Source organism: Bradyrhizobium sp. CCGB12, assembly GCF_024199845.1.
GTDB lineage: Bacteria > Pseudomonadota > Alphaproteobacteria > Rhizobiales > Xanthobacteraceae > Bradyrhizobium.
Genome location: NZ_JANADO010000001.1, coordinates 8,849,626 through 8,907,296, shown reverse-complemented (window position 1 = coordinate 8,907,296; position 57,671 = coordinate 8,849,626). Strand labels below are relative to the sequence as shown.

Below are 57,671 nucleotides of genomic sequence, written 5' to 3'. Positions count from 1 at the left end.
GGCACCTCACGAACGCAGCTTCTCCAAAACCTCCTTGGCGCGATCGACGCGCACGTCGTGATCGGCAGCAAGGGCGGCGGCGACCTTTTCGATCTCGTCTCCGGCCGCACCTGCCACGATCGCGATGTTCCGGGCATGCAGCGCCATGTGCCCCTTCTGGATGCCTTCCGTCGCGAGCGCGCGGAGCGCTCCCATGTTCTGGGCCAGGCCGACGGCGACGGTGACCTCCGCGAGTTCCTGCGCGCTCTGCACGCCGAGAATTTTCAACGCGGCCTGCGCGGCGGGATGAGTTTTGGTGGCGCCGCCGACGAGCCCGAGCGCCATCGGCATTTCCAGCGTTCCGACGAGATTGCCCTTGCCGTCAAGTTCCCAGTTGGACAGCGACGTATAACGGCCGGACCGGGACGCCCAGACATGGGCGCCGGCTTCGATCGCGCGCCAGTCATTGCCGGTCGCCACCACGACCGGGTCGATGCCGTTCATGATGCCCTTGTTGTGAGTCGCGGCACGGTAGGGATCGACGATTGCGAAGGCGCAGGCTTCGACGATGCCGCGCGCGACGCGCTCGCCGCTGAATTCGTCAGTGGTCAGCGCGTCCGGCGTCACCGACACCATGGCGCGGGCGACGCGAAGGTCGGCGTAATTCGAGAGAATGCGCAGGCGCACCGTGCCGCCGGTGATCCTTTCGACGATGGGCGCGACCGTTTCAGCCATCGTGTTGACCGTGTTGGCGCCCATGGCATCGCGGACATCGACGATGAGATGTACCGCAAGCATCGGCCCGACCGGCGTCTCCTCGAAGATGTGGACCTCGATGTCTCGGCAGCCACCGCCGAGCGAGATCAGCACCTTGTCCTTGGCATTGGCGGCTTCGATGATCCCCGAACGCTCCCTCAGCACCCGCGCGCGGGCGCCGTGAACATCGGTCACACCCAGCACTTGCACCTGCGCCCGCATGATCGGCCCGGTGCTCGACGTCTGGAAGCCGCCGCATTTGCGGACGATGCGCGCCATGTAGGAGGCAGCAGCGACGACGGAAGGTTCCTCGATCGCCATCGGAACCAGGTAGTCGCGGCCGTTCACATTAAAGTTGGTGGCGATACCGACCGGCAATTCAAACGTGCCGATGACATTCTCGATCATGCCATTGGCGAGCGAGACCGGCAGTGTGCCGGCCTTGAACGCGTTCCTTTCGGTCTCACCAAGCGACGTCGCTTCGGCAACGCGCCCCATCCGATCGGCCGGCGCGAGATTGCGCAGATTCTCCAAGCGCGAGTTGATGTTTCTGGGCTGTATGCCCACCCCGGGTCCGGCCATCGCCGCGCCTCCCAACACAGATTTTTCGGTTGGCGCGACGTTAGGCAGCATCGCACTGCGGTCAAAAGGGACAATCTGAAAATACTGTCCACAACTGTACCCATCGCGGGTACGAAGAGACCCAGCGCCGCTCCGGTAAAAGGCTTGCCGATTATGTGCGGTGTCGCGCATTACGCGCCGGCTTTCCTCCCCATTGAACCGTCCGACAGCATCTGGTTACAGTCAGCAACAGGGTACACTTCTAGAAAACTGTTCCATGCCGTACCCGACAGGAGACATTGCGTGGCGCAAGCGTCCGATCAACGCGACCACAGGGCAACGCTCGCGGGCGGGCTGGCCAATCGACTGCGTACGCAAATCCTGTCGGGCGCGATGGCCGAAGGCAGCCGCCTGCCTTCGATCAGAAAGGCTGCGTCAAAGTTCGGAGTTTCCAAGAACACCGTGGTCGAAGCCTATGACCGGCTTGTGCTTGACCAGCTCATCGCCGCCAAGGCGGGTTCCGGCTTCGTGATCATCTATCGTGGCGACGATGGCGGCCGACCGAGACACGTCTCGGAAGCCGTCGACATCGCATCGCTGCTGAACGCCCAACTCTCACAGAACTTCGATATCCGCGTCGGCGATGGACGGCCGCCCGCGTCTTGGACCGAGCATTCGGAGATCAAGCGTTACCTGAGCAGCAACGGACGGATGCTGCCAGCCGATGCCGACGCCTATGGGTCCGCGCTCGGCTTCCTTCCGCTCAGGCAGCAGATCGCGTTACGTCTGCAAGCGCAGCAGGTTGCGGTCAAGGAAGACAGCCTCCTGCTCACGTTCGGCGCGAACCATGCGCTCGACCTGGTGATCCGAGCGATGCTATCGCCGGGAGACACCGTCCTTGTGGACGAACCCGGCTACTATCCGCTGTTCGCAAAGCTTACGCTGGCACAGATCCGGATTGTCGGCGTTCGCCGCACGCCCGATGGCCCCGATGTCGACGACCTCACGGCGAAGATCGAGACTGACCGCCCAAAGCTGTTCTTCACGCAGTCACTTGGCCATAATCCGACCGGCGGCTCCATCACCCTGCCCGTGGCACATGCCGTGCTCAAGGCCGCGACGCGATCCAATCTCGTGATTGTCGAAGACGATCCGTTCGCCGATCTTCCCATGGGCGCCGCCATCAGGCTGGCGACGCTCGACCAGCTGGATAACGTCATATCGATTGGAACGTTCTCGAAGACACTGTCCGCGAGCCTGCGGTCCGGCTTCATTGCGGCTCGCAGCGACCGCATCGCGACGCTTGCAGAGCTCAAAATGCTCACCACCGTCAACAGCTCTGGCCATGTCGAGCGCCTGCTGCATCGCCTGCTCGTCGATGGCCACTACGACAGGCACCTCAAGAGGCTCGTGCAGCGAACCGAAGCCGCCGCAAGCCGGGTTCAGGCCGATCTGTTACGGGCAGGCCACCGGATCTATTCCGGCGCCAAGGCAGGCTATTACATTTACCTCCTGCTTCCAGAAGACGTGGATGACATGAAGCTCGCGCGCGACGGCGCGAAAGAGAGCATCTTCATCGCACCTGGAAGCCTGTTCTGCCTCGACAAGAACGGCCCGCTCGCCAGAGCCATCCGCATCAACGTCGCCCGAGCGGACAACCCGAAATTCTACGAATTTCTCTCACGTCAACTGTCGATTTAACGACCCCACGGAGCGGTAGCAGCTCAGTTGCCCGCGGGTCGCCCATGGGCAGCTCAAACTGTTGGGCGGGTTAGCGCGCTCACCCGACCTGAACATGCAGCCCACCTCCCGCTGTGTGCTCCACAGCCGCATCGATGCCGTATACTTCTCCCAGCATCGACGACGTGATCACCTCTCCCGGACGGCCGTGGGCAAATAACGCGCCGTCACTCAACACAATGACAGCATCCGCCCATGATGCGGCCGCCTGCAGATCGTGAAGGATCATGATCACGATTGCGCCCGCCTTTGCTTCCCCGCGCACATTGGCGATCACTTGCTGCTGATAGCGCAGATCGAGCGCGCTGGTCGGCTCGTCCAGCAGCAGGAGCCGCGGCCGGCGCACCAGCGCCTGCGCCAGGCTTGCGAGCTGCCGCTGGCCGCCGGAGAGTGTGTCGAACGGCTGAAGCGCGAGGTCGAGTATCTTCAGCCGGTCCAGCGCTTCGAGCGCGCGACGTCGCGCATCACGTCCGTCGCCCGGCGCATCGACGGGAGAAGCGCGGAGCGACGCGATCACAGCCTCGACGACCGAGAGCGACAGCCGCTGGGGCGCGAACTGCGGCATGAAGGCGACCTGGCGCGCGCGCTCGGCGGCCGGAATGTCGAGCAGATTGCGCCCGTCCAAGCGCACACTGCCGCGGGCCGGCAACAGGCCCGCCAGGGCGCGCAGCAGTGTCGTCTTGCCCGCCCCGTTGGGGCCGATCAGCGCTGTAATCCGCCCCTGCTCGATCGGTGGCAGCGACAGCCCCGTCAGCACCTCGCGACCGCGATAGCCTGCCTGCACATTGTCAATCTCGAGCCCGGCCATGGTCAGGCCGCCCGTCGTCGGCTGAAAATCAGCGAGAAGAACACGGGCAGGCCAACCATCGCCGTCACGATCGCGATCGGAATCAGCACGCCGGGAATCTTGGAGGCGACCGAGGCCAGCGACATGATGGCGGCGCCGGTCAGGGCGCTCGCGGGCAGCAGGAGGCGGTGATCCTCCCCCAGCAGCAGACGAGCGATATGCGGGCCGGCCAGCCCGACAAATCCGATCGTGCCGACGAAAGCGATCGCGGTCGAGGTCATCAGGCTGACGCGCAGTAGCGCCATCAGCCGCAGCCGCGCTATCGATGCCGAGACTGCGGGCGCGGTCCTCGCCTAGCCGCAGCGCCATCATCGGCCAGGCCGCACGCTGGGCGAACGGCCAAGTGACGAGACACGCGAGCGCGAGCACGCGCACCTTGTCCCAGCTCGCACGCGACAGGCTGCCCATGGTCCAGAACACCAATTGCTGGAGCGCTTGCTGGCTCGCCAGGAACTGCGTCAGCGCGACCAGCGCGTTGAAGGTGAAGAACAGCGCGATGCCGCAGAGCACGAGGATGTCCGTGCCCGAGCCGCGCCAGCGCACGACGGCTTGCAATACCAGCACGACGATGGTCGCGAACACGAAGGCATTGGCCGAAATCAGCCAGGTCTGCGGCACGCCGGGGATGCCGATGCCGAGCACGATCGCCAGCGCGGCGCCGAACGAGGCGGAGGACGACACGCCCAGCGTGAAGGGGCTCGCGAGCGGATTGTCCAGGATCGTCTGCATCTCGGCGCCCGCCGTGGCGAGTGCGAAGCCGACCAGCACGGCGAGAATCGCCTGCGGCAGACGGACCTCCCAGAGGATCGCGGCCTCGGCTCCCGAGAGCGACTCCGGTCGCAGGATGCCGCCGAGCGCGCCGCCAAGCCCGAGCCGCGAAGGCCCGGTGCCGAGATCGGCAATGAACGCCGCGAGCGCGACCAGGCTGAGCAGCACGAGCCAAATAATCCGGCGCCGCATCGGTGCGCGATAAGCGCTTTCCGTCCGTGCCAGCAGATCGGGCGATGCGTCCCCCTGCCCTCGGCCAGCATGCGGCGCAACGGCGCTCATTTCAGGTCGATCCAGTAGACACCCTGCAGCGGCACCACGAGGAAGCGGGCGTTGAGCTCGGCAATGGTTGCCTCGGGATCGCGAAAAGTCGGGGGTAAAGGTGGTAGCGGGGGAGCGCTACCGCCTTTCCCCACACCAACCAAGCCTAAGCTACCACCTTCGATCCTTCGCATGAGGCAATTCTCATAGTCAGACATCTGCGACGAGCTCTGCAGATTGAAATCATTGCAGATTCTTCGACTGTCAGAATGAGTCTCGGTTGCCACTGTCTTAGCGAGATCGGAAGGCACCGTCCGAGCGCTGTTCGATTGCCCAGCATTGATTAGAGAACGATGGGAAAGAGGGAGAAATGCTTTCCAGTTGGCTCTTGGGGCCTGATACTCAAGAGCTTTGGTTGGCGATGGCTTGGATTCAAGACAGGACCAGCTGCGAGAACAAGTCGATCAGCTACTTTGAGCCAGCCATCGGCGGTTCAGAGGTAGGCTAGGTCGGCGATCAACTTCTGGTTCGGGCTCGAAAGGTACCATATGCGCCCTTGTGGTAGACAAGGGGATTGCACTCGATCTCGGCGCCCGCAAGAACTTCGCCCAATATGATGTCGTGGTCCCCGGCCTTGTGAACAGTCGCGACGCGGCAGCTCATCTGTCCCGCGGCACCCTGCAGCACCGGAAGCCCTTCCGGACTGAACGCGAGGTCGAGCCCGTCAAAGCGATCTCTATGCTGCCCGCCGGTGAAACGGGCGGACAAGTCTGATTGATGCTGGCCAAGGATATTCACGGAGAACAGGCCTCGATTGCGGATTGCGGCGCCGGTCGCGCTGCCCTCGTTGGTGCAAAACAGCAGCATGCAGGGTTTGAGCGAAACTGAGGTCAGCGAGTTGACGGTGGCGCCGAACAACTCGCCTTCGAATTCCGTCGCGACGATCGCGACGCCGGTCGCGAAAGCGCCCATCACCGAACGGAAGCGCAAGGGATCTATTGTCTGCACGTTCCTGTCACCACGGCTTCTCTAAGCGGCGCCGGCTCGTCCGTCATTTCCTCAGCATGTGATAACTGAGCTCGCCGGGGTCGGTGAGGTCAGGCACCTTCCAGCCGTCGAGGTCGTATTCGGCCATGCAATCCTCGGCAAAGCCCTTGAAGCGGTCAGCGTTGCCGGAGGCCTGCGCGCCGAACAGGCAGTAGCGGCGGATTTCCTCGGTCGACCCGCCATAGTTGATCTCATAGAGCTCATGGCGTCCGCCGAACTCGCTGCCGATGCAATCCCACAAAAGCTTGAGCAGCTTGACGCGCTCCTCCGCCTTGTAGCCGTTAGAGCCGCGCAAGTACCGATCGAGATAGGGGCGGATCTCCTCATTCTTGAAGTCGCTGGAATGGCTGTTGAGATAGATCAGGCCGGAGGCGACAGTCTGCTCGATCAGGTACTTCACCTTGGTGTAGGCCATGGTGGCGATGATCTGGTAGGCGTTGCCGGGATCCATGTTCGGCAGCACATAGTCGCCGATCCACGGTTTTGGATCGCGCACCATCGCGTCTGACAGGCTCCAGAATAGGTTGCGCCAGGCAATCACTTCGCCGACATTGGCCTGCACGCCGCGGTAGTCCTTGGTGCCTGCGGCCTCCGTCGCCTTCAGCAGAAGGCCGCTGATGAAGTCGAGCTTGACCGCAAGGCGCGTGCAGCCATGCACGACGAAACGCGGAAGGAAGCCGGTGCGCGGAAAGAAATTATTTGCCTTCTCGATGTCACCATAGACGAAGACGTTCTCCCAGGGCACCAGCACCTTGTCCATGATGAACACGGCGTCGTTCTCGTCAAGCCGGCTTGAGATCGGATAGTCGAACGGACTTCCCATCACGCTCGCGCTCATCTCGTAGGAGGTGCGGCAGATGAATTTGACGCCGGGCGCGTTTGTCGGGACCATGAACACGGCGGCGAACTTCTTGTCCTGCAGCGGAATGAGGCCGTGATGCGCGACAAAGGTGTAGTTGGTCAGCACCGATCCGGTCGCAACCACCTTGGCGCCTGAGACGATCAGGCCGGCGTCGGTCTCCTTCTCGATATGGCAGCAGACGTCGGCGACCTCGTTCGGCGGCCGGTCGCGATCAACCGGCGGATGGATGATGGCGTGGTTGATGAAGGGCACGCGCTCCTGGCTGAATTTGTACCAGCGCTTGGCGTTGTCCTGGTACGGATCGTAGAAGTCGGCATTCGCGCCGAGCGTCGCCAAGAACGCGGCCTTGTAATCAGGGGCGCGGCCCATCCAGCCATAGGTAATCCTGGCCCATTCGGCGATCGCATCCCGCCCGGCGATCAGATCCTGCATCGACTTCGGCGCCTTGAAGAAGGCGTGTGTCACGCTGCCGTTACCGGTGTCCGTCGGCAACAGAAGCTTGTCCTTGTGCTTGTCGTCATGCAGCGCGTCGTAGAGACGGGCGACCATGCGCGCGGTGTTGCGGAAAGCAGGGTGCGTGGTGACGTCCTTGACCCGCTCGCCATAAATGTAGACGGCGCGGCCGTCGCGCAGCGACTCCAGATATTCCGCACCAGTTTGCGGGCGCGAGACTTTGACGTTGCCCGTGTGCTCCAGCGCTATCGCCGCTGCGGCCCTGCCTGCCATCGTATGCTCTCCCGGTGTTTGTTCGATTATCGAACGTGTGTCCGTATTCCGAACTTTGCGAAACGATACGGTCGCCCGAAGAACTTGGCAAGGGAAAGCCTTCAGACCGTCATCGCGGAGACCAGTTCGGCGATACGATTGAGCTCGGGGAGAAAATGCTCGCGCATCTCGTTGCGCGTCGTGCGCGTGGCATGGGATGACAAGTTGATGGCGCCGACCGCCTGGCCATTGCGATCCAGCACGGGCACTGCGAGCGCGCGCAAACCGCGCTCGAGCTCCTCGTCGACGATGGAGAAGCGCTGGGCGCGATCGGCGCGGATGCGATCGAAAAGCGCCTGCAGATCGGTGATGGTCTGCGGCGTGTAGGCCTCGATGCGCTGCGACTTCAGCCGCCGCCAGATCTCGGCCTCGTCGAGATAGCCGAACATGATGCGCCCGAGCGCGGTGTGCAGCGCGGGCAGGCGGCTGCCGACGGAGAGCGCAGCGGACATGATGCGGCGCGCCGGCATGCGCGCGACATAGACGATGTCATTGCCCTGCAGGATCGCTGCCGAGCAGGACTCGCCGAGCCGTTCGCTCAACTCCCGCATCAAAGGCATCGCGCGATCGATCCAGCTCTGCGTCGACAGGTATGCAAAGCCGAGATCGAGGATCTTTGGCGCCAGCGCAAAGCTTCGGCCGGCTTGCTCCACATAGCCGAGCTGGGTGAGCGTCCGCAGCACGCGGCGCGCGGTCGCGCGGGAGAGATCGGCGACCTGGGCCGCTTCCGACAGCGTCATAGTCGGCCGCTGCCGGCCGAACGCGCCAAGCACGGCGAGGCCCTTGGCGAGCGTTGCCATGAACTCCTTGTCGTCGGGAATCTTTGTCACGACGCGGCCTGTTGACTCCACTATGGCTCTGGCGGACACTGGTCGACATACGAACGCTTGTTCGAATATCGAACGCCGGCCCGTGTGTCAATCGATGCATGAGGTGATCCGGCGCATCCAGAGGGGAGGACGCGCAGATGACCTGCCACGAGACCGCTACGACTCGTCGCCATGCGATCGACCGCCGCACGCTCCTAAAATACTCCACCGTAACCGGCGCAATGGTGGCGGCCGGCGTGAGATCGCCGGCGATCGCACAGACACGTCCGATCAAGCTCGGCTATGTCTCGCCGCAGACCGGCCCGCTCGCGGCGTTTGCGGAGGCCGACAATTTCATCATCGCCGGGTTCAAGGAAGCGGCGAAGGCCGGCGTGAAGATCGGCAACGCTACCGTGCCGGTCGAGGTCGTCGTCAAGGATAGCCAGTCCAATCCGAACCGCGCCGCCGAGGTCGCAAAAGATCTCATCGTCCAGGATAAGATCGATCTGATGCTGGTGGCCTCGACGCCGGAGACCACCAATCCTGTCTCGACCCAGTGCGAGATCGAGGAATTGCCGTGCATCTCCACCGTGGCGCCGTGGCAGCCCTGGTTCATTGGCCGTCAGGCCAATCCCGCTGGCGGCCCGCCGGTGTGGAAGGGTTTCAATTATACCTATCACTTCTTCTGGGGGCTCGAGGACGTCATCGCCGTCTTCACCAACATGTGGAGCCAGGTCGCGACCAACAAATCCGTCGGCGGACTATTTCCGAACGACGGTGACGGCAACGCCTGGGGCGACAAGATGGTCGGCTTCCCGCCGGTGCTGGAGAAGGGCGGCTACAAGCTCACCGATCCCGGCCGCTACCAGAACCTCACCGACAATTTCTCGGCGCAGATCGGCGCTTTCAAAGGCGCCAATTGCGAGATCGTCACCGGCGTCGTGCTGCCGCCGGATTTCACCACGTTCTGGAAGCAGGCGCTGCAGCAGGGCTTCAGGCCCAAGGTCGCCTCGATCGGCAAGGCCATTCTCTTCCCCGTTGCCGTCGAGGCACTCGGCAAGGATGGGCACAATCTGTCGTCGGAGGTGTGGTGGTCGCCGGGCCATCCGTTCAAGTCCTCGCTCAACGGCATGAGCGCGAAGGATCTCGCCGGCGCCTATGAGGTCGCGACCAAGAAGCAGTGGACGCAGCCGATCGGCTTTGCCCATGCGCTGTTCGAGGTCGCGGTCGATGTCCTCAAGCGCGCGCCCGATCGCGACGCCAAGGCGATCGCGGCAACGATCGCCGCGACCAATCTCGACACCGTCGTCGGCAAGGTGCAGTGGGGCAGCACCAATCTGCCGCCGTTCGCCGCCAGGAACGTCGCCAAGACGCCACTGGTCGGCGGGCAGTGGCGCTTCAAGGACGGCAAGTACGACATCGTCATCACCGACAACAAGACGGCGCCGGCCGTTCCCGTCAGTGGCCAAATGGAGCCAATTGCCTAATCGCGCGTTGATCTCCCATGCTGCTCGATGTCGCCGGCCTGAAGAAAAGCTTCGGCTCAATCGTCGTGGCCGATGGTCTCGATCTGGTGATCGCGCCGAACGAGGCCGTCGGCATCATCGGGCCGAACGGGGCGGGCAAGACCTCCCTGTTCAACTTGATCGCCGGCGGGCTCACGCCCGGCGGCGGCCGCATCCGTTTCGACGGCCATGACCTCGCCGGCATCCCGCCGCAAGGCCGTTGCCGTGCCGGGCTCGGGCGCACCCACCAGATCCCGCAGCCGTTCGAAAAACTTACCGTGTTCGAGAACCTCTTGGTCGGTGCGGTCTACGGCCGCCGCGTCAGCGAGGCCAAGGCCGCCCAGTCCTGCGGTGACATCCTCGCGCGCCTTGGCTTGCTCAGGCGCGCCAACACGCTGGCGGGATCGTTGACGCTGCTGGAGCGCAAGCGGCTCGAAATGGCCCGTGCGCTCGCGACCTCGCCAAAACTTCTGCTGCTCGACGAGATCGCGGGCGGCTTGACTGAAGCTGAATGCGCCGAGCTCGTCGCCACCATCCGCGACATCCGCGAGACCGGCGTCGCGATCCTCTGGATCGAGCACGTCGTGCATGCGCTGCTCGCCGTGATCGACCGCCTCGTCGTGCTCAATTTCGGCCGCAAGATCGCGGAGGGCGAGCCGAAAGAGGTGATGCAGCGGCCCGAGGTGCGTCAGATCTACGTCGGCATTGAGGCTTGAGACGATGCCGCTGCTCGAGACCCGCAAGCTCACCGCCTTCTACGGCGATTTCCAGGCGCTCTACGGCATCGACACCGCGCTCGAGCAGGGCGAGACCATCGCCATCATCGGTGCCAACGGGGCCGGAAAGTCAACTTTCTTGAAAGCCATCGCCGGCCTCATTCGCGGACCGGCCGACAGCGTCGTGCTCGACGGACAGCCGATCGGTGCGCGGCCGGCAGCCGACATCGTCAAGCTCGGCATCGCGTTGGTGCCGGAGGGACGGCGGCTATTCCCTTCGCTGAACGTGGAAGAGAACCTTCTGATCGGCGGTTATGGCAAGGCAAAGGGACTTAACATCCCTGGATTTTGGACACTAGAGCGCGTCTACGCGCTGTTTCCGATCCTGCGCGAGCGCCGCACGGCTGCGCCGACGACGCTGTCGGGCGGACAGCAGCAGATGGCCGCGATCGGCCGCGCACTGATGTCCAATCCCCGCGTCCTGCTGTGCGACGAGATCAGCCTGGGGCTGGCGCCGATCGTCATCGCCGACCTCTATGCCGCTCTGCCGCAGATCAAGCGCGAAGGCACCAGCGTCGTACTGGTCGAGCAGGACGTCGTCCAATCGATGAAGAGCGCCGATCGTGTCTATTGCTTTCAGGAAGGCCGGCTCTCGCTCTCGGGACGCCCGGCCGAGCTGACGCGCGAAACAATCCACCGCGCCTATTTTGGATCATGACATGACTGGTTGGCTCGATGCGTTGATCCAGGGCGTGCTGCTCGGCGGCCTCTACGCGCTGTTCGCAGCTGGCCTGTCGCTGATGTTCGGCGTGATGCGGCTGGTCAACCTCGCCCATGGCGACCTCATCGTGCTCGCCGCCTTCGCCATTCTCGTCATCGCCGGCAAGCTCGGACTCGATCCCTTCGTTGCGGTGCTGCTGGCGCTGCCGATCCTGTTCGCGCTCGGTTTCGCGCTTCAACACGTACTGCTCAACCGCACGCTCGGCGGCGACCTCCTGCCGCCGCTGCTCGTGACCTTCGGCCTCTCCATCATCCTGCAGAACGGGCTCTTGCAGATTTTCTCGGCCGACAGCCAGCGGCTGCGGTCCGGCGCGATCGAGACGGCCTCGATCCCGCTCGGGGGCGGCATCGCCGTCGGCGTCGTGCCGCTGCTGACGCTGTTGTCCGCCATCTTGGTGATCCTGGTGCTCAATCTAATCTTCTACCGCACGCCGATCGGCCGCGCGTTCCGTGCGACGTCCGACGATCTCGATGTCGCCCAGTTGATGGGGATCGATCATCGGCGCATCTTCGCGGTCGCGATGGGACTTGCCTTCGTCGTGATTGCGATCGCCGCGCTCTATCTCGGCCTGCGCGCCAATTTCGATCCGACCATCGGTCCGGCGCGGCTGCTCTACGCGTTCGAGGCCGTGATCATCGGCGGCCTCGGCAGTTTCTGGGGCACGCTCGCGGGCGGCATCGTGCTGGGGCTGGCGCAGACCATCGGCGCGCACATCGATCCGGAATGGCAGATCTTGGCCGGCCATCTCGCCTTTCTCGTCGTGCTGGTGGTGCGGCCGCGCGGCCTTTTTCCGCGAGCACAGGATTGAGTGATGGGCGAGATCAGGCCGGCAAGGACGTACGGTATCGCGACTGCAAACCGCGCACCGCGTGTCACGATCGCGATCGTCGCCGTGATCCTGTTCGCGCTGGTGTTGCTGCCGGTTATCGCCAGCCGCGGCCTCATCCAAGATCTGATTTTCCTGTTCTACATGCTGGCGCTGGCGCAATGCTGGAATTTGCTGGCAGGCTATGCCGGCCTGATCTCGGTCGGCCAGCAGGCCTTTGTCGGCCTCGGCGGCTATCTGCTGTTCGCTTTCACGCTCATTGGCGGCATCAATCCGCTGCTGGCGATTCCGCTCGCGGGCGCCGCAAGCGCGCTGTTCGCATTGCCGACCGCGCTAGTCGTGTTCAGGCTGCGCGGCGCCTATTTCGCGATCGGTACTTGGGTCGTGGCGGAGGTCTACCGTCTAGTCTTCGCGCAGGTCAAACTACTAGGCGGCGGCACGGGAACTTCGCTGACGCCGTCGATCACCTCGACCGTGCCTGGCATCGAATGGATCAAGGCGGTGCTCGACCTGCGCACGCCGGCCGCGCGCGACGTCATCTCCTACTGGGCGGCGCTGGCGCTGGCAGCGGCCACACTCGGATTTGTCTATCTTGTGCTACGTTCGCGCCGGGGGCTTGCGCTCGGCGCCATCCGCGACCATGAAGCCGCCGCCGCAGGTCTCGGCGTCGACATTTACCGCATCAAGCTTGCCGTCTACGTCGCGACCGCCGCCATAACCGGCATGATCGGCGCACTGATTTATCTACAGAAGGCGAGAATCTCGCCCGATGCCGCGTTTTCGGTGCTCGACTGGACCGCCTATGTCATCTTCATCACCGTGATCGGCGGCATTGGCACGATCGAGGGGCCTGTGATCGGTGCCATCATCTTCTATCTGATGCAGCGCTATCTCGCCGACTTCGGCGCTTCCTACCTCATCCTGCTCGGCACCCTCGGCATCCTCGTCATACTGTTCGCGCCAACGGGCCTTTGGGGACTTCTGGCCGGTCGGATGGGATGGACGTTGCTTTCAACTCGCCGTCGACTGGTTGCCGACGGGAGTCATCGCCAGTCGTAAGCCGGAGAGTCGGCCGCCAACGCGTTGCCTTTGGCAGGCCGCCATTCTAGGGGCTACACCAGAAACTTCTGGCGTGAAGTAAGACCGGGGGAGAGGGCGGGATTTTCACCCCTTAGGGCTGGCAACGTCCGTCGGATAAACAAACGCTCGAAACCTCGTAAGTCCCAGCTGACTCCACATGCGACCAAAGCCCATCAGTGGTCTTACGATACGGTCGCGCGGCTGCCCCCTGCGGGCCGATCCGACTCGGCCACGCGCCTCTTCAAAATCGCCGCCCGAAGCCTTCTTCAGGAAGCGAACCAGGATAGCTTTCGTCAATCGCGATCCAATGCGTGCGCGGTCTGTTCGGCGATTCACGTTTAGGAGAGAGCGGCCTTGAACAGTGCTGACCGTTGCGACCAAATCGTGCGCGTCGGCCTCGCCGAACTACCTTGCCATGTCCGCGATCCCGCGCGGCGACGTTCGAGTAGGTGACCGGGCAAACTTTACCGGCGACACCACCGAGCCGGCAACTTTTTCCGGCCGGCCGGCGCTGCTCGATGAGCGCAAGCCCGGAAACATCTGGAAATCAAACGAAAGAATTTGGCACGCACGTTGCTTGCCCTTCGCGATCGTCTTGAGGGGCCGAACATGCAAGTCACGGCAGGAGCATCAATCTTCGGCTACCAGCCTGCAAAAGCCGGCTCAATGACTGGTGCATCGAAGTCGTCGGTGACCGACAATGGTGGGCTCTCGCATGCCCGCGAAGATGGCGCATCGGGCGACAGCAGCGTGGCGCAGGAGTTCCTGAAATACGCGAAGATGAATCCCTTCGACCGCATGCGGGCTGCCATTCTGAAGAGCATGAATCTCAGCGAGGCCGACCTCGCCAACATGACCCCGGACCAGAGAGCGGCGGTGGAGCAGAAGATCCGGGACGCCATCGAAAAGCAGCTGGAGAAGAAGGGCCAGCAGCCCGGCAGTCTGGTCGACCAGTCCGCGTGACGACCGTGCGTCACCAGGGGTCTCGCGGCTTCTCTGATCTCACAATCGAATGCCGCATCCTTGAGAACGGCGTCATTGACGGCGTCTAGAATCATCGTGCGCGGCTCGATCCTGCCGTTTGCATGCGTCCCTGAACGACAGGAACGATCGCCAGAGCAGACATGCGATGATATTCATCGCCCTACCCGGCTCCCAACTCGAACTTCACCGCCTCATGATTGGTGATGACTTCTCGAACGATCAGAGCATGCAGCTTCTGGGTAAACTCCGGATCGAGCCCGCTCTGTGTGGCGAGGGTGCGAAGCCGCTTCAATTGCGCCGCTTCACGTCGGGGATCGCGAGACACCAGTCCATGTCTGGCCTTGAGCTCTCCGATCGCATGAGTACAGCGAAAGCGTTCTGCAAGCAGGTGCACCATCGCCGCGTCGAGATTGTCGATGCTGCGGCGCAGCTTGGCCAGATCGCCGGCGAACTCCTGGTCATCATCCGTCATCGATGGGTACCTCCAGACAGCGTCGCGGCGGACAACCCGCCCTTCTGCAGAATGGAGCCCGCGATCTCATCGACGCCTTGGCCACTCTTCAGATTGGAGAAGATGAAGGGCCGGGTGCCGCGCATCCGTCGTGCATCCGCTTCCATGATCTCCAGATTTGCGCCCACCAGGGGAGCGAGATCGATCTTGTTGATCACCAGCAGGTCGGATCGCATGATCCCCGGCCCTCCTTTGCGCGGGATCTTCTCTCCAGCGGCAACGTCGATCACGTAGACGGTCAGATCCGCAAGCTCCGGACTGAAGGTGGCAGCGAGATTGTCGCCGCCCGACTCCACGAAGCAAAGCTCGGCGTGCGGAAACTTCAGGTTCATGTCGTGGATCGCCGCCAGGTTCATCGAGGCGTCCTCCCGTATGGCCGTATGCGGACAGCCCCCCGTTTCCACCCCCATGATGCGCTCTGCCGCCAGCGCTTGCGCGCGAGTCAGAATGAGCTGATCCTCCTTGGTGTAGATGTCGTTGGTGATGACGTAGATCTCGTAGAAATCGCGCAGGTGCTTGCAGAGCGCCTCGACCAGCGCCGTTTTTCCGGAACCGACCGGACCGCCGATTCCGACGCGTAACGGCCCGTTGGTTGCCGGAATGCGGGGTGCGCGGAAAGACCTGCTCTCGCGTTCAATCGTTTTCATGACCGAAACAACCTCGTATACTGGAGCTCGTGCGCGATGGACGCGAGCTCGACCATCAGGCCCGCCGAACCGAGATCGTCGACCGTCTCACGGCTTGCGATTTCACTGCGCGACAGGATCGCCTGCTCGAGCGCCGCGATGGCGAGCTGACCATCGGTCTGACCGAGAGGCACCAATCGCACGCCCGCGCTCACCAGATTGGCGACGTAGCTGTGCAGGAATGCCGGCAGTGCGATTTCGACGCCAATCCGCTCGCGCGCCGCTCTCGCTCCGAGCAGGACGGCCAGCACCGGCGGGCATTTCGGGTCGGAGAAAATGTCCAGAATTCGATCCGGCCACACGTTGCGAAGGGTCGTAAGGCACGCTGACGATTGTTGTGCGGATTCGAGCACGAATTCGGACGTGCCGCGGGACGCGGCTGCGAGTTCAGCCAGCTGCGGAATCTGGTCTTCGGCATCCTCGGCGACGCATCGATAGGCTTCGCTGAAAAAAATCGCCTCATTTCGGCCGGAGCCATAGCAAAGGTCGGCCTTGAGCCAATCAATCAGGCTGCGCCGATCGGAGACATAGCCGGCTTCCACAGCCCATTCCAGCCCGTGCGAGTAGCTATAGGCCCCATTCGGGAACGACGGCGAAAGCCAGCTCTGCAGCCTGAGGAACGCTAGCGCCTTCTGTCCATAACCCTGGTCTGTCATCGCACAACCATGCCGGCAACGCGTCAGTACATGAAATAGCGCTGCGCCATCGGGACCACATTCACCGGCGGGCAAGTGAGAAGCCGTCCGTCGGCCCGCACCTCATAGGTTTCGGGATCGACCTCCATGAGAGGCAGCGTGTCGTTGAGGATCATGGAATGCTTGCCGATCGATCGCGTGTTCGATACCGGCAGGAGTTGCTTGGCCAGGCCCAGCTGTCTCGTCGATTCGAGCGAGGCCTGACTGACGAAGGTCACGGAATTTCTGCCGGGAGAACGGCCGAAGGCACCGAACATCGGCCGGTAATATTCCGGCTGAGGCGTCGGTATCGATGCATTTGGGTCGCCCATGATCGCGGCGACGATCATGCCGGATTTCAGGACCATGTCGGGCTTGATCCCGAAGAACGCCGGATCCCAGACGACGATGTCCGCGAGCTTTCCGACCTCGACCGAACCGACATGGCGTGACATTCCCTGCACGATGGCCGGATTGATGGTATATTTCGCGACGTAGCGCCGGGCCCTGAAATTGTCGTTCTGCCCGGTCTCCTCCGGCGACCGCCCGAATTGCTTCTTCATCTTGTCGGCGGTCTGCCACGTCCGGGTGATCACCTCGCCGACGCGCCCCATCGCCTGGCTATCCGACGACACGATCGAGAACGCGCCGAGATCGTGCAGGATGTCCTCTGCGGCGATCGTCTCCTTTCGTATGCGGCTCTCCGCGAAGGCGACATCCTCCGGGATGCGACGGTCCAGATGGTGGGTCACCATCAGCATGTCGAGTGCTTCGTCGAGCGTGTTCGCGGTGTAGGGGCGCGTGGGATTTGTCGAGGCTGGAATGACGTTCCTCTCGCCGCAGACCTTGATGATATCAGGCGCATGCCCGCCGCCGGCCCCTTCCGTATGGGCCGCGTGGATCGTCCTGCCCTTGAACGCGGCTATCGTGCTCTCGACGAACCCGCCTTCGTTCAGGGAATCGGTGTGGATCATGACCTGCACGTCCATGTCGTCGGCGACAGAGAGACAGCAGTCGATCGATGCAGGCGTTGCGCCCCAGTCTTCGTGCAGCTTCAGGCCACACGCGCCGGCTTCGATCTGCTCGACCAGGCCCGCGGGTACGCTCGCATTGCCCTTGCCGAAGATGCCGAAGTTCATCGGAAACCAATCCAGCGCCTCGAGCATCCGATGGATGTGCCATGGCCCCGGCGTAGAGGTCGTCGCCGTCGTCCCTGCGGCCGGTCCGGTGCCGCCGCCCATCATGGTCGTGACGCCCGAGAAAAGCGCCTCGTCGATCTGCTGGGGGCAGATGAAATGAATGTGCGTATCCATTCCGCCGGCGGTCACGATCTTGCCCTCGCCCGCGATGATTTCCGTCCCCGGCCCAATGATGATCGAGATACCCGGCTGAATGTCGGGGTTGCCCGCCTTGCCGATGGCGGCAATGAGCCCGTCCCTGATCGCGATGTCGGCCTTGACGATCCCCCAGTGATCGAGGATCAGCGCGTTGGTAATGACCGTATCGACCGCGCCCTGCGCGCGCGTGAGCTGCGATTGCCCCATACCGTCGCGAATGACCTTGCCGCCGCCGAACTTGACCTCTTCGCCATAGATCGTGAAGTCCCTCTCGGGCTCAATGAACAGATCGGTGTCCGCCAGGCGTACCCTGTCGCCGACCGTAGGGCCGAACATCTGCGCATAGGCTCTGCGGCTCATCGTGTGGGACATGTCTTCCTCACCTTATTCGTTGGAGCCGGACGCATCGGTTCCTGACTCTAGAGGCCCCATCACGCCGCCGCTGAATCCGTAGATGCGCCGCGCTCCGGCAAACGGAATCAACGAGACCTCGCGCGACTGCCCCGGCTCGAACCGCACGGCCGTCCCCGCTGGAATATCGAGGCGGCACCCACGGGCAGCGGATCGATCGAACACGAGTGCGGTGTTCACCTCGGCGAAGTGATAATGGCTGCCCACCTGAACCGGCCGGTCGCCGGTGTTGGCCACGGCAATTGATAGTCCCGTCCTGTCGCCGTTCAGGACGATGTCGCCGTCATTCGAGATGACTTCCCCGGGGATCACGCCACGCCTCCGAGCAGCAGCCCGACAAGCCCGGCGCAGACGCCCGCGGCGCGAAGCAAACTTCTTCTCGCCGCCTTTCCTCCCCAGAACCCGATGACCATGCCGGTCAGGAGAAGAGCAGCGGTCGCCGTTGTGAAGCCGATCACGTAGGGGACAAGCATCGAGGCGGCTGCAGCTCCGTGGGCGTGACCATGGAAGAACGCGAACAGGCCGACGGCCGCCGCGCCCAGCATGACAGGCATCCTGAATTCGAACGCAACGAACGCTCCCAGCGCGACCACCGAGAGGCTGATCGCCGCTTCCACAAAGCCCATCTGAAGTCCTGCACTTGCCGCGGTGAAGCCGCCCAGCATCGCGATCAGAAAGGTCAGCGGCCACACCGCTCTCGCCGATCCGCCCACGAGCGCGCTCCACATTCCCACCAACGTGATCGCAATCAGATGATCCGCGCCGCTGAACGGATGGACGAGACCGGCGTCGAAAGAGCTGCCCGCGCCCGGAATGGGGTGAGCGAAGGCCGGCGATGCAAGCAGGCTCAACGCGGCCACGCAAATCGGGATGGTACGCATCATCGGCTCCTATCGGATCGGGTTGTGCACCGGGACAAGCTTGGTCCCGTCCGGAAACGTCGCCTCCACCTGGATCTCGCGAATCATTTCCGGGATACCCTCCATAACCTGGTCGCGGCGAAGAAGCCGGCCGCCTTCGGACATCAGGTCCGCGACCGACCGTCCGTCGCGCGCGCCTTCCATGATGGCATCCGAGATCAATGCGATGCTTTCGGGATAATTCAGCTTGACGCCCCGCGCGAGCCGGCCACGCGCAACGATCGCAGCGAGGGCGATCATCAGCTTGTCTCGTTCCCGTGGCGTCAGGTTCAAGGTGCTTCTCCCACTTGGCCGCGCTGCTAACAGGACCACATCTTCGGCACCCCGAAGGGACCGGATCCGAGTTCATCGTCGAGTTGATCGAGGAAGCGGCGCAGACCTCGCCTGAGATCCACGCTTGCAATCGCGGCCACCCGGATCACGATGATCGCGCCCACGATCGTGACGCCGCACGCGCATTCCAGCGAAGCACCGATCTCGCGCAGTCTCTCGAGCCGGGCCTCGAGACGCGGACCGAAATAGATCATCGTCGCGATCGCCTTCCAGTTCGAGAGCAGAGCCGTCTTCCGAAGCTGCAGGAGCGCCTGGTCTGACGCGAGGAAGCCATCGACCCATACCAGACGGCCGTCGACCCTGACGCGCCAACTGTCCAGGATATGTCCGGCAAGAACCTCCTCGCCGCTCTCGATGCGACCGAGAACCAGCCACTCGAGGGCAATCAATTCGGTACCGAAACTCACATCGATCTCGGTCTGTCGCGCGATGCGCGCCTGGTTGAAGACGATTGTCTCTTGCGGAAGCCACGCAAGCCGGGCACTTCCCTCAGCCCTCAACCGCGTCCGGATTCGGGCAGGCCGATCCAGCGCGCGATAGACCTTCTCCGCGGCCTGCGTGGTCACCGCGACCGACGCGTTGCCTTGGGCGACCACCTCGATCCTGATCTCGTCGCCGCCCGTGACACCGCCCGAGGTATTGATGAGGACCGCCTCCTTGCGCCGACGATCATCGACATTCGGGAAGGCAATGGCCATCGGAAATTTCTGATAGACGTCGATGGTCTCCGTACCGTTTGTGGCGCCGGAGAACACCACGCGAGCTTCCCCGATGGCGCGCTGCAGATCGAATTTTTCCGTGGCGCCCTGCCCATCTCCCGGATGGCCGGGATGAGCTGCGGATGTACCGCGAGAGCGCTCGTGAATTGCTTCAAACATCCGTCTCGGGGCTCATGATTGACCGTATATGTCTCGCATGTCGGCGAGGGAGAGGCCGGGCGCGGAACGGCAATGCCGACCACGCCCGGACCTCGTGTCGCGAAACCGGGATCAGAAACCCGCAAGACCCTGGGAGCCGTTGTACGGGATCTTGACGCTGCCGATCTCCTTCAGCGACCCGTCCGGCTGAGTGCTGTAGCTGACCAGCTTCGAGGCGTTGCCGTAGATCTGATAGAGATAGGCGCCGTCCGGCGAGATCCAGCTATCGCTGGGACCGCTCGTCACGGTTCCGTTCAATCCCCTCGCGGTGCCGTCGCCAGGGACCTTCGGACACGCCGGATCGCACGCAATCTCCAGGCCGCAGCCATTGATGCGGTAGCTGCTGATGTTGCTGTAGCCGAAATTCGTCGCGTAGATCGTGCGATCATCGGGAGCGACGGCCAGCCAGCACAGCTCGGACGGAACGCCCGCGCTGGTGTCGATCTTGACGAGCGGGCCGATCTTGATCGAGCCGTTCTTCTCGATGGTGCAGATCGAGCATCCATCGCCGACGGCATAGCCGATCACGAACGTATTCGGACGCTGATGCAGGAACGCGATGTAGAACGGAGAGCCGGCCTTCGCATCGTAGAACCTGGCCGTGCCGAGCGAGCCGTCCTTTTGCAGGGCGAACACGGCGAGGCCGTCCGGATCCGGTGCATTCGACGCGATCGAGTGCAACGCGCCGCCAGCGCGCTGGACCCAGAGAATCGGCGAGCCGTCGGGATACAAGCCGGTGAGCGCGATCGGCTCATCGAAAGTGGTGCCAACGAGCACCAGCTCCTCGTTGGGCGAGACCACGACCATGGTGGAGACGCGGTTCCGCTTGCTGTACGTGTTCACCGTGTATCGCTCGGGCCGCGTCTTGAGCATGCCTTCGGCATCGACCGACATCAGCCGAAGATGATCCGGTCCGAACGCGTGCAGCACGAAGAGGGTGCGTGTCGATGGAGCGAAAGCCAGCGATTTGGCGGTGCCGCTCCTGCCCTCGACCGGGTTGCCGGTCGACTTCACGTCGAGCAGCGTGAGACGACCGTCGCTCTCCAGGCGAAAGCTCGAAACCGAGTTGTCCCCGCCATTGGTTGTAAACAAAAAGCGCCGATCGGATGTAATGATGACGCTTCCCGCACCCTCGTAAGAGTTGGGCGCGCTGTCCTGGCCGCTGATCGGCTTGAATTCACCGGAGCCGGCGCCGCCCGTCTTGATACGCGCGACCTCGACCAGCTTGCCGTCCGTCTGTCGCGTGTAGTGAATAATAGCGTTATCGATCTCATTGGTCTGAATATAGAGATGGCCAGTCTGCCCTTTCGACATTCCCATCTCGCTCGTCGTCGCCTCTTTAGCCATCTCTCGCTCCTTTGATGATTGGCTTTGATAAATCGAATGACTTTCGGTGACCTGGATCTGCACTATTGCTATTGCTATTGCTTCAGCGGAGGGTATCCATCGACGTAAACCCAGTCGGACGCCTGCACGGGCACGTGGCACGCCAGACATTGGGCCCTGTAATTCGTCGTCGTCGTTATCGAGCGATCGCCCGCGTCGAACCAGGACCATCCCCAGCCGTCGCCCCACAGCGCACTCTCCGGGTGGCTGTTCGCGCTGTCCTTCACCATGACGAACCACCCCTTCAAAGCATCGGCGCGGCTGACGGTACCGGTCGTCATTTCGGCGGTTGACGCCTTGAACACCTCCTTGATCAGCACCGCTCCATCCGGAAAGCGCCTGCCTCTCCGATAGGCGTCGATCACTCCCGGCGAAGCGTACACGACGTGAAACTCCCTTGACCCACGCCCGTCTTCTGCCGCAACCGCCCAGCTTCCGAGGAGCTGATAGGTCGTGCGATAGTCATCGGGTACATGCAGATGCCCATCGCGGTCGGCGACACTCGCACCGGTCGAAACACCATTCGCCGCGTTCGCCCGCAATTGTGACTGCCTGACCGCGGACGCGATCCCAAGGATCACGACGAAGGCGACAAAAGCGACTTTGAGGATTTTCATGCCGATCTTCCGCCGATTACGCGCTCACCGCGCGTCCTTGTTGTCCAGCAGCGGATAGAACTGGGTCCAGACCTCATCCTTCTTGGCGTTGGCGATATGGCAGTAGGCGCACTCGTCCTTCGACTTCACCCTGGCCATCGACGCCTTCGGCTCGTGGTGATTGAAGTTGAAATAGCCCCACCCGTTGGTGTCGGCAAAGCGCTTCGAGTCCTTGACGGTCACGTCGGCGCCGTTCCACTTGCCCGGGAAGTAGCCACGTCCCGACGCTTCCGTTCGCGAGCCGTCGGCATTCTCCTGCGGCAACGTCAGCTGCAGCTCCTTGAACAGGATCGTTCCCTCCGGGAATTCGCCGGTCTTCTTGTAGATCGCGTACGAGCCCGGCTCGATATAGACGTTGTGGAATTCCGGGAAGTTCGCCTGCCCGCCGTTGAGGGCGTTCGGCGTCAGCGGCGAGCCGACATAGACCCACTCGTGGAAATTCTTCGGCAGGAGCAACTGCCCATCCGCGGTATATTCCGGCAGATAGCGCGTATTGCTCTGAGCATTGCCATCCTTGAGCGATCCGAAGAACAGGATCGTTGCGACCGCACTGCCTACGATGACCGTCGCTGCTGCCTGGACTCTCACGCGCATTGTCTTTCTCCCGCGACTGCGGCCGAACGCGCGAGGCGCCGGCACCATTGACCTGTTGGGAGATGAGATAGCCGGTCGCGGAGGATCTTGCGCGCTGGAGATTGCCTTTGCTTTTTCTATCTTGATGCATTCCGTGCCGATCATGCGACCGCAAAGAGGTTCGTGCCTCTAACGTTAAGGCGAAACCGTGCGACGACGCATGGAATTGAGCCAGCCGATTTCTCACTGAGATCGTCCGTCACGCTGCAGGGGTCGGTCGCGGCACATGCGGTAATTGTCCTGCCAGGGACGAAGCCGCTCGAAGGCTGCGCTCGCGGCCAGCACATCGAAGTCCGCGTTTCGCCGACCAATGATCTGCATCCCGACCGGAAGGCCGTCGGACAGTCCCGCTGGAATCGATGCAGCCGGATGGCCGGTAAAGTTGACGAAGTAGGTCAGACACCACCCGATGAGGGAATCTATGTCGACACTATTGATCGACCTCGGGCCAGTCGTGTTGCCGTCGCTTGCGTTGTCGACCGGCGGGCACGCGACAGTCGGCGTCACGAGCAGGTCAAATCTTCCGAGGACGTTCTGGAAGGCATCGTAGACCTCCGACCGGACGGCCTGGTCCCGGAAGAAATCGAGGCCCGACATGCGATTGGTCTTCTCGACCCAATCCATGTATTCCGGCGGAAAGTCGTCGCGATGCTTGCCGAAGAGATCAATGCCGTCGCGTTTCATGTTCTCGATCGCCTGCAGGTTCAGAAGCATGTAGAGACGCGACCAGACGTCGCTCAACTCCCGTTGCGAACGAGCGATGCCGAGCTTCACCTCCTCCACGTGAGCACCGGCTTCCTCGAACGCCTGTACCGCGCGGCGGACCGTCGCCGCGACTTTTCCGTCGACCGGAAAGACGTCCAGGTTCGGACTATAGCCAATCTTGAGGCCACGGATCGAACGACGGGTCGCCGCGGTGAAGTCGACGGGCGGCTCGATCAGGCTGAAGGGATCTCGCGGATCAGAGCCGGCAAGTACGTTCAACGCGATTGCGGCATCTTCGACCGTCCGCGTGATGGGTCCTTCGAACAGAAATGGAGAGTCTGCCGTGCCGAACGCATTGGGGCGCACAAGGAACGGCACCCGGCCAAATGATGCCTTATAGCCATAGACCCCACACCAGGCGGCGGGAATTCGTATCGAACCTCCGGCGTCCGTGCCTTCTGCAATGGGCAGCAGTCCATCGGCGACCGCCGCGGCGCTTCCTCCGGATGACCCGCCGGTGTTCTTGGCAAGATTGAAGGGATTGCGCGTCGGACCGAACAGATAATTATCGCAGGTGCCTCGGAATCCCATGACAGGGCTGTTGGTCTTGCCGAGGAACACCGCTCCGCCACGCTTCTCCATGCGCTCGCAGAACACGCAGTAGCCGTTCACGACGTGGTGCTTAAGCGCACGGATGCCGCCCAGGCTCGCGGGCCAGCCCGGCTTGAAGTCAAACAGATCCTTGAGCGCCGACGGAATGCCGTGCAGCGGCCCCAACGGCTCGCCGGCGACCAATGCGCGATCGGCCTCTTTCGCTCTCATGCGAGCGCCGTCGAAATCGAGATAGACCAGCGCATTCAGGCTCGGGTTACGCGCTTCGATCCGCCGGATGAAAGCGTCGACGACCTCCACCGGCGACAGGTCACGCCGCCGGATGCGAGCTGCTAGCTCGTGCGCGGTGAGGTAAGCGAGTTCGTCGGAATGCAAGGTCCGGCTCACGCTCGACATGGTCTCCTCCTTTTTGAACCACTTCGGGACGAAGCCGCATTTGACATTGAGATAGTCCATCCCCGCGCAGTCGCGATTGCTTCGTCTTTCGCAATCTTGATGCATTCATCGCGACGGCCATCGACAATGCATCGATCAGGGTGCATCTGCGCTTGTGCGGCTGCACGGTATGCCGATGCAATCCGGACACCTGCGCGTCACCGCACAAGGGCACGCTTCCATGGACCGACCTCCTGTTTCTCGTGGCTTCAAATCGAAGCGACAGGCATCCGAAACCGCCCGGCTGCCTCCGGGTCAGTATCTGACGACCGACTTCCCAGTGCTGTCGGCGGGCCCCACGCCGGAGATCCGGGTCGCCAACTGGAAGATTGCGCTTCAACTTGGCGGCTCGTTACTGGGGACATGGACCTGGGACGAGTTCGAGGCGCTGCCCCAGACCACGATCACGGTCGACATTCACTGCGTCACCAAATGGACCAAGCTCAACACGGTCTGGCAGGGCGTTAGCTTCGACGACCTTCTCAAGGGGGTCGGGCTGAGCGAGCCGCCGGGCGCCTATATCATGGCGCATTGCGACGGCGGATACACGACGAACCTTCCGGTGGCCGACCTGGTCGCCGAAAAGGCGATGATCGCGACCCGCTATGAGGGTCTGCCGCTCGCTCCGGCACATGGTGGCCCTGCCCGGCTTCTGGTGCCGCATCTTTATTTCTGGAAGAGCGCAAAGTGGCTGCGAAGGCTCCGCTTCATGGCCAAGGACGAGCCGGGGTTCTGGGAATCCCGCGGTTATCACAACTATGGCGATCCCCGGCGGGAGCAACGTTATGACGGCGACTGACACGCCTCCACAACATCCCAGGATCGCGTGGCAGACCGGTCGCGTGCGGACCATCGTGGCCGAAACAAGCCGGGTGAAGAGCATCATCCTGCAGCCAGCCAGCTGGTCCGGGCATTGGCCCGGTCAGCATGTCGACATCCGCCTCACGGCCGATGACGGCTATCAAGCCGAACGGAGTTACTCGATCGCGTCGCCACCGGAAGAAAAGCTGCTCACTCTCACCGTGGAACGGATCGAGGACGGTGAGGTTTCCCCCTATCTACTCGACGAATTGCGCCTTGGTGACGCTCTCGAGTTTCGCGGCCCCATCGGTGGCCATTTCATCTGGAGCCAAACCCGCGGTGGACCGATTTGCCTTGTCGCGGGCGGCACCGGGATTACGCCGTTGATGGCTATGTTGCGACACCGCAAGAGGTCGCTCGCACACATACCGGCATCATTGATCTATTCGGCACGCAGCCTTGCCGATGTCATATACCGGGATGAACTCGATACGATGGCTCGCGGCGATTGCGACCTGCGCCTCGTCTATGCGCTCACCCGCGAGCATCCGAGCAACTGGAACGGACATCCGGGGCGCGTCACCGAGACTCTGCTCGTAGAGAACAGCTTTACGCCAGCGCAAAATCCCACGTTCTTCGTTTGCGGGCCCACCGGGTTTGTCGAAAGCATTTCGAGCATGCTCGTGAAGCTCGGTTTCGATCCATTCACCATCAAAACCGAACGTTTCGGACCATCGGGAGGATGATCGCCATGGCAGACAACATCGCCGATCTCATTCTTGGCGGTGATCCGGGCACACACCTGCTCCAGCAAGCCTTTTCTTTTGACATCACCCTGACGAAGATCCGGTGCGCCGCATGCAACACCGTGTCCGGCCTCGGCTCTCTGGCCGTCGACGGCGGCTCCCTGGAGGTGCGCGTAAGGTGCGCCGATTGCGGAAGCGATCTGATGAGGGCGAGGCGAACTCAGAAGGGGTGCGTCCTTGAAATGCAAGGTGCCCGACACCTGTACTTCTGAATGCAGTGCACGATCATCCGCCAAACTTCGAAGTCAAAGACCCGCAATGCACGGTGATGATATCCACCTCACTGAAATCGAGCGCCAGATTGCCACCACAACAGCAGACCTTCGCGAATTGAACGAACAGGCCGCCTCATGTTCTGTCGCGATGAACGAAGAGCTCGTCGGCCAGCGAATCGACGATCAGGTCGCGCGGCTTGAAATACTGATTAGGCGTCGCGAAGAGCTGCTCAGATCCAGGCTGAAGAAGACTGACGAAGCCGGCCAGCCCGGGGGCACCAAGCAGGTCTGAAAGGTCAGCTCCGAAATCGAAACCCGTCGACGATCGAGTCGACCACGCTGCGCTCGGCGCCAATCAGATCGATTTGACCTCGCCGCCATCCATTCGCAAAGCCGAGCCGGTCATCCAGCGCGCGCCGGGCGAAACGAGGAATGCCATCAGCTCGGCAATCTCCTCTGGCTCGCCGTAGCGCGCGATGCCGGCCTCCTTGGGAAACTTTGCCGTTGCCTCCTCGACGGTCATGTTGTGCAGAGGCGCCCAGTGCTGAAGGTAGGAGCGGCGGCGTCCCGTCATCACGGGTCCCGGCAGGACGCTATTGACCTGGACGCCATCGCTGAGGCCCTTGTCGGAGAACGCCTTAGCCAAGGCGACGATGGCGGCGTTGATGGTGCCGACCGCGGCATAGGGCGCCTTGGGGAAGGAAGCGGAGTTTCCCGACATCAGCACCACGGCTCCTTTCGTCGCCATGAGCGACGGCCAGGCGGCGATCGTGAGCCGCCGAGCGCCATGCAGCTTCAACGCCAGCCCAGCTTCCCACTGCGCCTCCGTCGTCTCGAATAGATCGACCTGAGGTACCGCGCCGGCGATATTGAGCAGGGCATCAATCCGGCCGAACGCCGCCAAGGTCTGGTCGACGACGGCTTGAGCAGCACGAGGGTCGACCAGATCGGCATCGATCACCAGCACCCCGGCGCCGGCGGCCCTGACTGCCTTTGCGGTGTCCTCGAGATTGGCGCGGCTTCGCGCGACCAGGACAAGCGTCGAGAAATCGCGCGCCAGGCGCACCGCGGTCGCTCGGCCGATTCCCTGGCTCGCTCCCGTTACGATCGCGACTGATTTCGACATATGAACTCTCCCGGACGTCAAGCTTGCAAACATCAGTCGCCGACAACAACCATCTTTCCGACCGCCCCGTTCGCCTCCATGACGCGATGTGCCTCGCGAATCTCGTCGAAGCGAAAGACCTGGGCCGGCTTGACGTCCAGCCGGCCGGTCGCGGCGTCGGCGGCGATTTCCCGCAGCGGCACGTCGGAGAGCGGAAACCCGGGCGTGCCGAACACGAAGCTGCCGAAGAAGGTCAGATAGACGCCGCTCGGCATCTGCAGCAGCGGGTTGAAATCCGGAATCGGATCAAGCCCGCCGAGCCAGCCGGCGAGACAGGAGCGGCCGCCCCGGCGAAGCATGGCAAGGGAGTCGAGCACGACGCTGTTGCCGACGAGGTCCAAAACCGCGTCGACCTGCTTCGCCTCGGGCAGATGCTTTGAGAGATCGCGCCGTTCGATTTCGCAGCGCGCGGCTCCGAGCTTCTCCAGCATGGCGAAACGCTCCCGGCTGCGCGTCGTCGCGATGACCCGCGCGCCCGCATTGACCGCGAGCTTGAGCGCCGCCTGACCAAACGAGGACGTCGCCCCGCGGATGACGAGAAGCTGACCCCTCCGGAGCTCGAGGTTGCGGAAGAGACAGGTCCACGCCGTCGCGAAAGTTTCGGGTAATGCTGCGAGCTCGGCCCAGGGCAAATCCACATCGATCAATGCGACGTTCGAAACCGGAGCACGGGTGTATTCAGCGTAGCTGCCGTTGATGGTCCGGCCGAGACCGCCCATCAATGCGGCTACCTTGGCTCCCACCGGAAATTCTCCGCCCGGGCACGACTTCACGAGACCGACGCATTCAATGCCGCTGATCGGCGCCGCTTCGGCCCATTCGCCCCGGCGCATGTGCATCTCCGCATGATTGATGCCGAACCCCTTGACCTGGATGACGACATGACCAAGCTCCGGCTCCGGCTCCGGAACGTCTCGATAAACAAGGCTGTCCAAACCGCCGAATTTTTCAAGAACGATGGCGCGCATGATGGCTCTCCTGACGTCGCTCGCAGCGAGGGAAGGGGCGGTCAGCCATTTGAATTTGGCTGGTCAAGAAAATCACCGATTGCCATCGCAATCTCCCGCACATGAGTTTCGAGCGCAAAGTGCCCTGTGTCGAAGAAGCGCACTGCGGCACCCGGCATGTCGCGCTGGAACGCCTTCGCACCCGCCGGCAGGAAGAAGGGATCGTTCTTGCCCCAGACCGCCAGGAAAGGCGGCTTGTGCTTGCGGAAGTAGGCCTGGAATTCCGGATACATGGCGACGTTGGTCCTGTAGTCGCCGAAAAGGTCGAGCTGGACTTGATCGGCGCCGGGACGCGCGAGATAGTGGTTGTCCAATGTGTATCCATCAGGGGAAACCAGGGAGGCGTCAGGTACCCCGTGGGTGTATTGCCAAACCGTCGTCTCCGGCGAAAGGAATGACCGCAGCAACGCCCGGTTCGCTTGTGATGGATCTTCCCAGTAAGCACGGATCGGGCTCCAGCCTTCGCTCAATCCCTCCTCATAGGCATTGCCGTTCTGCGAAATGATGGAAGCGATACGCTCGGGATGTCGAAGAGCCATCCGAAAGCCCGTCGGCGCGCCATAGTCGAAGACGTAGAGCGAGAAACGAGCAAGTCCGATGACTTCCGTAAATCGTTCGATCACGTGCGCCAACGCGGCGAACGTATAGGCAAAGCTCTCGCGAGCCGGCATGTCGGACTGGCCGAAACCGGGCAAATCCGGCGCCACGAGCCGGAAGCGATCCGAGAGCGCGGGGATCAATTCGCGGAACATGTGGCTGGCCGTCGGGAATCCGTGAAGCAGCAGCAAAGCGGGCGCGTCAGTCCGGCCAGCCTCCCGATAGAATATGTTCAGTCCGTCCACGTTCGCCTTGCGGTATCGAATGCTCGTCATCTGCGCTCCCTCGCGGTCTTACTCGACACCTGATGCGCCTCTTGAAAACGATGATCCGATCGCAGCCGATCCGAGGCAGTCTCACGTAGATATTTCGTGGCTCGAGACCATCCAGTTACAGGCTCGCCGGGATTCTTCTGCCCCTACCGGACCGCCTGTCGGCTCTATGCCCGATCTATCGCCCCCTCTGATCGGCTCATTCGAACTCCCTGCGATAGTCCGTGGGGGTCCAACCCGTCGATTTGCGAAAGGCGGAGCTGAAGGAGCTGGTTTGGGCATAGCCCAGGCTGAGTGCGATGTCCGTGATCGATACTGCGCGATCCGCCAGCCGCAGCTTGGCGAACTCCATGCGCCGCTGCACCTGATACTGGTAGGCCGGGATTCCGAACGACTTCTTGAATGCACGACAGAAGTGGTGAACGCTGAGCCTGGCAAGCTCGGCGAGTTTCAGGAGGCAGACTTGTTCTCCCAGATGCTCCTCGACGTACTCGACCACGACACGCTTCTGCCATCCTGCGAGACCCCCACGGCTTACCGGTGTCGGCTCGCGAGCCAGATCGTGATCAGATCTGGAAAGCTCGTGAGCGAGCACGCCGCAGAGCGCCTCGAGGTAGGGCGCGCAATTCGTCTCCGCGCTCTCGATCGCCTTCTTCAATTTGGAAGCGGTCTCCCAGACCAGCGGATCCTCGAAGTATATTCTCGGCGCGAGCCCGCTCTTGCTGTCATCGGATTTATGAAGCGCGGCCGGATCGAGATAGAGGAAAGTCACCTGCGCGGACGAGACGGTCTCATACCATTCCCGATAAGCGCGTCCCGCCGGGACAAAGGTCAGCTTGTGCTCAGAACCTCGCAGCTTCGACGAGCGGAGGCCATCGATGAAGGTCTCGCCGCTTTTCCGTGCTCCCTCGTTGTACAACGCCAGGAGGTGTCTCGATCCCTGAAAGCGAAATTCGATCCGGTTGCCGACCGGAATGTGAACGCTCTCCGAAAACCACCAGCGCCAGCCTATCCCAAGGCGCTTCACCGGCTCGGAGGGCGTTATGCTGACCGTCGGATGAAGCGGTGCCTCGGACGGCCTAGAAGGTTGCGTCTGGTCCACTGGTCTGATTGGCGAAGCGGAGACAATCATCCGCGGCGTACTCTCACTCGAATTTGATACATACGTCCCCATTGTCGTCGCCCTGTTCTGTGCTCCGGATGGTTGCACCAGTCGTCAACGAACTTCTGCACGGAGGAGACGCCTTGATCGCCCGGATACGGGCGTTGAAGCCGCAAGCTGCAAGTGGCGTTACCGTCTCCAGTCAAAGCGAGCTGCCCGATACCGGCTGGTAGCACCGCACAGGAACAACATGCTTTGCATCGCTCCGGCGAACAATCTCACGCTTGTGCTGTTTCGGCCCATACCTAGGTATGGGTCGCATGCAGGGACCGCGCTGAGATGGTTTAGCTGCGAGATGCAGCCCCGGAGGCGACGCGTCAGCCTTGGAGTTGGAGCGCTTCAGCCATTCGAACGAGCATTGCCGCGGTTTTTGCCCCCAGCTTCCGCATCACGCTGCCACGATGCATCTTGACCGTCGCTTCGCTGATTGAGAGCTCGCTGGCGACCTGTTTGTTCATCAGACCGGATGCTACCAGCGTCATCACTTGACGCTCGCGGGTTGTCAGAAGTGCAAACTTCTCCTGCAACTGCGCGAGGTGCGCGTTGTCGTCGCGTCGATCTATGTCCTTTCGGATCGCGGCAGTGACCGCATCGAGAAGATCCTGATCTCGTATCGGCTTGGTGAGAAAATCGACTGCCCCCAGCTTCATGCCTCTTACCGACATGGGAATGTCGCCGAAAGCGGTCATCAGGATCACCGGGATTCCGACATTGATCTTTCTCAGGTACTCCTGCAGCTCCAAGCCACTGGTACCCGGCAATCTGACATCGAGCACCAGACACCCGGGAGTATCCGACAGTTCGACCTTCAAGAAATCCGAAGCAGACCCGTACAACGCGACCTTATAGTGCAGGGACTCAAGCAGGTCGCCAAGAGACTCCCGAACCGCGCGGTCATCGTCGACAATATGAACAACGCCAGACGGAGGCATGTCTACCGGCTTTCCGACGTCTGAACGGCCTGGCGAAGCGGGAGAGCGAAGATGAACTTCGCTCCGCACCTCCCGTTTTCTTCCACCCATAGCTGCCCTCCGTGGAGTTTCACTATCTTCCGGCAGATCGACAGTCCGAGACCCAGTCCCGCCCCCTTCGTCGTATAGAGCGTCTCGAAGACCCGCTCCCTGTCAGCCGGGCTGATGCCACCCCCCGTATCCGCGATTGCCACGGAAATCATACCATTAGAGACCCCCGAAGAGAGGACCAAAATACGGTTCCCGTCCTCAACCTCGGCCATGGCCTCGATCGCGTTGCGCACGAGGTTGAGTGCCACCTGCTGGACTTGAACACGATCTGCTTCGACTTGAGGCGATGATCGATCGAAGTCGGTACGGACGATGACCCCGGCCCGCTCGATCTCCCTTTTCGACAGAAGCAGAACTTCGGCAACCGCCTCGTTGATATCGAACTCGGCAAAAAGGACCTGCGTGCCCTTCACGAGCGACCGGACCCCGGTCACAACCTCCGCGGCACGACGTGCCTGCCTGATAATGCGCGCGACCGATTTCCGCGCCTCCGCGGCTTGAACGGGCTCCTTGGCCAGCCACCGGAGGCAAGCTTCCGCACTCATTATCGTCCCTGTCAGCGGCTGATCGATCTCGTGGATGATCGAGCCGGCGAGTTCGCCAAGCGACGTCAGACCTGTCGCCCGCGCCAGCTCGTTTCGCGCATCGGCAAGCGCTTGCTCCGCCGCCTTCCGCTGCGTGACATCCGTGATGATACCTTCCAGCTCGAGGTCGCCGGTCGGTCCCTCATCGAATTGTCCGACCGCTGCGACATGCAACGTCGTGCCGTCCCGGTGAACCACGCGGTATTCGTGGGTGAAGGGTGACTTCGCGCTAATCGCCTCGGTAAGGGCCTGCTCCAGCGCGGGATAATCCTCAGGGTGGACCCGGTCCCTGAACACCTCGAATGGCACGGGGTTTACGTCCAGGTCGATATCCAGAATGCGGTAACATTCGCGCGATCCACGGGAGAGCAGGGTCCGCGTGTTCCAGCGATAGCTGCCCATCCCGCCGATCTGTTGACCTCTGACCATCCACATATTGGTCTCGCGCAGCGCCTCGAACAGGCGTACCGATTCGAATGAGACGGCGGCCTGATTGGCAAGCAAGGAAATCACCCACACGCACCGCGGCGTGAAGACATCCGCACCTCCATCTGCTTCGAGATAGAGAACGCCAATCGCCCAGTGCTGGTGAATCAGCGGCAGGCACAGCTGGGCTATCTTTCCAGACGGTGCCTTCGCGGGGGCGATCAATGCCGAGCTCTCTGCGCCGGCTTGCCTCACGACCGTTTGCTTTCGATCGAGCACCTCTTCGGCGAGGTCGCTCGGCAAGCGGAATTCGGCGTTCGCCGGGAAGGAGGCGAGGAAGTTTGCCCTCTCGCGCGGGAAGCTCGCATCGGCTTTGGCAAGCAACTCTCTTTGCCCGCTAAGCAAGATCGCCCCCCGACTGGCCCCCGAATAACTCAGCGCCTCCATGAGAAGAGCCTTGGCCAACCCCTGGTAGTTGATCTCTCTCGATATGATCTGAAACGCCTTGGCGACCAGATCCAGTTCGTGCGTCTCGTTATCAAGCCTCATACCGAGATGTCTCGTCGTGACCATCATATCCAGACGTCTCGACGCTCCCCCGCGGCTTGCACGTCGAGGGGTGGAGACGAGAGCGCGTCAGTACGCCGCAACATGTAACGGGACTTGCGAATATTGCCAAGTTTGGCTGCGGGGAGCACGGTTCACGGCCCCGCAACAAACACTTCGCTGCGCAGCAGCGCACCTGCTTTTTTTACGAAGCAGGTGTAACCAATCCGACAGTTGCTCCGAATATCCACGAAAGTACAGAAGGGCGGCTTTGCGCCCTGCCGATCGTTGGCTGTTCAGCCCCCAATCGGAGCGTCGAGACCGGCCGAACCATCATCTTCTACGCTGTGGAAGCGCAGCGACGCGCCGATTGATCTGGGAAAACTTCGCGCATCTGCTTTCCGTGTCGCTTCTGCCGTTCTCGACCGCCTGGATAGCGAGTTCAAGGCTGGCGCCGTTGCCCGCCACCGTCTACGCCAGCAGATTCGCCCTGGTGAACGCGACCTATCTGCTGCTGTGCTGGGAAGCCGTCGACCGGCCGGTGATCGAGGAGATCCCAGCTCGCGCGCGCATGATGATGCGCATGCGATCCTTGGCCACCCTGCGCGGCTTCGTCACCGCAGCTGCCGTCTCGCTGCAATACCCCATCTTCGCGCTGGGCATGATCTGCATCGGTCTGGCCGTGTATCTCAAGCGTCAGGTCGATTCAGGACTCGCGCCGCATCTTGCTTCAGAAGATACAACGACACTGCAAGCAGTACGACATCCTTCATCAGGAACGGAACGTTGCCCGTCATCGCCGGAAAGCCTCCGGCTGACGCGTCCCAACCATCCGGCATGAATGGAATAATCGTGACTGTCGCGATAAAGGTGCCGGTCGATCCAAGGGCGCCCAGAATGCCGAGGCGCTTGCTCCAGAAGCCCGCGAATATCAAGGCGCCAAAGGTCCATTCGGAGATGCCGAGAAACCAACTGGCACCTTGATGGCCGAAAGCGGGATAGAGCCACCAGATCAGGGGACCGTTGCCGATGAACGGCTCCAGACGATCCGCCTCGTACGCCCACCATTTCTGATAGCCGAAGAAGAAGAACAGGATCACCATCGACGCCCGGACGATGTGGTAATCCAGATCTCCCGTAAGCAACTCCGATATCGGCAACCTGCTTGCGAACGATTTCCGCGGGACGCTCGTCAATATGCTCATTGTTTAGATCCTCCTGATCCTAACTGACCGCCCCCTGCGTGGTCGGCGTCTGGCCGAGATCAAGTAGAAGTCGGCAGACAAGACCATCGGGTGCGAAGTCGAGATCGACCTGCGCGCCCGGCAACGCCCTTGCGATCAGTTGCGTGCCAAAGCCTCTGCGTTCCGGCCGGATCACCCTCGGTCCGCCGCGCTCGCGCCATTGGATGGCAAGACCTTGTCCGCCAAGATAGGGGGAGCTCTCCCAGATCACCTCGACGGCTCCCGCAGTCGATGTCAGCGCGCCATACTTGCTCGCGTTCGTCGCCAGCTCATGAATGATGATGTGCATCGCCAAAGCGATGTGCGGCTCCAGCATGAGATCCGGTCCCGCCAGCAGAATGCGGCCCTTGTGAGACATCGCGTGTGGCTCGAGCGTTCGCTTCAGCAGGCCCGAGAAGGATACACGCTGCTGTCCCGCAGATTCGATCATCCTGTAAGCATCGGACAGGGTCGCGATCCGCGCCGAGAGCGCTGCACGAAAATCGGCGGTCGTGTTCGCATCGGTATTGTTCACGAAGCACAGAACGATGCTGAGGATATTGCGCATCCGGTGCTGTAACTCCCCGACGACAAGCTCGAGCGTGTCATCCCGGATCGGGGCGATCCGCTCGTAGTCCGCGCAGGCGCCTCCGTCGTGGAATGAACCGGTGACAGTGTGCCTCATGTGCAGACCCATTGCTGTTGGCTGAACCGGATATCGATCAACACCCGCGGCAGATTCTCAGCTTTTTGTCGAGGTCTGCGTCCAGGTCCTCCTGTTTCCGATTGAAGTCCGTAATGCGCTTCTGCAACTCGTCTTCGACAGGTGAATTCGGCATGAATGCACTCCCGCGAGGCTGCACGTGCACGCTCTCGGCCGTGCTCGGCGCTTTCGGCGACGGCGCGGGGACCGGATCTGCCAGGGCGGTTATAGGAATGGCGGCCAAACTCAAGATGAAGGAGGGACGGAGTTGCATGGTCGCGCCTCGACGCAGTTGATTACAATGAAGACACACACAGTATGCAGGATATGCGCGGGCTTCGCTGTTCGTGGATTGCGCCGATTGAGGCGATATTGTCGGAATGAATCCGGCTGCACCTTCGATACGACCTAGGGAGCCGCTCGCACGAGCCTTCGCTCCGCGAGAATGACCGAGAAGAGCTCACGGTCGTCAGTCCAATCGGCTATGGGACCCCATCCGCCGGCCTGCAGCAGAACGAAGGCATCCCTCCGCCCGTATTTGAGGCTGTTCTCCGTGTGGATGGTCTCCCCCTTCATCAAGAAAAAGGCCCGACCGTCGACCTCGAAGCCGACATCGCGGGTCGCTTCTAGATGCATCTCGATACGTGCCTCCGCATCATTCCACCGCGCCACGTGACGAAATGCGCCCAGGGGGATCGAGCCACCCAGCTCGCGGTTGATCCGATGCAAGAGGTTTAGATTGAACGCCGCCGTCAGCCCTTGCGTGTCATCATATGCCGGCAGCAGAGTATCTTGATCCTTGATGCGGTCGATGCCTATCAGCAGCATCGATCCGACACCCAAGGTCGTTGCCATTGCCCGCAGCAAGTCGACCGCCGCAGAAACAGTCAGGTTCCCGATCGTCGACCCCGGAAAGAAGCCGAGGCGCGCAGTCGACGCAATCTCTTCCGGCAGAGTAAAGGGAAAGGTGAAGTCGGCCTCGGTCGGGTAGATCGGCAGCCCCGGGAATGCATGCGACAAGCCTGCCGCAACCTCCCGAAGGAATTCGCCCGAGATGTCGATCGGCACATAGGCAGAGGGCTCCGTTTCTGCCAGCAACAGTCGCGTCTTTTCCGAGGAGCCCGAACCAAACTCTATGACCGCGCGGCCCGGCCCCGCGAGCGCGGAGATTTCCGATACTGCGGACGCAAGGATCGATCGCTCGGTTCGCGTCGGGTAGTATTCGGGCAGCAGCGTGATCGCTTCGAACAGAGCCGATCCGCGGCGATCGTAAAGCCATCTCGCCGGAATTGCCTTTGGCGCGAGACTTAACCCTTCCATGATGTCGTAGCGGAATGCCGTCGTCAGGTCGGCCGCGCCGGATCGCACTTCGTTCTGGAATTGAAGCAATTTCACTTTCCTTCTTGTACGGCCCGGGCCGCGGCCGCAATGACGTCAAGAAACCAACGCCGCCAGTTTCTTCAGCCCGCGGTGGATATTGATCTTGACCAGGGCCGCCGACTGACCAGTCGCGCCGGACGCTCGCGCGATGCTGAGACCATTGAGCTTCACGAGCCGGATCACGCTCTCTTGTGCCGGCTTCAACCGGCCGAGCAACTGGTCCAGCGCAGCAGCGCTGATGGCGGCCCCCTCGTGATCTTCGACTGCGATTACGTCGTCGAGCGAGAGCGCACTGTAGCGCGATGCATCGCGAACGCGATCGACCCATTTGTAGCGGGCGATAGCCGTAACCCAGGCGCCGAAGGGCTTCGACGGCGCGAAGGTGTGGCGTTTGGCATGAATGGCCAAAAGCACCTCCTGCCGCGCATCGTCGGCGGCCGGATATGGAAGCCGGCGCGCGTAGTAGGCACGAAGCCACAGATCCAGCTCCCGAAGCAATTGCTCATATGCGGCTCCATCCCCTCCTCGCGCCGCAAGCATGAGCCGGCCCCATCGCTCCGAGCAATCGTTCCATCTCTCCCAGCGAGCCGTTTTCCGGCGATCGGGTCGCGGCGGAGCCACATCCTCCCGGGATCGGGGACGCCGCAGTTCGTCTCCGCCAGAGGATTGCGTGGCCATAGAGGACGTGATGTCGTCACCCGAGAGCGCTTTCATCGTCGAAGGCTCCTGTCGAGACACTCGAGCAGCGCGCTTGTTTCGAACGGCTTCCTGAGAAGGCAGAATGCGCCGATCGATGCCGCCTCCGCATCCAGCTGCTTGTGAGGAAGCGCGGTAATGAGAATCACCGGCGCTCCGACCTTCTGCTCATGGAGCTTGCGAACGAGGTTGAGCCCGCCCATTCCGGGCATGTGAACGTCGGCGATGATGCAGTCGAAGCTGAACCGATCAGCGTAGCTCAGCAGCGCTTCGGCTCTGTCAAATGGCTCGGAGCGGTAGCCGATCGATCGCATCAGATCCACCAAAGACAGGCACAGGGCCTCGTCGTCATCGACGACTCCTACGAAAGGGACCTTCACCTGACTTATCCTCGCAAGGCGCAACCATCATCGAAACGCGATCGCATCGAGGCCGACCAGCGCGCAGGCCGCACGCCGTCCGACGGAGCGACCGCTGTCGTAACGCTCGATGCTTTTTCGCGAGAGGCGCATGTTCGGTCTCCCCAAGTGAGGAAAGTCCAGTAGCTGCGCCAGGATTGGTTGCGCAGATGAGCCCGGAGCATGCGTTCGGCTGGTGTCCCCTACAATCTCACGATTGTGATGCACGAACCCATACTTTGGTATGGGTTCGCGGCGGCAACACGAGCCGCCGGGGCGACACGGACACGCAGCAGCGAGACTGCCCTTCGTCTCACGACGTCATCCGCAGACACCAAATCGCGCGCGAGGTCAGGCCACGCAGATGCCGGTCGCCCGCGTCCGAACGGCGCAATTTTGAGAAACGCGTGATAACCCGCGCACAGCACGCCCTTCGAAGCTTGGCTACCGTTCCGATGACGATAAACGTCGACGCCACCCTTGACGCCAATCCGCGACCTCGATGATGAGACGACATAAGATGGACCATCTCATAAAAAAACTGTCCGAGCTCGATCTGGTCAGGGGCGATTTTGACTACCATGCCACCCGTGTGGCGATGATCGTGGTCTTCTTCGTCTTCAGCTGCCAGAAATGGTTCGACTACGAGGCGCATGCGTTGATTTCGTTCATCAGCCACGGGCCTCTGATCTTCTGGCTGTATCCGGTGTTTGGCGTGCGCGGGGCAGCCTACTTCCTGGGCTCTGCGGAATTGCTTTTTGGATTGCTTCTCCTGCTCGGTTTCTGGAACCGAAAACTGGCGGTCCTGGGATCACTGGGTTCATGCGCGACCTACGTCGCTACCGTGACGATCATTCCGTTTTTCCCCGATCCCTGGGCTGCGCCGGCCGGCGGCTTTCCCGCGGCCACGTTGCCGTTCCTCTTCCTCATGAAGGACGTCGTGCTGCTTGCGGCTTCAGTCTATCTGCTCAAGCAGGACATCCTCCGGGCAGCGGCCAAAGTGTCCCCGGCTCAGAACGGGATTGTCCGGCAGGAAGCGATGCAGTAGCGCCAATCGGCGCTTGCAAGCGCAAGATCATCGTCGTCTGTGACGGGCGATGAGCCGCTCGGCCACATTGGCGAGGTTGTTGCCGATGAGCTGCGGGTGGGGATCAACTCCTGATGAACGCAGCCTCCCAAGCGGCCGCGACGGAGCCGAGCGTATTCCAGGCGTGGCAGGCGATCATGCAGAGCTGCGACGGACGGGCTCCCAGCTCACTCTGAACGTGAGCACAGGTTTGCGGCGCGCGTTTATGGACCTTGACGCTATCCACGCTGAATGACCTTTCGAAGAATCTTCCAATTCCACCGCGTTCGAGCTGACGGGTCTGAACCTCAACCAGGTTGCTTGTCACTCGGAGTTCCCGATCAAATGCAAATCCGCCTGTAACGTTTGTGGCAGCATCTCCGAATCTTGGAGACCAGAGGAGCGACCAGCGTGAAGTTGGCAGGTTCGCTCTGATGGTTGCCGTTGTGGGGGACTTTTCCGGGGAGTAGGGTGATGAGGGGGCGATTGGACGCTTGGCGGGCCTTCTCCACGAGGCGGCCGGCCGGCACCGGAGTCCGGCAGATGAATGTGTCCTCGCCGATCCCCACGCACGGAGATGCCAGTCTCGAACTTCTGTGGGACGACGGCGAGCGCATCTTTTGCCGCGAATTGCGCCGAGACGCCGATGGCAACGTCAACAGTGTCCTGATCGTAAGGGCCGCAGCGGAGCATCCGCCGGCCGCGTTCCTCGACCGGCTCGCCCATGAATACGCCTTGCGCGACGAGCTCGACCGGACCTGGGCCGTACGGCCGCTGGAGCTGATCCGCGACAGCGGTCGAGCCTTGCTGATATTGGAAGATCCCAGCAGCGAGCCGCTCGAGCGGCAGCTCGGCACGCCGATGAAGCTGGATCGCTTTTTGCGATTGGCTCTCGCCATCACCACCGCCGTCGATCAGCTCCATCGGCGGGGTCTGATCCACAAGGACTTGAAGCCGGCAAATCTCCTGGTGACCGGAGGGGACGAGATCAGGATCACCGGATTCGGCCTCGCATCTCGCCTGCCGCGCGAGCGACAGCAGCTCCAACCACCGGAGACCATCGCGGGTACGCTGGCCTACATGGCCCCCGAGCAAACTGGCCGCATGAACCGGTCCGTCGATTCCCGCAGCGATCTGTACGCGCTCGGCGTGACGTTCTACCGGATGCTCACGGGCGCACTGCCGTTCACCGCGGCCAATCCGATGGAATGGGTGTACAGCCACATCGCGAGACGAGCCATTCCGCCTGCCGAACGGCTCAATGATGTGCCCGCTGCCGTGTCGGCGATCGTCATGAAGCTCCTCGCCAAGACGACCGAGGACCGCTACCAGACCGCAGCCGGCCTCAAGAGCGACCTCGCGCACTGCCTTGTCGAATGGCAAGCGCGAGGGCGGATCGACGGCTTCACGCCCGGCGAAGCGGACCAACCGGACCGCCTCCTGATTCCCGAGCGGCTATACGGCAGGGAACACGAGATCGAGGCCTTGCTCGCCTCATTCGACCGCGTCGCTCGGAGCGGAACGCCCGAGCTCGTCTTGATCTCGGGCTATGCCGGTATCGGCAAGTCCGCCATCGTCCACGAATTGCACAGAGCCCTGGTCCCGCTCGGCGGCCTCTTCGCCTCGGGCAAGTTCGATCAGTACAAGCGCGACATCCCTTATGCGACACTCGCGCAGGCCTTTCAGAACATCGTTCGTCGTCTCCTTGCGAAGGACGAGGCCGAACTCGCAGCGTGGCGCGACACCATCTGCGAAGCATTGACGCCGAACGGCCAGCTGGTGGTCGATCTGGTTCCCGAATTGAAACTGATCATCGGCGATCAACCGCCGGTCCCGGAGGCTTCGCCGCAAGACGCTCGGCGACGATTCCAACTCGTCCTGCAGCGTTTCATCTGCGTCTTCGCGCGACCGGACCGGCCGCTTGTGCTCTTCCTCGACGATTTGCAGTGGCTGGACGCTGCGACACTCGATCTGCTTGAAGAGCTGCTGACCCGATCGGACCTGCAACATGTCCTGCTGATCGGCGCCTATCGCAGCAATGAGATCGATGCCGACCATCCGCTGAGGCACAAGCTCGCCGTACTTCACGATTCGGGCGCGCTCGTCCGGACACTCAGCCTGGCCTCCCTCAACGGCGCCGACGCCGAACATTTCGTCGTGGATGCGCTTCGCTCCGAGGCAGCGGGCGCCGCGCCATTGGCGCAGCTTCTCCATGAGAAGACGGGCGGCAATCCATTCTTCCTGATCCAGTTCCTGCATGCACTCTCGGAGGAAGGATTGCTGGCCTTCGATCACGAGATGAGCCAATGGCAGTGGGACCTGGAGCGCATCCATGCCAAAGGCTATACCGAAAACGTCGTCGACTTGATGATCCGCAAGCTGGGCCGCTTGCCCGACGAAACGCGGATGGCGCTGCAGACGCTTGCATGCCTCGGCAGCAGCGCCGAGATCCCGATTCTGTCATTGATGCTGGGCAGACCGGAACAGCAGGTCCAGCTGGATCTCATCGACGCAGTGCGGCTCGAGCTGGTCGAGCTTCAGGACCGGCACTGCAGGTTCGTGCACGACCGGGTGCAAGAAGCCGCCTACGCACTTATTCTCGAGTCCGAGAGGCCTGCGTCGCACTTGCGAATCGGCCGACTCCTGGTGGCACGCACGCCGCCCGAGCAGCGCGAGACGGCAATCTTCGATATCGTCAACCAACTCAACCGCGGCCTTTCCCTCGTCGGCTCTCCAGGCGAGCGCGAGCAAATCGCCGAGCTCAACTTGATTGCCGGCCAACGCGCCAAGGCATCCTCCGCCTATAGCTCGGCACTTGCCTATCTTTCCAACGGAAGCGGGCTCTTGAGCGCCGATTGCTGGGTGCGGCGGCACGAGCTCGCCTTCACGCTGGAAATGAATCGGGCCACGTGTGAATTCCTGACCGGCGAACCAGCCGTCGCGGACGATCGTCTGGCTACACTGGCGACGCGGGCGGCCAATTCGCTCGAACAGGCCGCCGTCGCGTGCCTGCGCATGGATGTCTATACGACGCTCGGCCAGTCCAGCCGGGCCGTCGACGTCGGCCTTGGGTACCTGCGGCAGCTCGGCGTGCACTGGTCTCCCAACCCGACGGAAGCAGAGGCGCGCCGCGAATATGATCTCATCTGGTCGGGCATTAGGGAGCGCAGCATCGAAGACCTCGTCACGCTGCCATTGATGAGCGACCCAGCCTCTCTTGCAACCATGGATGTTCTGACCAAGCTCCTGCCGCCTGCCCTCTTCACTGATATGAACCTCCTTTCCCTCACGATCTGCCGGGCCGTCAATCTCGGCCTCGAATGGGGCCATAGCGACGGGTCGTGTGTTGCTTATGTGCAGCTCGGAATGGTGGCCGGCCTTCAATTCGGCGACTATAAATCCGGCTTTCGCTTCGGAGAACTCGGCTATGAATTGGTCGAGCAGCGCGGAATGACCCGCTTCCAGGCTGCGACCTATCTGATCTTTGGCGCACACGTGGTGCCGTGGACCAGGCACTTCAGGGCCGCGCGCGATCTCCTTCGCCGCGCTTTCGAGAGCGCTCACAGGAGCGGTGACCTGACCTATGCGGCATACAGTTGCAGCAATCTGAATGGCAATCTCTTCCAGGCAGGCGATCCACTGGTCGAGGTTCTGAGCGAGGCCGAGATTGGCCTCGCCTTCGCCCGGAAGATGGGGTTCGGGTTCATCGAGGACATCATCGCCGCGCAACTCGGACTGTTCCGGACCCTGCGCGGGTTGACGCCGAGATTCGGCTCCTTCGACGACGAGCAGTTCGACGAGCTTCGGATCGAAGAACACTTCGCCGCCAACCCGAATTTGTGGCGCGCAGAGTGCATTTACTGGATCCTCAAGCTTCGGGCGCGCTTCCTTGCTGGCGACCACGCATCGGCGGTCGACATCCTGTCGAGGCTGCAGCGGCGGCGATGGACCCCACTGACCCCGGCGGAGGCCGCTTCGTATCATTTCTATGCTGCGCTTTCTCTGGCTGCACTGCCGGAAACGATCGCCGCCGGCCTCCGGCGCATCGACACCATAACCGCGCATCACCGGCAACTCCGGGCCTGGGCGGAGAATTGCCCTGACAATTTCGAGCATTGCGCGGCGCTAGTCGGTGCCGAAATCGCCCGGCTGGAGGGCCGCGACTCCGATGCGATGCGCCTCTACGAACACGCGGTTCGCTCGGCCCGCACAAACGGACTCGTTTCGGAAGAGGGCCTCGCCTACGAACTGGCTGCGAACTTCTATGCGGCTCGCGATTATGACGCGTTCGCCGATATATACCGTCGGAATGCGCGCGATGCCTATGCCCGATGGGGAGCCGATGGCAAGGTACGGCAAATCGACGACATGTATCCGCACCTCGCGGAAAACACACCCGCGCTGACCGCGACCGATACGATCGGTGCACCGGTCGAATATCTGGACCTCGTAGCGGCCCTGAAAGTCTCGGAGGCCGTGTCCAGAGAGATCGTTCTCGAGAAGCTGATCGACATTTTGATGCGTACGACCATCGAGCACGCCGGTGCAGAACGAGGGCTGCTGATCTTGCAGCGAGACGCGGAGCTGCGGATCCGCGCGGAGGCGGCGACCCAGGGAGTTCCGATCAATGTCGATCTGTGCGATCGACCGATCTCCCAGATGGAAATCCCGGAATCGCTCGTCCTGTACGCGGCCCGCACGCATGAGAGCGTTATTCTCGACGATGCTGCGGAAAGTGGAGCCTTCGGTGGGGATCGCTACATCCAGCTCAAGAGCGCACGGTCGATACTGGTCATTCCGCTCACGAAGCAAGGCAGCCTGGTCGCTCTGCTGTATCTCGAGAACAATCTTGCCAAGGCCGCATTTACGCCGGGAAAGGTCGCTCTTCTCAAATTTCTCGCGTCCGAGGCCGCGACGTCGCTCGAAAATGCGCGACTGTACCGGGAGCTTCAGGAGCGTGAGCGGCGTTACCGCGAGGCCCAGATGGAACTCGCCCACGCCAACCGTGTCGCGGTGATGGGCCAGCTGACGGCGTCGATCGCCCACGAGGTCAATCAACCGAACACCGCGATTATCGCCAGCGCGCAGGCAGCATTGAGCTGGCTTGATCACCGCCCGCCGGCGCTGGAGCAGGCGCGCAGGGCACTGACGCGCACCATCGAGAACGGTATCCGATCGAGCGAGGTCATTGGGCGCATCCACGATCTCGTAAAGAAAGCACCGCCCAAGCGGGATTCTCTGGCGATCAACTACGTGATCGGTCACGTCATCGAACTCACTCAGGTCGAAGCGGCGCGGAACGGTGTCTCGATCCAGACGGCGTTCGCCGATAGCTTGCCCAAGGTCATCGGCGATCGCGTCGAGCTGCAACAAGTGACGCTCAACCTGATCCTGAACGCCATCGAAGCCATGAGCGAGACAACAGAGGGCAAGCGCGAGCTATTGATCCAGACCGCGAGAGCAGATGCCGACAGCATACTCGTATCGATCGCGGATTCCGGGCCGGGCCTGTCTCCGGAGGGTATCGACCGGCTATTCGACCCCTTCTACACGACCAAATCGGGCGGCCTGGGTGTCGGACTGTCGATATGCCGTTCGATCATCGTTGCGCATGGCGGCAGACTATGGGCGGCTGTAAACGAACAGCGCGGAGCCGTATTTCAATTCACCGTGCCGATCGATAACGGCTTTGCGGTTGGCTAAGCCGCTCTCCGACATCCGCGCCCAGACGGCCCGATCCCGGCTATTGTTGGGGACTGGTGTTGGGAGTACGTTCCCGAACGGGACAGGCAAGCACCTTTCCCGCGTTTTCATCCGAGTGGCCGGCTAGTTCCGGAGTCCGGCAGATGCACGTATCCTCACGGATTCCCACGTACGGCGATGCCGGTCTCAAGGCCTCATGGGACGACGGCGAGCGCATCTTTTGCCGCGAATTGCGCCGGGGCGCCGATGGTAGCGCCAAGAGTGTCCTGATCGTCAAGGCCGCCGCGGAACACCCGCCTGCCGCGGTCCTCGACCGGCTTGCCCACGAATTCGCATTGCGCGACGAGCTCGATGGGACTTGCGCCGTGCAGCCGCTGGAGCTGATCCGCGACGGCGGTCGAACCGTACTGATATTGGAGGACCTCGGCGGCGAGCCGCTCGAGCAGCAACTGCTCGGCGCGCCGATGAAGCTGGACCGCATGTTGCGATTGGCTCTCGCCATCACCATCGCCGTCGACCAGCTCCATCGCCGGGGTCTGATCCACAAGGATCTGAAGCCGGTAAATATTCTGGTGACCGGGGCGGACGAAGTCAGGATCACCGGCTTCGGCCTCGCATCTCGCTTGCCGCGTGAGCGACAACGGCTCGAACCGCCCGAGACCATCGCAGGCACGCTGGCCTACATGGCGCCCGAGCAGACCGGCCGCATGAACCGGTCCGTCGATTCCCGCAGCGATCTGTACGCGCTCGGCGTGACGTTCTACCGGATGCTCACGGGCGCGCTGCCGTTCACCGCGGTCAATCCGATGGAGTGGGTGCACAGCCACGTCGCGAGACAAGCCGTTCCGCCCGCCGAACGGGTCAATGGCGTTCCTCGCGTCGTGTCGGCGATCATCATGAAGCTTCTCGCCAAGACGGCCGAAGATCGCTACCAGACCGCTGTCGGCCTCAAGAACGACCTGGAACGGTCTCTCGCCGAATGGGAAGCGCAGGGACGGATCGACGATTTCGTTCTGGCCCAGACCGATACACCCGACCGCCTGCTGATTCCGGAACGACTATACGGTAGGGAACACGAGATCGAGACGTTGCTTGCCTCGTTCGATCGCGTCGCCCGGAGCGGCACGCCCGAGTTGATTCTGGTGTCCGGCCCCTCCGGTATCGGCAAGTCCGCTCTCGTCGACGAAATGCACAAGGCCTTGATCCCGTTGGGAGGGTTCTTCGCGTCCGGAAAATTCGATCAGCACAAGCGCGACATGCCTTACGCGACGCTCGCGCATGCTCTTCAGGGCCTCATCCGGGGCCTTCTCGCCAAGAGCGATGCCGATCTGGCACCTTGGCGTAGCGCACTGCGCGAAGCGCTGGGTCATCTCGGTCAACTGATGGTCGATCTCGTACCGGAGCTGCGGCTAGTGATCGGGGATCAACCGCCTGTCCCGGAGACCTTCCCGCAAGATGCACAAAGACGCTTCCAACTCGTCGTTCGACGCTTCATAGCCATTTTTGCCAAGCCTCACCATCCCCTCGTGCTCTTCCTCGACGACCTGCAGTGGCTCGACGTGGCCACATTGGAACTGATAGAGGATCTTCTGAACAGATCCGACTTGCGGAATCTGCTTCTCGTCGCCGCGTATCGACCCAACGATGTCGACGTCAAACATCTGCTGGCACAATGGCTCACGGAAATTCGCGCTTCCCGCAAGCGCGTTCGAGAGGTCGACCTTGCCCCCCTCACTCGCGATGCCGTCTGGAAGTTCACTGCGGATGCACTTCGCTGCGAGCCAGCATACGCCATGCCGATGGCCGAGCTGGTATACGAGAAGACGGGAGGCAACCCGTTCTTTCTGACGCAGTTTTTGCAGGCGCTGGCCGAAGAAAAGCTGCTGACCTTCAATCACGACAAAATGCAATGGCGCTGGGACCTCGAACGCATCAAGGACAAAAGCTACGCCGAAAACGTCGCAGATCTCATGGTCGGCAAGCTGAGCGGCTTGCGCGACGAGACACGTCAGGCCCTGCTCGAGCTCGCCTGTTTGGGCAGCATCGCCGAGGTTGCAATGCTCTGCCTCGTACACGGAGGATCGGAGCAGACGCTTCACGCGGATATGAGAGACGCGACACGTCTCGAGCTGGTTCGACGCCTCAAGAACTCCTACGCATTCGTGCACGATCGCGTACAAGAGGCCGCTTATGGGCTTGAACCGGACCGGGAGAGGCGAATGGCTTTGCACCTTCGGATCGGCATGGCCCTGTCAGCACAGCTGACGCCTGACGAACCCAACGAGCGCGTCTATATCGTTGCCAACCAACTCAACCGCGGCATCGCCGCTTTGGCAAGGGGCGCCGAACGCAATCAGGTCATTGCCGTCAATCTCGCTGCAGGCCGGCGTGCGCGAAATGCAACGGCATACCACGCGGCGACAACCTACCTTGAAGTTGCCCGCGAACTGCTCGGAGAGGAAGGATATCCGCGATGCAGCCGGGACGCCTTCGAGATCGGCCTGCTGCACGCCGAATGCAAATTTCTGCTTGGCGATCTGAACGCAGCCGAATCGGAATTGACGATCCTGTCACAGAGCCGATCGGACATTCAGGCAAGCGCTGAGGTCGCCAGACTTCAGGCGCAGCTGTATACCGCTGCGGGACAGCTCGAGCCGGCGGTAGACGTCTGCCTTGCATTCCTGCACAAGACCGGGATCGACTGGTCCCCTCATCCCGGCCGAAGCGAGGTGGATAAAGATCGGCAACGTCTGCGAAGTTTGGCCGAAGGACTGTCCGACGACCAGCTTCACGCGCTGCCGCCGATGACCGATCCAAATCATCGAGCAACGATGTGCGTCTTGGCCGACCTCCTCACGCCTGCGTTTCTCACCGATCGCAACCTGTCCGACATCATGCTCGTAGAGGCCACCCGGCTGACGATCGAGCACGGGATCAGCCCTGAAGCGTGCTATCCGCTGACCGCGATATTCGGCGTGCTCGCGAGTAACTCAGCTGATGCCGAACTCGGATTCCGACTATCACAATTTGGCGCAGCCCTTGCTGACAGGCAGCCCCAGATAGGATTGAGCCGCCGCGCGCTTTTGGTATTCGGCCTCCACGTAACCCCATGGATTCGCCCGATCCGATCGGGAAGGCCATTCATTCAGCGCGCTCTTGCAATCTGTTTGACGACTGGAGAGCTGGCCTTCGCGGCGTACGCACACCGCGGACTGATATCGGTGGATCTCTTCTGCGGCGATTCGCTCATGGAAGTCTGCTCGAGCGCCGAGCGGGCCTTGTCATTCGCGGAGGGGGTGGGGGTCCGGCTGGCTGCGGAGGGTCTGGTCAAGCAGAGGGATCTGGCGCGGAGCCTTACGGGGTGCGATGGGAAGAATGGCTTCGAGAGCCCGGGAGCGCTTCAGCCTCCGGCTACGAGCGAACCGTTAAGCGCCTTCTTCTACTACGCGACGCAAATTCAGATCGAGGTCCTTGCCGGACGTAACGACGTCGCGGTTGACCTCGCCACACGCGCCGAAGAGCTCTCCTGGTGCGCCCGCTCCTATTCGGACTTTACCGAATACCGGTTCTACACGGCGCTTGCTCATGCCGGGGCTTATCACGCATCACGCCCCGAAGATCGCGAGCGATGCCTCAGCGACCTCCGCGAGCACCACCGCAAGCTCACGGTCTGGTCCAACCGCTGCCCGGCGAACTTTGCCGCCCGGCAGAAGCTCGTCACTGCGGAGCTTGCGCGTCTCGAAGGTCGCGAGCTCGAGGCGGAACAGCTGTACGAAGAATCGATCCGATTGGCGCAAGAATCCGGATTTGTGCAGATCGAGGCGATCGCCGCTGAGCGCGCAGCAGAGTTCTACGAGGCGCGCGGCATTCGAACGGTCGTTCTGTCCTACTTGGTGAAAGCGCGCGATTGCTACGCGCGCTGGGGCGCCGAGGCGAAGGTGCGCCAGCTCGAGGAACTCTATCCGGGTCTGCGGGAGCGAGGATCCGCGCTCAACGCCGCAGGCACGATCGGAGCGCCTGTCGAGCAGTTGGATCTCGCGACGGTTCTCCAGGTGTCGGAGGCCGTTTCAGGCGAGATCGTGCTGGAGAGGCTCACGGAAACCCTGCTTCGTTCAGCCATCGAGCACGCGGGTGCGGAACGCGGCGTGCTGATTTTGCCGAGGGGTTCCGAGCTGAGAATTCGGGCGGAGGCGATGACTGGCGGCGGTTCGGTCGCTCTCGATCTAGCCGATTCACCGATCTCCGCCGCTGAAGTGCCGATGTCGATCGTACTCTACACGGCTCGCACGCGAGAAAGCGTCGTGCTCGACGATGCCTCGACGAGCAGCGCATTCGGCGACGACGCATATATCAAGCAAAAGCGTGTCCGGTCAGCCCTATGCGTACCACTCATCAAGCAAGGCAGGGCGGTAGCGTTTCTGTATCTCGAGAACAATCTTGCCTCGCGCGTATTCACCCCCGCCCGGATCGCGATCCTCAAGTTTCTCGCGTCCGAAGCTGCGACCTCGCTCGACAATGCCCGTCTGTATCGGGAGCTTCAGGAGCGGGAGTCGAAAATTCGCCGGCTCGTCGAATCTAACATTATCGGAATCTTCATCTTCGATCACATTCCCGACATTCTCGATGCCAATGAGGCCTTCCTGAAGACCTTAGGATATGATCGCGATGATCTCGCTGCAGGCCGGTTGCACTGGGTAGATCTGACGCCGCCCGAATGGCAGGAGCGTACCGATCGCGCCCGCGCCGAATTGAAGGCGACGCGGGTTGTCAAGCCGTTTGAGAAGGCGTTCTTCCATAAGGACGGCAGCCGGGTGCCGGTGCTGACCGGTGGAGCCCTGTTCGATGACGAGCAAGAGCAGGGTGTCGCCTTCGTGCTGGATCTCAGCGAGCGCAAGCGCGCAGAAACCGAGGCACGCGAGAACGAGCAGCGTTACCGCGAGGCGCAGATGGAGTTGGCCCACGCCAACCGCGTGGCGGTGACGGGACAACTGACGGCGTCGATCGCCCACGAAGTCAATCAGCCAAACACTGCCGTCATCGCCAGCGCGCAGGCAGCATTGAGCTGGCTCGATCACCACCACCGGCGCTGGAGCAGACACGCAGGGCGCTGACACGCGCCATCGAGAACGGCATCCGTTCCAGCGAGGTCATTGGGCATATCCGCGATCTGATAAAAAAATCGCCGCCCAAACGGGATTCCCTGGCGATCAACAGCGTGATCGGTCACGTCATTGAGCTCACGCAAACCGAAGCAGCACGGAACGGCGTCTCGATCCAGACGGCATTCGCCGATCGTCTGCCCAAGGTCATCGGCGACCGCGTCGAGCTGCAGCAGGTGACGCTTAACCTCATCCTGAATGCCATCGAGGCGCTGAGCGGAACCATGGAAGGCAAGCGCGAACTGCTGATCCGGACCGCGCGCGCAGATGCGGAGAGCATACTGGTGTCGGTCGCGGATTCGGGGCCGGGCCTGTCCGCAGAGGGACTCGCGCGGCTGTTCGAACCTTTCTACACGACCAAGTCGGGAGGCCTGGGTGTCGGACTGTCGATATGCCGTTCGATCATCGTTGCGCACGGCGGCAGACTGTGGGTGACCACAAACGAACCGCGGGGGGCGGTCTTCCAGTTCACCGTCCCGATTGATGACGGATTTGCAGTCGGCTGAACATCTCGGCCGGCGTCATCACAGCGCGGAAATGGCGGGATGACCTGTAACCAAAACCGGGCTACGGACGAAATATAGCCCATCGGATCGCGCCGGCGAAACCAGACATGGGCGGGAACAGGCCGGCACTGCTGACGATACGCTAAAGGGAGAGATCAGTTGGGACTGTCCTGGCAACAAGGCCCGCTTTCAACGGGAACAATCGGCCGCTTTCTCGTCCCCGAGCAGCTACCCAAGCGACTATTGTACGTCGAACCGTTACGCCGCCGTATGCGCGTGCACTTTGGGGGACGCTGGATCGCCGATAGCGAGAGGGCCCTCCTGCTGTTCGAACCGGGCCGTTATCCCGTAGCCTATTTCCCGGCGGCCGACGTTTCGCCCCATGTCCTCGAACGCACCGAGCACAGCACCCAACACGCCGACCTCGGGTCCACGTCCTGGTACAGCGTCCGGGCGGACGAGCAACACATCGCGACGCGAGGAGCCTGGCAGCACACCGACCTGCCCGCCTATGCGAACGATTTGCACGGTCTGATCGCCTTCGCCTGGCGGGCCATGGATGCCTTCTACGAGGAAGACGAACGCATCGTGGGTCACGCCGCCGATCCCTATCACCGCATCGACATCCGCCAGACCTCTCGTCACCTCGTGGTCAACCATCAGGATCGAGTCATCGCCGATACGAAGCGGGCCCTGGTGCTTTACGAATCCGGCTTTGCACCCCGCTGGTACGTTCCACGTGCCGATATCGACGAGTCTGCCCTCACTCCGGTGAAGCTTCAGACCTTCTGTCCGTACAAAGGTCTTTGCAGCTATTATTCCATCGGAGAGGCCCGCCAGGCGGCTTGGTCCTACCCCGACGCTTATTCCGAAGTCCGCCGTATCTCCAATTTTGTATCATTCGAGCCGGACGTCGTGACGGTCCATCTCGACGGCACGCAGATGCGTCTCGAAGCCGGCCAGTCAGTCGTTCCACACGGTCCCGATCGCAATCTTGACATCGCCGAGGTGGCTCCCGCACCAACGCCTGGCAGCTAGCCCAAAGGGGCTACAACCGGCTAGAAAGATGCCTGGATCGGTCGAAATGGAGCGGCACATGGCGCGACTCCTGTCGGTGAATGTTGGACTTCCTCGCGACATCGCCTGGAAGAATCGCACCATACGTACCGGGATCTGGAAAAATCCGGTGCGTGGCCGCTGTCGGGTTGGTCGATTGAACCTGGACGGAGATGGTCAAGGCGATCTGGGCGGCCACGGGGGTGAGCAGCGAGCAGTCTTCGTCTACCAGATCGAATCCTATCACCACTGGCAGAAGCAACTGGACCGCGCTGACTTCGTCTACGGTCAGTTCGGCGAGAATTTCACGATTGAAGGGCTACCCGACGATGCCGTTTGCATAGGCGATCGTTTTCAGATCGGCAGCGCCGTGTTCGAGGTCACCCAACCCCGCGTGACCTGCTATCGCGTCGGCATTCGGACCAACGAGCCGAAGATGCCGGCACTGCTGACGTCCAGCGGACGGCCAGGGTTCTACTTCCGCGTCCTAGGCGAAGGCGAGGTCGGCGCCGGCGACGAGATCGTGAAGGTGGGAGAGGCAGACGAGCGGATGACCGTCGCCGAGATCAACACACTGCTCTATTCGTCCAGTCACCCGCACGATCGGCTGGAGCGTGCCTTGCGGATCGAAGCACTTTCGCAGGGATGGCGTTTGTCGTTTGAGGCATTGCTTCAAAGCCAAACGACTGATGCGAGGAGGAGCGGCAACGCGGGCCTTGCTCCGGCAGCCGCGTCACATCCGGTCACTCCGGGATTTCGACTGCTCGTGATTGCGTCGATCGATCGAGAGGCCGTGGACGTCGTCTCGCTCTCCCTGCAAGATCCGGATCGTGAGCCGCTGCCACCGCCTCTGCCCGGCCAGTACGTGGTCCTGCGCCTTCCGCGAGCCAACGGCTCGCCACTCATTCGCAGTTATTCAATCTCGGGTCCTCGATCGACACAGGGCTATCGGATCAGTGTGAAGATCGAGCCAAATGGGACGGCCGGCAATTACCTGAGCGAGCACATCCACGCAGACGACTTTCTCGAGGTGAGTTCTCCGCGCGGAGGATTTACCCTGCAACCCGGGGAGGGGCCGGTGGTGTTGCTCAGCGCGGGGATTGGCGCGACGCCCGTTCTGGCCATGTTGCACGCCTTGGCAGCGACCCGCTCGACACGACAGGTTTTCTGGCTGCATGCGGCGCGCGACGGCCGGCATCATCCATTCGCGCACGAAGTACGCCGCCTCATGCTTGCCCTCCCCCAGGGCCGCAGCTTCGTCTGCTACAGCAGACCGGATCCCCGCGCCAAGTTGGGCGAGGATTTCGATGCTCCTGGCCGCCTGTCGCAATCGGTTTTCGAGGACATCGGTATCCCGCATGAAGCGGATGTCTACCTCTGCGGGCCGGCTCGTTTCATGGCGGACATGAAGCAGGCGCTTGCGGCGTTCGGTATGTCTCCCGGGCGGATTCATATGGAAATTTTCAATGGCGGCGAGTCATTGACGCCCGGCATTGTCGGGGCCACCGTACGAGCTCCGCATCCGCCCAAAGATCCCGCCGACAGCGGCCCGCTGGTATCCTTCGCGCGAAGCGGTATCGCCGTCCATTGGAAACCGTCGGCTTACGCGAGCATTTTGGAGCTCGCCGAGGCGTGTGACGTTCCGGTCCGCTGGTCGTGCCGGACTGGCGTCTGTCACAACTGTGAGAGCGGCCTGATTTCCGGCGCGGTGGCCTATGAGCCGCTACCGCTCGATCAGCCGGCCGACGGCAATCTCCTGATTTGCTGTTCACAGCCGGTTGGGGATGTCGTCATCGATTTGTAGATCGCAGGGATGCAGTCTGCGGGGCCATCATGAAGTTTTCGGTCGAGGTGATCACCGTTCCCGTGTCAGACGTCGAGCGGGCGCTGCGCTTCTACGTCGATCAGGTCGGCTTCGCGCTCGACGTCGACTTTTCGCCGAATGACGCATTCCGCGTGGTGCAGCTCACGCCCTCCGGCTCGGGCTGCTCGATCCAGATCGGCAAGGCCATCACGGAGGCGCCCGCAGGATCGCTTCGTAACGCCTATCTCGTCGTCACGGACCTCGAGGCAGCGCGCCGCGACCTGTTGGAACGTGGCGTTCAGGTCAGTGATATCAGGCACAAGACGCCGATCGGCGCGTGGGACGGCGGCTTTGCTCCCGGACTGGATCCCGCGCGCGGGGACTACGCCAGTTTCGCCGACTTTTCGGACCCGGATGGCAACAGCTGGATGCTCCAGGAACGAGGCTACCGCGCCGATTGACGCGTGCGGCGACACCTTTGGGACGAACGAGCATATCTCCGAGATCGCTCAGCATTCAACCTTTCGCCTTCACGACTATTGTGGACCGCAACGGAGCCGCTCATCCCGAGCCTCCATCAAGGGAGCGCCACGATGTCGCATCGCTCGAACCAGGCACGCTCGATCCGTTCCGCTGTTGCGGGCCTTCTCATGATTGGCCTGCTGTCGCCTGCACATGCCACCGACCGAAGCACCTCTCTCGACGCCCTCCCCGATCTACCGTCGCGGGCCGCCGAGCGTCTCGCCTCGGCCGCCCCGACCTCGCACCTGCCCTGGCTCGCTCCGGTTGGCCACCATCAGCCGGGCCGGGCTGACGTGCCTCAATCGGATGCTCTGTCGGCCTGGGAGCGTGAGCAGCAGCAGCACGACCGGATGCTGGATCGCAAGCTCATCATCTGCCGTGGATGCTGAGGTGGACCGGCCACCCAACGCCCGCCGGCCCAGGCATTCTCAACCCGATATCGCCTCTGCGTTCGCCAGCTCCAGCCCGTCAATCGTCGCTGGAGCCTGCGCCGCCTTTCGCCATTGCGCGGGGGTGATGCCCATGTGGCTCTTGAAAGCCCGCTGGAACGCCGCCTCCGACTGATAGCCGACTGCTTCCGCGACCGCACCAGTCGAGATCGACCCTTTTCTCAATTCATTCGTTGCCAGCGTCATGCGGATGTCGGTCAGCAGATCGCTCGGTGAACGTCCGACCTTCTCCTGAAATTGACGGGCAAGTGTTGCACGCGACATGTTGGCGAGCTGCGCGAGCTCGGGCAGCGTCCATGCGCGCGCAGGCTCGTTGAGCATCGCCGCAACCACTGGCGCGAGGCGCGGGTGACCTGCAAGCGCAAGCAGCCCGCGCGGCGCATCCCCGGTCTCGCTCGCGAGACGAAGCACGAGCGCGAACATCGCCGTCGACAGCGCGTTCAGCATCGCACGGCCACCGAGATGATCATCTGCCGTCTCGCTGCGCATCAGGGCAACGAGGCCCGCGAGCTGGCCGGCAGTATCCCGCTCGCCGGCCTGCGCGCCGGCGCGCACGATCAGGACCGGTGGCAGATAATTGCGCAGCAGGCGGTCGTGCGGCGGGGCGATCGAAAAATGTCCGCACAACAGATCGAGCCGCGCGTCCGAGCCGGGATTTTCGCTGATTGTGAAGTTGAGCGACGCGCGGTTGTGAGCCTTCAGCGGCGCAGCGCCGCCGCCGTCGTGCATGACATGTCGTGGATTACGCGGCAGAAGGAGAATGTCCCCGGTCCCCAGCCGCAGGGGCTTGCCGCCCGCCGGGTCTTCCAAGACGGCTGAGCCACCGACGACCGCGTGATAGGGAATCTCATTCGCCTCGCTCGGCCCCTGCTCGATGCGCCAGGGAGCGCCGTAGGAGCAGCGCAGGTCCAAACGACCGCGCACCGGCATCATCTCGAACAGCCGGCTCAGCCAATCCATCATGCCTTCCTTTGATTGAGACGAATGAGCATATATAGGAGCTTTTATAGCATTCAATATCTCATCACCGGACCATACTGTCACTCCGCAATCGTTCACCACCCCCAACCAAGGAGTGCCACCATGTCCCGTCTTCCCGTTCCGAACCTCGAAGTTGATGCCGGCTCGTCCGGCCAGGTCTACGCCCAGATCAAGAAGGCCATCGGCAGTGTGCCGAACACTTTTGCGGCGCTCGCCGCCCACGGCCCGGCCGCGCTCAAGGCCATCCTCGCCGCAGACACCGTGCTCGCCTCCGGGGGCCTGACCAAGTCCGACAGGGAGATCATCAAGCTGGTGATCAGCGAGGCTGCCCGCTGTGACTATTGTGTCGCCGCCCACAGCCATCTCGGAAAGCTCGTCGGCCTGACACCGGAGGTGCTGAAGCAGATCCGCGACGGCCAGCCGACTGGCGATGCCCAGCGTGATGCGCTGGTCGCCTTCGTCGACAAGCTCGCGCGCACCAGCGGCACGGTCGGCGACACGGATTTCGCCGCGATCAAGGCAGCCGGGTATAGCGACGCACAGCTCGTCGACATCAGCCTCGCCTTCGCCACCACCGTGTTCACCAACGTCTTCAACCGCATCAACGACACCGAGATCGACTTCCCCGCCGTCGCGTGATGCCACTGCGCGAGGTTTCAGATCTCAACCATGAAAGGATCACGACCATGACTACGCTTGCCGCAACTGCCCAAAATCCGATTGTCCGTGCGCTAAACGGCTCTGGCCTGCTCGCGGAAGACCTCGACTACCACATCGTCCGCGCCTCGATGGTGATCATGTTCTTCTTCTTCGGTTATCAGAAGTGGTTTGCATATGAGTTCGAGCGGCTGGTCCCCTTCATCGGCAACGGGCCGTTGATTTGGTGGCTCTATCCCGTGTTCGGCCACGCCGGCGCCAGCTATTTCCTCGGCGCTTGTGAATGGACCTTCGGCGCGCTGCTGCTCGCGGGCTTCTGGAGCCACCGGCTTGGCCTGCTCGGAGCGCTGGGCTCGACCGGTACCTTCATTGCGACCGTTACCATCATTCCCTTCATGCCGGAGGGTTGGGACATCGCCGCGGGAGGCTTCCCGGCGATGACGGGTAACGTGCCCTTCCTGATGAAGGATGTCGTCCTGCTTGCGGTCTCCCTCTACCTGTTGCGGCAGGATCTGGTTCGCCTGATCCGGCATTAGGTGGCACTCTGCCGAGCGGCGACGCGTCGCCGGTGAGCTTTCGAGTTCGCCGGCGATTGCGCGTTCGCGCCGACCTTCCATCCGCACGAGCGCGAGTTCGCTTCCTATCGGATCGAACCTTGTTTGGGTTCGCAAAGGTCGCCGGTTTTGGCAGCCGCGCGTCGCCAGCGCGGCTTCACCGCATTCTCGATCGGGGATCATGGAAACAGTCCGCAAAGCTTCTTTCCTTCTAGGAGTCCATGTCCGCGCAACGCGGTGTCCCCGCCGTTACTTCGCAGCCGCACGGGCGGCCTGTACGATCACGTCGGCCACGACGTCCGGGTTGGAGACAGTGACGGCATGCGATGCATTCACCTCGACGACGCGCGATTTTGCACGATCGGCTTCGAACTTCTGTTCGGCCGGAGGAATGGCGAGATCCTGCAGGGTCCTGATTTGCCAACTCGGCTTGCTCGTCCATGCAGCGGATGTCAGCGTCTCGGTCAGGGCCGCCAGGTTCATAGGGCGTTGGGTAGCGAGCATCATGGCGGCCTCGCTCGCGGGCACATCGGCAGCGACGTTGCTGTGGAACTTGTCGGCCTGATAAAGGAGATACGTGCCGCTGGTTCCGTCGGGGAGAGAGTAGCTGACCGCCTCGACGGACGTGGGGAATGTGCTGCCGGGAAACCGCTCGAGCAAATTGCTTGCAGCTTCCCCTGCCGCGGGTATCACTGCGGCTGCGTAGACGAGGCCCTTGACCTTGGGGTCCGTGCCGGCCTGAGTAATGACGGCCCCGCCGTAGGAATGAGCTGCCAGGATCACGGGCCCCTGGATTCTGTCGATCACGCTGCGCAGATAGGCGGCGTCGACCGCCACGCCCAGCAACGGATTGGCGAAAGCGACGACCGGGTAGCCGTCGCGCTGGAGCCGCGCGATCACCTTGTTCCAGATCGACGCGTCTTCGAAGGCCCCGTGCACGAGCACGATAGTGGGCGCGAGCGTTTCGGGATTCATCGTGATTCCTTCTCATGAGAGTTACGCAGGAGGTGGGTTTGCTGACGTACGCGCGAAACGGTACCGCCCAAGGCCATTATCTGGCTCGTGAGCTGCAAAGGCCCGTGGATCGTTGAGGATCGGAATGTTGGAAAGAACCGTGCGATGCGGGATGCCGCTAATTCCGCAGATGGTGTTGCCGATACCACTTGTTGATCTCCCCGCTGGTCGTCACCCACACGTCCTTCCGGCTTGAGATGTGGGCGAAGGCTGCCGCCAGGTGCTTCGTCCGAAACGGCTGCCCCGTGACAAAGGGATGCAAGGCAATGGGAAGGACCCTCGGAATCCGCTCCCCCTCCTCGTAGAGGACGTCAAACTGGTCTCGTATTGTCCGGCCAAAGTCTTCCGCGGACGTACCGAACGTCAGAACCGACGGAAGGTCATTGCATTCGAGGGAGTACGGCATTCCCAGAAGAGAGCCCCTCTTCACGTTCATCTGAAAGGGCAGATCATCACAAGTATAGTCGCACAGATACTCAATACCCCGCTCGGCGAGCAGATCTGGCGTGGCGTACGTCTCCGTCAAAAACGGGCTGAGCCAGCCTTTTGGCTTTTCACCGGTGGCCGCCGTGATGACCGTGATCGTCTCCTCGATCAGCGCTGCTTCCTCCTCCAAGGAAAGGCCGTTGACGATCTCGGAGTTGTTGCGTCCGTGCCCCATGAAATCCCACTTGCGTTTTGAGCTTTCCTCGAC

At 62.1% G+C, this 57,671-nt stretch carries 53 protein-coding genes and 1 pseudogene (1 of these 54 running past the window's edge); 21 read left to right on the top strand and 33 right to left on the bottom strand.

All coding sequences use genetic code 11. The annotated features are described in order from the left end of the window. Positions 1–6: 6 nt before the first annotated feature. Complete coding sequence (locus NLM27_RS40910) at positions 7–1,233, bottom strand: hydroxymethylglutaryl-CoA reductase, degradative (protein WP_254149052.1); 1,227 nt, start codon at positions 1,231–1,233, stop codon at positions 7–9. Between the two features lie 237 nt (positions 1,234–1,470). On the opposite strand from NLM27_RS40910, the gene NLM27_RS40905 reads away from it, so the two are divergent. Further along, a complete protein-coding gene (locus NLM27_RS40905) occupies positions 1,471–2,997 on the top strand; it encodes a PLP-dependent aminotransferase family protein (RefSeq protein WP_256570459.1) in 1,527 nt (508 codons plus the stop codon). A gap of 79 nt (positions 2,998–3,076) precedes the next feature. On the opposite strand, the gene NLM27_RS40900 is transcribed toward NLM27_RS40905, so the two are convergent. The 6 genes and pseudogenes from NLM27_RS40900 to NLM27_RS40875 all read right to left on the bottom strand — a co-directional run bounded on the left by NLM27_RS40900 (position 3,077) and on the right by NLM27_RS40875 (position 8,416). Further along, complete coding sequence (locus tag NLM27_RS40900) at positions 3,077–3,844, bottom strand: ABC transporter ATP-binding protein (protein ID WP_254148648.1); 768 nt, start codon at positions 3,842–3,844, stop codon at positions 3,077–3,079. Between the two features lie 2 nt (positions 3,845–3,846). Next, a pseudogene (locus NLM27_RS40895) lies at positions 3,847–4,843 on the bottom strand (FecCD family ABC transporter permease). An 86-nt stretch (positions 4,844–4,929) separates the two neighbouring features. Continuing rightward, positions 4,930–5,106: a hypothetical protein gene (locus tag NLM27_RS40890; RefSeq protein ID WP_254148647.1), complete on the bottom strand. Its 177-nt coding sequence runs from the start codon at positions 5,104–5,106 to the stop codon at positions 4,930–4,932. A gap of 322 nt (positions 5,107–5,428) precedes the next feature. Continuing rightward, positions 5,429–5,920, bottom strand: coding sequence for a flavin reductase family protein (locus tag NLM27_RS40885; protein ID WP_254148646.1), 492 nt, complete (start codon positions 5,918–5,920; stop codon positions 5,429–5,431). Positions 5,921–5,963: 43 nt separating this feature from the next. Beyond that, on the bottom strand, positions 5,964–7,547 hold the full coding sequence (locus NLM27_RS40880; RefSeq protein WP_254148645.1) for a 4-hydroxyphenylacetate 3-hydroxylase N-terminal domain-containing protein: 1,584 nt from the start codon (positions 7,545–7,547) through the stop codon (positions 5,964–5,966). 101 nt (positions 7,548–7,648) lie between these two features. Beyond that, on the bottom strand, positions 7,649–8,416 hold the full coding sequence (locus NLM27_RS40875) for an IclR family transcriptional regulator C-terminal domain-containing protein (RefSeq protein ID WP_254148644.1): 768 nt from the start codon (positions 8,414–8,416) through the stop codon (positions 7,649–7,651). 221 nt (positions 8,417–8,637) lie between these two features. Between NLM27_RS40875 and NLM27_RS40870 the strand changes: the two genes are divergently transcribed. The 6 genes from NLM27_RS40870 (at position 8,638) to NLM27_RS40845 (ending at position 14,266) form a co-directional block, all read left to right on the top strand. After that, positions 8,638–9,882, top strand: a complete 1,245-nt coding sequence (locus NLM27_RS40870; RefSeq protein ID WP_375142339.1) for an ABC transporter substrate-binding protein — start codon at positions 8,638–8,640, stop codon at positions 9,880–9,882. Between the two features lie 17 nt (positions 9,883–9,899). Beyond that, the gene (locus NLM27_RS40865; RefSeq protein ID WP_254148642.1) at positions 9,900–10,616 is read left to right on the top strand and encodes an ABC transporter ATP-binding protein; all 717 of its coding nucleotides are present in this window, start codon (positions 9,900–9,902) and stop codon (positions 10,614–10,616) included. A 4-nt stretch (positions 10,617–10,620) separates the two neighbouring features. Further along, positions 10,621–11,334, top strand: a complete 714-nt coding sequence (locus tag NLM27_RS40860) for an ABC transporter ATP-binding protein (protein ID WP_254148641.1) — start codon at positions 10,621–10,623, stop codon at positions 11,332–11,334. Position 11,335: 1 nt separating this feature from the next. Further along, positions 11,336–12,205: a branched-chain amino acid ABC transporter permease gene (locus NLM27_RS40855; protein WP_254148640.1), complete on the top strand. Its 870-nt coding sequence runs from the start codon at positions 11,336–11,338 to the stop codon at positions 12,203–12,205. Between the two features lie 3 nt (positions 12,206–12,208). After that, entirely contained in the window at positions 12,209–13,282 is a 1,074-nt protein-coding gene (locus tag NLM27_RS40850) for a branched-chain amino acid ABC transporter permease (protein ID WP_254148639.1), read from the top strand. 687 nt (positions 13,283–13,969) lie between these two features. Beyond that, a complete protein-coding gene (locus NLM27_RS40845) occupies positions 13,970–14,266 on the top strand; it encodes a hypothetical protein (RefSeq protein WP_254148638.1) in 297 nt (98 codons plus the stop codon). Positions 14,267–14,447: 181 nt separating this feature from the next. Here NLM27_RS40845 and NLM27_RS40840 read toward each other — a convergent pair whose 3' ends face one another. The 12 genes from NLM27_RS40840 to NLM27_RS40785 form a co-directional block, all read right to left on the bottom strand. Then, a complete protein-coding gene (locus NLM27_RS40840; RefSeq protein ID WP_254148637.1) occupies positions 14,448–14,759 on the bottom strand; it encodes a chorismate mutase in 312 nt (103 codons plus the stop codon). Continuing rightward, positions 14,756–15,445 (bottom strand): urease accessory protein UreG, encoded by a 690-nt coding sequence (gene ureG, locus NLM27_RS40835; protein WP_254148636.1) that lies wholly within the window; start codon positions 15,443–15,445, stop codon positions 14,756–14,758. Before ureG ends, NLM27_RS40840 begins: the two co-directional genes overlap by 4 nt. Next, positions 15,442–16,215, bottom strand: a complete 774-nt coding sequence (locus tag NLM27_RS40830) for an urease accessory protein UreF (protein ID WP_254148635.1) — start codon at positions 16,213–16,215, stop codon at positions 15,442–15,444. Before NLM27_RS40830 ends, ureG begins: the two co-directional genes overlap by 4 nt. Continuing rightward, positions 16,164–17,867, bottom strand: coding sequence for an urease subunit alpha (gene ureC, locus NLM27_RS40825; protein ID WP_254148634.1), 1,704 nt, complete (start codon positions 17,865–17,867; stop codon positions 16,164–16,166). The genes NLM27_RS40830 and ureC overlap by 52 nt, the downstream gene beginning before the upstream one ends. 12 nt (positions 17,868–17,879) lie before the next feature. Next, a complete protein-coding gene (locus tag NLM27_RS40820) occupies positions 17,880–18,218 on the bottom strand; it encodes an urease subunit beta (RefSeq protein WP_254148633.1) in 339 nt (112 codons plus the stop codon). Further along, positions 18,215–18,787 carry a HupE/UreJ family protein gene (locus NLM27_RS40815; protein WP_254148632.1) on the bottom strand — a complete coding sequence of 191 codons (573 nt, stop codon included), beginning with the start codon at positions 18,785–18,787 and terminating at the stop codon, positions 18,215–18,217. Before NLM27_RS40815 ends, NLM27_RS40820 begins: the two co-directional genes overlap by 4 nt. A 9-nt stretch (positions 18,788–18,796) precedes the next feature. Then, a complete protein-coding gene (locus tag NLM27_RS40810) occupies positions 18,797–19,099 on the bottom strand; it encodes an urease subunit gamma (RefSeq protein WP_028148889.1) in 303 nt (100 codons plus the stop codon). 26 nt (positions 19,100–19,125) lie between these two features. Then, entirely contained in the window at positions 19,126–20,037 is a 912-nt protein-coding gene (locus NLM27_RS40805; protein ID WP_254148631.1) for an urease accessory protein UreD, read from the bottom strand. A gap of 111 nt (positions 20,038–20,148) precedes the next feature. After that, entirely contained in the window at positions 20,149–21,423 is a 1,275-nt protein-coding gene (locus NLM27_RS40800) for a beta-propeller fold lactonase family protein (protein WP_254148630.1), read from the bottom strand. A gap of 74 nt (positions 21,424–21,497) precedes the next feature. Then, positions 21,498–22,079 carry a cytochrome P460 family protein gene (locus NLM27_RS40795; RefSeq protein ID WP_254148629.1) on the bottom strand — a complete coding sequence of 194 codons (582 nt, stop codon included), beginning with the start codon at positions 22,077–22,079 and terminating at the stop codon, positions 21,498–21,500. A 24-nt stretch (positions 22,080–22,103) separates the two neighbouring features. Continuing rightward, positions 22,104–22,712 (bottom strand): cytochrome P460 family protein, encoded by a 609-nt coding sequence (locus NLM27_RS40790; protein WP_254148628.1) that lies wholly within the window; start codon positions 22,710–22,712, stop codon positions 22,104–22,106. Between the two features lie 222 nt (positions 22,713–22,934). After that, positions 22,935–24,464, bottom strand: a complete 1,530-nt coding sequence (locus NLM27_RS40785) for an amidase (protein WP_254148627.1) — start codon at positions 24,462–24,464, stop codon at positions 22,935–22,937. A 220-nt stretch (positions 24,465–24,684) separates the two neighbouring features. On the opposite strand from NLM27_RS40785, the gene NLM27_RS40780 reads away from it, so the two are divergent. The 4 genes from NLM27_RS40780 to NLM27_RS40765 are packed head-to-tail and all read left to right on the top strand — an operon-like array spanning position 24,685 to position 26,617. Beyond that, positions 24,685–25,302, top strand: a complete 618-nt coding sequence (locus tag NLM27_RS40780; protein ID WP_254148626.1) for a sulfite oxidase-like oxidoreductase — start codon at positions 24,685–24,687, stop codon at positions 25,300–25,302. Then, positions 25,289–26,050, top strand: coding sequence for a ferredoxin reductase (locus NLM27_RS40775; RefSeq protein ID WP_254148625.1), 762 nt, complete (start codon positions 25,289–25,291; stop codon positions 26,048–26,050). Before NLM27_RS40780 ends, NLM27_RS40775 begins: the two co-directional genes overlap by 14 nt. A 5-nt stretch (positions 26,051–26,055) precedes the next feature. Beyond that, positions 26,056–26,322: a DUF6510 family protein gene (locus tag NLM27_RS40770; RefSeq protein WP_254148624.1), complete on the top strand. Its 267-nt coding sequence runs from the start codon at positions 26,056–26,058 to the stop codon at positions 26,320–26,322. A 46-nt stretch (positions 26,323–26,368) separates the two neighbouring features. Beyond that, positions 26,369–26,617 carry a hypothetical protein gene (locus NLM27_RS40765; protein WP_254148623.1) on the top strand — a complete coding sequence of 83 codons (249 nt, stop codon included), beginning with the start codon at positions 26,369–26,371 and terminating at the stop codon, positions 26,615–26,617. A gap of 63 nt (positions 26,618–26,680) precedes the next feature. Here NLM27_RS40765 and NLM27_RS40760 read toward each other — a convergent pair whose 3' ends face one another. The 11 genes from NLM27_RS40760 to NLM27_RS40710 form a co-directional block, all read right to left on the bottom strand. Then, on the bottom strand, positions 26,681–27,451 hold the full coding sequence (locus NLM27_RS40760) for an SDR family oxidoreductase (protein ID WP_254148622.1): 771 nt from the start codon (positions 27,449–27,451) through the stop codon (positions 26,681–26,683). Positions 27,452–27,483: 32 nt separating this feature from the next. Then, positions 27,484–28,458 (bottom strand): zinc-binding alcohol dehydrogenase family protein, encoded by a 975-nt coding sequence (locus NLM27_RS40755; protein ID WP_375142306.1) that lies wholly within the window; start codon positions 28,456–28,458, stop codon positions 27,484–27,486. 41 nt (positions 28,459–28,499) lie between these two features. Then, the gene (locus NLM27_RS40750; protein WP_254148620.1) at positions 28,500–29,369 is read right to left on the bottom strand and encodes an alpha/beta fold hydrolase; all 870 of its coding nucleotides are present in this window, start codon (positions 29,367–29,369) and stop codon (positions 28,500–28,502) included. Positions 29,370–29,565: 196 nt separating this feature from the next. Further along, positions 29,566–30,576: an AraC family transcriptional regulator gene (locus NLM27_RS40745; protein WP_254148619.1), complete on the bottom strand. Its 1,011-nt coding sequence runs from the start codon at positions 30,574–30,576 to the stop codon at positions 29,566–29,568. Between the two features lie 269 nt (positions 30,577–30,845). Next, positions 30,846–31,460 (bottom strand): response regulator transcription factor, encoded by a 615-nt coding sequence (locus NLM27_RS40740; RefSeq protein WP_254148618.1) that lies wholly within the window; start codon positions 31,458–31,460, stop codon positions 30,846–30,848. A gap of 2 nt (positions 31,461–31,462) precedes the next feature. After that, entirely contained in the window at positions 31,463–33,136 is a 1,674-nt protein-coding gene (locus tag NLM27_RS40735; protein WP_254148617.1) for an ATP-binding protein, read from the bottom strand. Positions 33,137–33,795: 659 nt separating this feature from the next. Then, a complete protein-coding gene (locus NLM27_RS40730) occupies positions 33,796–34,311 on the bottom strand; it encodes a YkgB family protein (RefSeq protein WP_254148616.1) in 516 nt (171 codons plus the stop codon). 19 nt (positions 34,312–34,330) lie between these two features. Beyond that, positions 34,331–35,014 (bottom strand): sensor histidine kinase, encoded by a 684-nt coding sequence (locus NLM27_RS40725; protein ID WP_254148615.1) that lies wholly within the window; start codon positions 35,012–35,014, stop codon positions 34,331–34,333. A 426-nt stretch (positions 35,015–35,440) separates the two neighbouring features. After that, a complete protein-coding gene (egtD, locus tag NLM27_RS40720; protein WP_254148614.1) occupies positions 35,441–36,421 on the bottom strand; it encodes an L-histidine N(alpha)-methyltransferase in 981 nt (326 codons plus the stop codon). Positions 36,422–36,466: 45 nt separating this feature from the next. After that, positions 36,467–36,952 (bottom strand): sigma-70 family RNA polymerase sigma factor, encoded by a 486-nt coding sequence (locus NLM27_RS40715; RefSeq protein ID WP_254148613.1) that lies wholly within the window; start codon positions 36,950–36,952, stop codon positions 36,467–36,469. A 170-nt stretch (positions 36,953–37,122) separates the two neighbouring features. Further along, positions 37,123–37,488: a response regulator transcription factor gene (locus tag NLM27_RS40710; protein ID WP_254148612.1), complete on the bottom strand. Its 366-nt coding sequence runs from the start codon at positions 37,486–37,488 to the stop codon at positions 37,123–37,125. Between the two features lie 538 nt (positions 37,489–38,026). Here NLM27_RS40710 and NLM27_RS40705 point away from each other — a divergent pair. From NLM27_RS40705 to NLM27_RS40675, 8 genes are all read left to right on the top strand, one after another. Next, on the top strand, positions 38,027–38,554 hold the full coding sequence (locus NLM27_RS40705; protein WP_254148611.1) for a DUF417 family protein: 528 nt from the start codon (positions 38,027–38,029) through the stop codon (positions 38,552–38,554). A 561-nt stretch (positions 38,555–39,115) separates the two neighbouring features. Continuing rightward, positions 39,116–44,275, top strand: coding sequence for an AAA family ATPase (locus NLM27_RS40700; protein WP_254148610.1), 5,160 nt, complete (start codon positions 39,116–39,118; stop codon positions 44,273–44,275). Between the two features lie 143 nt (positions 44,276–44,418). Then, positions 44,419–49,386 carry an AAA family ATPase gene (locus tag NLM27_RS40695; protein WP_309144787.1) on the top strand — a complete coding sequence of 1,656 codons (4,968 nt, stop codon included), beginning with the start codon at positions 44,419–44,421 and terminating at the stop codon, positions 49,384–49,386. A gap of 104 nt (positions 49,387–49,490) precedes the next feature. After that, positions 49,491–49,940, top strand: a complete 450-nt coding sequence (locus NLM27_RS43905; protein ID WP_309144786.1) for an ATP-binding protein — start codon at positions 49,491–49,493, stop codon at positions 49,938–49,940. Positions 49,941–50,099: 159 nt separating this feature from the next. Then, the gene (locus NLM27_RS40690; protein ID WP_254148609.1) at positions 50,100–50,978 is read left to right on the top strand and encodes a DUF427 domain-containing protein; all 879 of its coding nucleotides are present in this window, start codon (positions 50,100–50,102) and stop codon (positions 50,976–50,978) included. 58 nt (positions 50,979–51,036) lie between these two features. Continuing rightward, positions 51,037–52,800, top strand: a complete 1,764-nt coding sequence (locus NLM27_RS40685; protein ID WP_254148608.1) for an MOSC and FAD-binding oxidoreductase domain-containing protein — start codon at positions 51,037–51,039, stop codon at positions 52,798–52,800. A gap of 29 nt (positions 52,801–52,829) precedes the next feature. Beyond that, positions 52,830–53,261 carry a VOC family protein gene (locus NLM27_RS40680; RefSeq protein WP_254148607.1) on the top strand — a complete coding sequence of 144 codons (432 nt, stop codon included), beginning with the start codon at positions 52,830–52,832 and terminating at the stop codon, positions 53,259–53,261. 132 nt (positions 53,262–53,393) lie between these two features. Beyond that, entirely contained in the window at positions 53,394–53,711 is a 318-nt protein-coding gene (locus tag NLM27_RS40675; protein WP_254148606.1) for a hypothetical protein, read from the top strand. Between the two features lie 39 nt (positions 53,712–53,750). Here the strand turns inward: NLM27_RS40675 and NLM27_RS40670 are convergent, their stop codons facing one another. After that, positions 53,751–54,731 (bottom strand): AraC family transcriptional regulator, encoded by a 981-nt coding sequence (locus tag NLM27_RS40670; protein ID WP_254148605.1) that lies wholly within the window; start codon positions 54,729–54,731, stop codon positions 53,751–53,753. Positions 54,732–54,854: 123 nt separating this feature from the next. Between NLM27_RS40670 and NLM27_RS40665 the strand changes: the two genes are divergently transcribed. Together NLM27_RS40665 and NLM27_RS40660 are read left to right on the top strand one after the other, a co-directional pair. Further along, positions 54,855–55,391, top strand: coding sequence for a carboxymuconolactone decarboxylase family protein (locus tag NLM27_RS40665; protein ID WP_254148604.1), 537 nt, complete (start codon positions 54,855–54,857; stop codon positions 55,389–55,391). Positions 55,392–55,438: 47 nt separating this feature from the next. Further along, positions 55,439–55,945 carry a YkgB family protein gene (locus tag NLM27_RS40660; protein WP_254148603.1) on the top strand — a complete coding sequence of 169 codons (507 nt, stop codon included), beginning with the start codon at positions 55,439–55,441 and terminating at the stop codon, positions 55,943–55,945. 267 nt (positions 55,946–56,212) lie between these two features. On the opposite strand, the gene NLM27_RS40655 is transcribed toward NLM27_RS40660, so the two are convergent. Both NLM27_RS40655 and NLM27_RS40650 read right to left on the bottom strand, forming a co-directional pair. Beyond that, positions 56,213–56,938, bottom strand: a complete 726-nt coding sequence (locus NLM27_RS40655) for an alpha/beta fold hydrolase (protein WP_254148602.1) — start codon at positions 56,936–56,938, stop codon at positions 56,213–56,215. Positions 56,939–57,095: 157 nt separating this feature from the next. Next, positions 57,096–57,671 carry the 3' portion of a polysaccharide deacetylase family protein gene (locus NLM27_RS40650; RefSeq protein WP_254148601.1) on the bottom strand. Its footprint extends 303 nt past the window's final position, so only the last 576 of its 879 coding nucleotides appear in the window; the start codon falls outside the window, past its right edge — the gene reads right to left on this strand; its stop codon occupies positions 57,096–57,098.

Excerpts from the sequence above, each read along its gene's own strand:
- NLM27_RS40750 (WP_254148620.1), bottom strand. The coding sequence starts at position 29,369 with ATGACGAGCATTCGATACCGCAAGGCGAACGTGGACGGACTGAACATA.
- NLM27_RS40660 (WP_254148603.1), top strand. The coding sequence starts at position 55,439 with ATGACTACGCTTGCCGCAACTGCCCAAAATCCGATTGTCCGTGCGCTA.
- NLM27_RS40675 (WP_254148606.1), top strand. The coding sequence starts at position 53,394 with ATGTCGCATCGCTCGAACCAGGCACGCTCGATCCGTTCCGCTGTTGCG.
- NLM27_RS40800 (WP_254148630.1), bottom strand. The coding sequence starts at position 21,423 with ATGGCTAAAGAGGCGACGACGAGCGAGATGGGAATGTCGAAAGGGCAG.
- NLM27_RS40770 (WP_254148624.1), top strand. The coding sequence starts at position 26,056 with ATGGCAGACAACATCGCCGATCTCATTCTTGGCGGTGATCCGGGCACA.
- NLM27_RS40655 (WP_254148602.1), bottom strand. The coding sequence starts at position 56,938 with ATGAATCCCGAAACGCTCGCGCCCACTATCGTGCTCGTGCACGGGGCC.
- NLM27_RS40840 (WP_254148637.1), bottom strand. The coding sequence starts at position 14,759 with ATGACGGATGATGACCAGGAGTTCGCCGGCGATCTGGCCAAGCTGCGC.
- NLM27_RS40740 (WP_254148618.1), bottom strand. The coding sequence starts at position 31,460 with ATGCCTCCGTCTGGCGTTGTTCATATTGTCGACGATGACCGCGCGGTT.
- NLM27_RS40805 (WP_254148631.1), bottom strand. The coding sequence starts at position 20,037 with ATGTTTGAAGCAATTCACGAGCGCTCTCGCGGTACATCCGCAGCTCAT.
- NLM27_RS40860 (WP_254148641.1), top strand. The coding sequence starts at position 10,621 with ATGCCGCTGCTCGAGACCCGCAAGCTCACCGCCTTCTACGGCGATTTC.
- NLM27_RS40735 (WP_254148617.1), bottom strand. The coding sequence starts at position 33,136 with ATGATGGTCACGACGAGACATCTCGGTATGAGGCTTGATAACGAGACG.
- NLM27_RS40755 (WP_375142306.1), bottom strand. The coding sequence starts at position 28,458 with ATGCGCGCCATCGTTCTTGAAAAATTCGGCGGTTTGGACAGCCTTGTT.
- ureG (WP_254148636.1), bottom strand. The coding sequence starts at position 15,445 with ATGAAAACGATTGAACGCGAGAGCAGGTCTTTCCGCGCACCCCGCATT.
- NLM27_RS40870 (WP_375142339.1), top strand. The coding sequence starts at position 8,638 with ATGGTGGCGGCCGGCGTGAGATCGCCGGCGATCGCACAGACACGTCCG.
- NLM27_RS40780 (WP_254148626.1), top strand. The coding sequence starts at position 24,685 with ATGGACCGACCTCCTGTTTCTCGTGGCTTCAAATCGAAGCGACAGGCA.
- NLM27_RS40910 (WP_254149052.1), bottom strand. The coding sequence starts at position 1,233 with ATGGGGCGCGTTGCCGAAGCGACGTCGCTTGGTGAGACCGAAAGGAAC.
- NLM27_RS40680 (WP_254148607.1), top strand. The coding sequence starts at position 52,830 with ATGAAGTTTTCGGTCGAGGTGATCACCGTTCCCGTGTCAGACGTCGAG.
- NLM27_RS40900 (WP_254148648.1), bottom strand. The coding sequence starts at position 3,844 with ATGGCCGGGCTCGAGATTGACAATGTGCAGGCAGGCTATCGCGGTCGC.
- NLM27_RS40880 (WP_254148645.1), bottom strand. The coding sequence starts at position 7,547 with ATGGCAGGCAGGGCCGCAGCGGCGATAGCGCTGGAGCACACGGGCAAC.
- NLM27_RS40850 (WP_254148639.1), top strand. The coding sequence starts at position 12,209 with ATGGGCGAGATCAGGCCGGCAAGGACGTACGGTATCGCGACTGCAAAC.
- NLM27_RS40665 (WP_254148604.1), top strand. The coding sequence starts at position 54,855 with ATGTCCCGTCTTCCCGTTCCGAACCTCGAAGTTGATGCCGGCTCGTCC.
- NLM27_RS40760 (WP_254148622.1), bottom strand. The coding sequence starts at position 27,451 with ATGTCGAAATCAGTCGCGATCGTAACGGGAGCGAGCCAGGGAATCGGC.
- ureC (WP_254148634.1), bottom strand. The coding sequence starts at position 17,867 with ATGTCCCACACGATGAGCCGCAGAGCCTATGCGCAGATGTTCGGCCCT.
- NLM27_RS40790 (WP_254148628.1), bottom strand. The coding sequence starts at position 22,712 with ATGCGCGTGAGAGTCCAGGCAGCAGCGACGGTCATCGTAGGCAGTGCG.
- NLM27_RS40725 (WP_254148615.1), bottom strand. The coding sequence starts at position 35,014 with ATGAGGCACACTGTCACCGGTTCATTCCACGACGGAGGCGCCTGCGCG.
- NLM27_RS40845 (WP_254148638.1), top strand. The coding sequence starts at position 13,970 with ATGACTGGTGCATCGAAGTCGTCGGTGACCGACAATGGTGGGCTCTCG.
- NLM27_RS40890 (WP_254148647.1), bottom strand. The coding sequence starts at position 5,106 with ATGCGAAGGATCGAAGGTGGTAGCTTAGGCTTGGTTGGTGTGGGGAAA.
- NLM27_RS40855 (WP_254148640.1), top strand. The coding sequence starts at position 11,336 with ATGACTGGTTGGCTCGATGCGTTGATCCAGGGCGTGCTGCTCGGCGGC.
- NLM27_RS40765 (WP_254148623.1), top strand. The coding sequence starts at position 26,369 with ATGCACGGTGATGATATCCACCTCACTGAAATCGAGCGCCAGATTGCC.
- NLM27_RS40670 (WP_254148605.1), bottom strand. The coding sequence starts at position 54,731 with ATGGATTGGCTGAGCCGGCTGTTCGAGATGATGCCGGTGCGCGGTCGT.
- NLM27_RS40795 (WP_254148629.1), bottom strand. The coding sequence starts at position 22,079 with ATGAAAATCCTCAAAGTCGCTTTTGTCGCCTTCGTCGTGATCCTTGGG.
- NLM27_RS40775 (WP_254148625.1), top strand. The coding sequence starts at position 25,289 with ATGACGGCGACTGACACGCCTCCACAACATCCCAGGATCGCGTGGCAG.
- NLM27_RS40905 (WP_256570459.1), top strand. The coding sequence starts at position 1,471 with ATGTGCGGTGTCGCGCATTACGCGCCGGCTTTCCTCCCCATTGAACCG.
- NLM27_RS40695 (WP_309144787.1), top strand. The coding sequence starts at position 44,419 with ATGCACGTATCCTCACGGATTCCCACGTACGGCGATGCCGGTCTCAAG.
- NLM27_RS40715 (WP_254148613.1), bottom strand. The coding sequence starts at position 36,952 with ATGCTTGCGGCGCGAGGAGGGGATGGAGCCGCATATGAGCAATTGCTT.
- NLM27_RS40785 (WP_254148627.1), bottom strand. The coding sequence starts at position 24,464 with ATGTCGAGCGTGAGCCGGACCTTGCATTCCGACGAACTCGCTTACCTC.
- NLM27_RS40700 (WP_254148610.1), top strand. The coding sequence starts at position 39,116 with ATGAATGTGTCCTCGCCGATCCCCACGCACGGAGATGCCAGTCTCGAA.
- NLM27_RS40815 (WP_254148632.1), bottom strand. The coding sequence starts at position 18,787 with ATGCGTACCATCCCGATTTGCGTGGCCGCGTTGAGCCTGCTTGCATCG.
- NLM27_RS40685 (WP_254148608.1), top strand. The coding sequence starts at position 51,037 with ATGGCGCGACTCCTGTCGGTGAATGTTGGACTTCCTCGCGACATCGCC.
- NLM27_RS40705 (WP_254148611.1), top strand. The coding sequence starts at position 38,027 with ATGGACCATCTCATAAAAAAACTGTCCGAGCTCGATCTGGTCAGGGGC.
- NLM27_RS40865 (WP_254148642.1), top strand. The coding sequence starts at position 9,900 with ATGCTGCTCGATGTCGCCGGCCTGAAGAAAAGCTTCGGCTCAATCGTC.
- NLM27_RS40730 (WP_254148616.1), bottom strand. The coding sequence starts at position 34,311 with ATGAGCATATTGACGAGCGTCCCGCGGAAATCGTTCGCAAGCAGGTTG.